Genomic DNA, 56,436 nt, shown 5'->3' with positions numbered 1-56,436 from the left:
ACAGCACCGTCAGCCCGGCATTGACGTAGGCGTTGGTGACGATCTGCTGCATCTGCGCCATCGATGTGGCCGGTGCGGTGAGGGTGCCGCTGGCAATGGCGTCGCGGAATTTGTGCGCTTGCGTCAGAAAGCCTTGCGTGGGGTCGGCGTCGAAGAGTTTGATCAGCCCGGCGCAGGTAGTGCACAGCAGCAGCCATAGTGCCGGGATCAGGGTGACCCAGGCGTAGCGGTCGCGCTTGAGTTTGAAGAGCACCACCGTGCCCAGCATCAGCGCGATACCGGCCAGCATCTGATTGGAAATGCCGAAGAGCGGCCACAGTGTGCGAATGCCGCCATACGGATCCTTGACCCCGGTGTACAGCAGATAGCCCCACAGCGCCACGCAGCCGGCGGTGGCGAGTATATTGGCTCCCCACGATTCGGTGCGGCGCAGCGCCGGTACGAAGTTGCCGAGCAGGTCTTGCAGCATGAAGCGGCCGGCGCGGGTACCAGCGTCGACTGCCGTGAGGATGAACAGCGCTTCGAACAAAATCGCGAAGTGGTACCAGAAACCCATCATGTTCTCCCCCGGCAGCAACCGGTGCAGGATCTGCGCGATGCCCACCGCCAAGGTCGGCGCGCCGCCGGCACGGGCCAGGATGCTGCTTTCGCCGATGTCGTGCGCGGTGGCCTGAAGGACGTCCGGGGTGATGCTGAAGCCCCACTCGGAGACCTTGGCCGCGACCGCGATGGTGTCGTGGCCGACCATCGAGGCCGGCGCGTTCATCGCGAAGTACACGCCGGGCTCGATGATCGAGGCGGCGACCAGCGCCATCACCGCGACGAACGATTCCATCAGCATGCCGCCGTAGCCGATGTAGCGCATGTGGTTTTCGTTGGCGAGCAGCTTGGGCGTGGTGCCGGAGGCGATCAACGCATGAAAGCCGGACACCGCGCCACAGGCGATGGTGATGAACAGGAACGGGAACAGGCCACCGGCCCATACCGGGCCCATGCCGGTGTGCGCGTAGGCGGTCGTCGCCGGCATCTTCAGCGCGGGCATCACCACCACGATGCCGATGGCCAGGGCGAGGATGGTGCCGATCTTGAGGAAGGTGGACAGATAGTCGCGCGGCGCTAGCAGCAGCCACACCGGTAGCACCGAGGCGACGAAGCCGTAGCCGATCAGCAGCCAGGTGACCTGCATGTCGGTGAAGGAGAAGGCCACGCTCCAGACCGGGTCGGCGGCGATGCGACCGCCGAACCAGATCGCCGCCAGCAACAGGATCAGCCCGACCACCGAAATCTCGCCGATCTTGCCTGGGCGCAGGTAGCGCATGTACACGCCCATCAGCAGCGCGATGGGCATGGTCGCGATCACCGTGAACATGCCCCATGGGCTTTGCGCCAGCGCCTTGACCACCACCATCGCCAGCACCGCCAGGATGATGATCATGATCAGGAAGGCACCGAACAGTGCGATGGTGCCTGGAATCTGGCCCATTTCCTCGCGTACCAGATCCCCGAGCGAGCGACCGTCGCGGCGGCTGGACAGGAACAGCACCATGAAATCCTGCACCGCGCCGGCCAGCACCACGCCCACCACCAGCCACAACAGGCCCGGTAGGTAGCCCATCTGCGCGGCCAGCACCGGCCCGACCAGCGGCCCGGCACCGGCGATGGCGGCGAAGTGGTGGCCGAACAGCACGTGCTTGTTGGTTGGCACGTAGTCCAGGCCATCGTTTTTGAGCACAGCGGGCGTGGCGCGGGTAGGGTCGAGCCGCATGACCGTGTCGGCGATGAAGCGGCTGTAGAAGCGGTAGGCGATCAGGTAGATCGAGACGGCGGCGACCACGATCCACAGTGCGTTGATGGGTTCGCCGCGGCGCAGGGCGAGCGTGCCGAGACAGAACGCCGCTAGCACGGCGAGTGCGGCCCAGGCCAGTTTGGAAACCGTTTTCATGCGGCGTATGCTCCTCGAGGATGCGGCAAGCGTCGCCGCGATGCTGCGCGCGGTCAAGGCCGGCAGTTGGTATTTCGCGCGCACCTGTATGCGGCCGCGACACGGGCACGCCGACCGGCACTGGCCGTGTCGGCATCTGCGCGATGGAACGATGGGTTGCGCCGATCGCAGTTGGCCGGTGCCGTGGTCGCTCCCATAGTGGTGACTTCCCCAGCGAGATCGCCTGCCATGACCGACACTTCCACTACCGAACCGGCGCGCATCCTGCGCACGATTCGCGGCCATGCCACCGCCGATGGCGATGGGGTCAAGCTGACCCGCGTGATCGGTGGCGCCGAACTGCCCGAGCTGGATCCGTTCCTGTTACTGGACGAATTCGGCACCGACCGCGCCGAGGACTATATCGGCGGCTTTCCCAGCCATCCGCATCGTGGTTTCGAGACGGTCACCTACATGCTCGATGGGCGCATGCGGCATAAGGACAACCACGGCAACGAGGGTCTGTTGACTCCGGGTAGCGTGCAGTGGATGACCGCTGGTCGCGGTCTGGTGCATTCGGAGATGCCGGAACAGGAGTCCGGGCGTATGCGCGGTTTCCAATTGTGGGTGAATCTGCCGGCCCGCGAGAAAATGACCGCGCCGCGTTATCAGGAGTTCGCGCCGGAGCGCATTCCGCTGATCCAGCCGGCCGCGGGCGTGACGATCAAGGTCATCGCCGGCCAAATCGGCGAGGTACATGGGCCGATTGCACAGCCAGCCACCGATCCGTTGTATCTGGACATCGCGTTGGAGGCCGATGCGCGCTGGTCGTACCTGCTGCCATCCGGGCACAACGTCTTCGCGTATATGTTCGAAGGCGCTGCGGTACTGGGTGTGGGAGCGGAGACACGGCCACTGTCGGCGCAGACCTTGGCGGTGCTTGGCGGTGGCGATCTATTACAGCTCCAGGCTGGCGAGCAGGGAGCGCGTCTGATCCTGGTGGCAGGACGGCCCTTGCGCGAGCCGGTGGCACGGCATGGGCCGTTCGTGATGAACACGCGCCAGGAGTTGATGCAGGCCTTCGTGGATTTCCAGGAAGGGCGCTTCTGAGCGCAGGATCCGCGTTGTCGCTTTACCGCAGCGCCAGGCCGATCCGCTTGGCCGCTGTCCTCAGTGCTCCAGTGCTAGGCTGGCCTGATGCATGTCCAGTGCTTGCACCAGCCCTTGCAGTTTCTGTAGTTCCTGCGCATCGCCGGCATCGATCCATACCTGTGCGAACTGGCCTTTTTTCAGTTCAATAATGGCGATCCGGCGCGAGGCCAGGCCGGGTATCTCGGCACCGCCCACGTCGGGTCGGTACCATTGGACCATCTCGCCGCCGATGCTGCCTTTTTCCTCGCGTAGCGTGCGCGACAGCGGAATGTGCGGGTCGTGCGCGGTGAGCATGATGCCCAGCACCTGGCGGCCATCGGCGGTCGCCGCCCGACAGACGATGAGGCCTTTGTCGCTGCGCTCGTTCCACTGCAGGCTGGCCTGCGGCGGCAGTTGCGGGCAGTTCTGGGCCTGTTGCGCCAGCACGGTGGTCGCTTGCAGCGCGACGGCCACCGTCAGAAACACGTTGCACACGATTGCAAGCTTCATTTGCGATGTCCCCATGGGTCTTGGTGCGACGGTTCCGGTTTTTGCGTGCACGCCAATCACGCTCGCTTACAGGGTTTCCCCATGCGATGCGCGATTGCTGTGTATCCCCCCGTTGGCGCGGTGCATGTCCCGGTGCGCGGCCCCCGCTTGGCGCCAGTGTAGTGCACGATAGCCCAGGCGGCGCTGGCTGACGATTCGCATGCGACGCAACAAGGTGAACACACGTGCGTCTGCCTCAGAACAAGCTCCCGGCTGTCCCGGTATGCACGGTGACCTCGCCACGGCGCGAGGCCAGCCGGTCGGCCAGCCGGGTCGGTTCCGGTAGGCGGTAGCCGCGCAGATAACGCTGGGTCCAGTGCAAGGCGCTGTCTACGCTCACGCGATGTCCGGGCGAAACGATCAAGGGATTGCAGCGCGCCTTGCTGCGCAGCGCCCAGCCGACCACCTCGCCGCGATGCAGGATCGGGCTGCAGTCGCCGGCTTGCGCACCGGGTGCATCGAAATGGCCGGCCAGCGATTTTTTCGCCACGCCGATGCTGGGTAGCCCGGTGACCACACCGAAATGCGCGGCGATGCCGAGCCGGCGCGGATGGGCGATGCCCTGGCCGTCGACGAAGACAAGATCCGGACGCTGTCGCAGCAATGCCAGCGCGGCCAGTAGCGCTGGCAATTCGCGGAAGCTCAGCAGGCCGGGAATGTAGGCCATCGTGGTGGGCACGCGGGCGATCTCGGTCTGTCGTGGTTGTAGCGTGTGTGCGTCGAGCAGCACGGCGGCGGCGCGGGTGATGCGGCCCTCGTCTTCGAAACCGACATCGACGCCGGCCAACCAGCGCGGTGGATCGGTGACCTCGTCGTGCAGCCGCACCTGCCGTGCCAGTGTCGTTTGCATGGCGCGCGCCTGCGCGATGCTGCCATCCCAGTCGCCGAATACCGCAGAGTTTCCAGACATTTGCATGTGCACATGCTGACAGCGTGGGCGTTGCCGCGCTGTGGATGCGCCTGGGACGCGGCTTGTGGGGGCGTCGCCTATGGGGGCAGCACCATGGCGACGGCACCGGCTTGCGTCATGCCGTTACAATCCGTGGGTAATGTCCTGTCTTTTCCTCTCACGGAGACCGTCGTAGTGACCCGTAAACTCGTACTGTTGCGCCATGGCCAGAGCCAGTGGAACCTGGATAACCGTTTCACCGGCTGGGTGGACGTGGACCTCACCGAGCAAGGCCGTCAGGAAGCCGTGGCCGCCGGTCGGCTGATGCGCGAGGAGCGGCTGCAATTCGATGTGGCGCATACCTCGATGCTCAAGCGCGCCATTCACACCTTGCAGGGGGCGCTGAACGCGCTGGATCAGGATTGGTTGCCTGTACACAAGAGCTGGCGCCTCAACGAGCGGCACTATGGCGGCTTGCAAGGCCTGGACAAGGCCGAAACCGCCGCCAAACACGGCGAGGAACAGGTCAAGATCTGGCGCCGTTCCTACGATATCCCGCCGCCGCCGATGGATGCCGCCGATCCGGGCCACCCGCTGCACGACCGCCGTTATGCCACACTCGACCGCAATGCGCTGCCGGCTACCGAGTCGCTGGCGAGCACGCTCGATCGCGTGCTGCCGTACTGGCACGATGCCATCGCGCCGCAACTCAAGGCTGGACAGACGGTGCTGGTCACTGCACACGGCAATTCGCTGCGCGCGCTGTACAAGTATTTGAACGCGGTCTCGCGCGAGCAGATTCTCGAACTCAACATCCCCACCGGCATCCCGCTGTTGTTCGAACTGGACGACGCCTTGCAAGTGCGCTCCTACCGCTATCTAGGCGACCCGGAAGCGGCGAAGCGTGCCGCCGAGGCAGTGGCCAATCAGGGCAAGGCGAAGTAACAACCAAGCCGTCGTGTCCACGCGCACAGGTGCCGGTGCGCGTGGAGCTTGGAGGTGCTGCGAGCGCGTCGCGCGCTGGTCGCCGGCCTCAGCCTCGCTGCCGGCGTCCACCCACACCTGCATCTGGCCTTTTTGTGCTGGTTTGTGCTGGCAGGATCGCGTTGGTGTGTGTTTGACCTGCGCGCCCAGCGGCGGCGCGCAGAGGCGTTTGACGTTGGCTTGTGACGTGGACGTGCGTGACGCTTTTCACCACCGTGGCGACCATCTTCTCGGCCGAGTCGCCGAGCAATCAGCGCGGCGACAGTGCCGTCAGCAAGCCGCGCGCGGCATTGAAGCGCTCGCTCGACTCCGGTAGCGGCAGTTTGAGCTTCAACTTGTCCGGGCCGTCCATCGCGTACAGCTTGGGCTGTTTTTGGATCATTTGCAGGATGGTCATCGGATCGATGTTGGGCTTGCTCTCGAACACCAGCCGCCCACCGTGTTCGCCCAATTCCAGTTTGCGGATGCCCAGCGCATTGGCTTGCAGTTTCAGTTCGGCGATCGCGAACAGATGCTTCACCGGCTCTGGTAACAGGCCGAAGCGGTCGATCATTTCCACCTGCAGTTCACGCAGGCCATCGCCATCGCGGGCGCTGGAGATGCGCTTGTACAGGGTCAGGCGGGTGTGTACGTCGGGCAGGTAGTCGTCCGGGATCAATGCCGGCACGTGCAGTTCCACTTCGGCGCCGCGCGTGTTCTCGCCGCTGTCCAGATCCGGCAGCTTGCCCTGGCGGATGCTGCGCACCGCGCGTTCCAGCAGTTCGGTGTACAGGCTGAAGCCGACTTCGGCCATCTGCCCGCTCTGGTCTTCGCCGAGCAATTCGCCGGCACCACGGATTTCCAAATCGTGGGTGGCCAGGGTGAAACCGGCGCCGAGTTCGTCCATCGAAGCGATCGCGTCCAAGCGCTTTTGTGCATCGGCAGTGATGCTGCGTTGATCTGGTACTAGCAGGTAGGCGTAGGCGCGATGGTGCGAGCGACCGACGCGACCGCGCAATTGGTGCAATTGCGCCAGGCCGAAACGGTCAGCGCGGTTGATGACGATGGTGTTGGCGTTGGGGATGTCGATGCCCGATTCGATGATGGTGGTCGACAACAACACGTTGAAGCGCTGTTTCTGGAAGTCCAGCATGACGGTTTCCAGTTCGCGTTCGGGCATCTGCCCGTGGGCGATACCGATGCGCGCCTCCGGCACCAGCACGCTCAATTCGCGCTGCATGCGCCCGATGCTTTCCACGTCGTTGTGCAGGAAGTACAACTGGCCGCCGCGCGCCAACTCGCGCTGGAAGGCTTCGCGCAGCAGCGCGTTGTCCCACTGAGTGACGAAGGTCTGCACCGCTAGCCGATTCAGCGGCGGGGTGGCGATGATCGATAGATCGCGCAGGCCGGCCATGGCCATGTTCAGTGTGCGCGGGATTGGCGTGGCAGTCAGGGTCAGCAGGTGTACGTTGGCGCGCAGTGCCTTCAGCGCTTCCTTCTGGCGCACGCCGAAGCGTTGCTCTTCATCGACGATGACCAGGCCTAGATCCTTGAACCTGACGTCCGCTTGCAACAGGCGATGGGTGCCGACGATCACGTCGATGGTGCCGGCGGCGACTTTCTCCAACTCGGCCTTGATTTCTTTAGTGCTCTTGAAGCGCGACAGCACTTCGACCTTGAGTGGATAGTCAGCAAAACGGTCGCGAAAGTTGCGGTAATGCTGTTCGGCGAGCAGTGTGGTCGGCACCAGTACCGCGACCTGTTTGCCGGCGCTGGCCGCAGCGAAAGCGGCACGCACCGCGACCTCGGTCTTGCCGAAGCCGACGTCGCCGCAGACCACGCGGTCCATCGGCTGGCTGCTGGCCAGGTCGCGCAGAGTGGCTTCGATGGCGGCCAACTGGTCGGGGGTTTCTTCGAATGGGAAGCCGGCGGCGAACGGCTCGTACATCGCGCGGTCCACTTGTAGTGCCAGACCTGCGCGGGCTTGGCGCCGCGCCTGGATTTCCAGCAGTTCGGCGGCGACGTCGCGGACCTTTTCGGCGGCTTTGCGTTTGGCTTTGGCCCACTGCTCGCCGCCCAGCGAATGCAACGGCGCGGTCTCGGCCGAGGCGCCGGAGTAGCGGCTGATCAGATGCAGCTGGGCCACCGGCACGTACAGCCGGTCGCCCTTGGCGTATTCGATTTCCAGAAACTCGCCGGGCATGCCGCCGGCGTCGAGCACGATCAGCCCACGGTAGCGACCCACGCCGTGGTCCTCGTGCACGATCGGTGCGCCTTCGGACAGCTCGCCGAGGTCGCGGATGATCGCTTCCGGCTCGCGCCCGACACGGCGGCTGCGCCGCGGTTGGCTGGCGCGCTCGGGGAAGAGTTGGCGTTCGGTCAGGACCGCGATGCGCGGCTGCTCCAGCGCGAAGCCGCCGTCCAGCGGTGCCACCGCGATGGCGAAGGCGGGGCCGGTCGTGGCGGCGAACGCGGCGAAGTCGGCCAGCACCTGCGGCTTTAGATCAGCGGCGGCCAGCACTTCCAGCAGCGCTTCGCGTCGGCCGGGCGAATCGGCGGCGATCAGCACGCGCCCTTGGTAATGTTCGAGGAACTGCTTCAGCGCTGCGGCCGGCGCGGCGTCCTTGGCGGCCACCGGCAGCGGCGGTAGCGGTTGGTCGCCCAGCGTCTGCGCCTCGTCGATGCGCGGATGGTCTGCCGCGCGCACCTCGATGCGCGCCAGCGTGTTGAGCCGTTCGCGCAGTGTGTCCGGCGTCTGGTACAGCTCCTCGGGGACAAGGAGTGGCCGTTCCACGTCGTGGCGGCGTTGTTCGTAGCGTGCCTGGGTCTGCGCCCAGAATGCATCGGCAGCGGCACCCACTCCTGGTGCGATCAACGGCAGCACGCGCTCGCCCAGGTAGTCGAACAGGGTGGCGGTGGTATCGCGTGCGCTTGCGCCGGTGCCGCGCGATTCCTGGAAGAACAGCGGCAGGTAGTATTCGATGCCCGACGGTGCCAGCCGCGCTTTCAGGTCTTGGTAGAGTGCGCTGCGCCGGGTGTCCACGTCGAAACGCTCGCGTAGCGTGGTCAGCACCCGCTCCACGCTGGCATCGTCCATCGGTACTTCGCGCCCGGGCAAGATCTGCACCGTATCCACGTGGTCTAGGGAGCGCTGCGATTCCGGGTCGAATGCGCGGATCGAATCGATGTCATCGTCCAGCAGTTCGATGCGCAGCGGTGCGTCGGCGCCCATCGGGTAGACGTCGAGCAAACCGCCGCGCACGGCGAAGTCGCCCGGATCCATGACCTGCGGCACGTGGCGATAGCTGGCGCTTTCAAGCCGTCGCTTTTCCGCGTCCAGATCCAGGCGTTGGCCCACGCGCAGGTCGAAACTGCCGCCGACGATGTAGCGCAGTGGCGCCACCCGCTGCATCAGCGTCTGTACCGGCACCACGACGATGCCCTGTTGCAGGGTCGGCAATCGTTGCAGCGCCGCCAGGCGTTGGCTGACGATGTCCGGATGCGGGCTGAACTGGTCGTAGGGCAGGGTCTCCCAGTCGGGAAATGGCACCACTGGCAGAGGCGTGTCGCCGCCTAGCAGGGTATGCAGGTCGCCCTCGATCTGGTGTGCACTGTGGTTGTCGCGCGCGATCACCAGTAATGGTCCGCGATGCGCGGCGGCGGCGCAGGCGATGTGCCAGGCCAGCGCGGTGGAGGAGGCGGGTGCGCGCCAGTGCGCGCGGAGCTGACCGGACTTGGGCAGCGGCGGAACGGGGAAGGAAATAGACGGCATCGGCTGTCGAGTTTAGCAAAGCCATGGGCGAGAGCCGGTGGCTTTGGCCCGGAGAAACGCCGCCGCCTGAGGCGGCGGCGGTGGATGCCGCAGAGAACCAAGGAATGGTCTATGCGAGTGGCGTGTACGCTGGTTTCAGTTGCCCAATTCCAGTATCACGCGCACCAGGCCCGATGTGTCAGGATGCGGCATCTTCTGGAAACCGAGCGATTCGGTCAGTTGCAACATCGGCACATTGTGTTCGAGGACCTCACCGTAGAGTCGGTCCAGATATTTGCGTCGCGCCCACTTGACCAGCTTGCGCATCAGTTGCCGGCCCAGGCCCTGGCCGGCGACGAAGTTGCTGAGCAAAATCGCGCATTGGGCCTCACGGGTGCCCGGCGTGATCGTGGCGCGGGCGACGGCGCCGACCACCGCTTCGCCGGGCGGCAGTGGCTCGGCGGCCACCAGGATCAGTTCCGCCTTCGGGTTGGGATGGGTGAGCCGTTGCGCCATTTCTTCGTTCAATTCCTGTGCCGAATGCAGAAAGCGCGTGCGGATTTCGCTCGGCCCGAGCAAGCCGAAGGCACCTTGCAACGGTGCGCTATCTTCAGGCCGGATCGGCCGTATCAGCAGCTCGCGTCCGCTGGGTAGGGTGAAGGTTTCATGCCAAGGAGGCATGCGGTTGCGGGTCGCCATGGCCGTCTTGTCCTCGATCAGGCTCGCGATTCTCGCATTATCACCAGGCCGTCGTCTGTGAATGCATGCTGTCTTGCTTGCGTTGCCGCTGGTAGTGGGAGTGCGGTGTAGTGGCCGCCGAGACGCGCCGTTTCGCGCAGGCCGTTGCGTGGGTTTATGGTGTCGTAGTGCGATAGCGGTGCGCAGTCGAGGGGGAGGGGTCCTCGCGCGGCGCATGCCCCGCTGTGTGCTCGGTCCGACGATGTGCCGTGCGGCTCAGGCTTCGCGCTTGAGCCACTCCAGGCGGGTCTTGGCGCCGGTTTCGCCCAGATGCGTTTGCAGGATCGGCAGCGTTTCGGCCAGCGTCTGTTCGAACTGCCAGGGTGGGTTGAGCAATAGCATGCCGCTGCCGTTGAGTCGTAGCGGCGAATCGTCGGGGCGGACCTGCAATTCGGCAAGCAGCATCGACGGCACCGGCAGTGCTGTCGCCTTGCGCAAGAATGGTTGCAAGCTGCGCCGTTGCTTGATCGGATACCACACGGCGCAGATCGCCTGCGGCCAGCGCGTCAGCGTTTCGCGCAATGCGGCGACGATCAGCGGGTATTCCGCAGCCTGGGCTTCGTAGGGTGGGTCGATCAGCACCAAGCCGCGTCTGATCCTGGCGTTGCCGGATTTTGGTGGCAGGAATGCCTTGATCGCCGCGTAGCCGTCACCGGCATGCACCTGCACGCGGCGGTCGTGGGCGAATAGTGTTTTCAGTTCGGCGGCTTCCTCGGTTTGCAGTTCGCATGCGGCGAGCCGGTCCTGCGCACGCAGCGCCTGCGCCACCAGCAGCGGCGAGCCTGGGTAGCTGAGCAACGTGCCGACGGGGTTGTCTGCTTGCACCGCGCGCAGGTAGCGTTCCACTCCCTCCGGAAGAGTGGGGTGGCACATCAAGCGCAGCACGCCGGCGGCGGCCTCGCCGGTCTTGCGTGCCTCGTTGGCGGCGAACTGGTAACGGCCACGGCCGGCGTGGGTGTCGAGTACGAAGAAGGCGCTGTCCTTGCGCTTGAGCGCATCGAGCAATGCCAGCAGCACGGTATGTTTGAGGACGTCGGCATGGTTGCCGGCGTGGTAAGCGTGACGATAGTTCATCGACGCAGTGTACGGGCCGACACCGCGCACGGCCATGGAGCCCGTCGCGGTGTCGGCTGAGGCTGTGCATGTCACACCGTCCATGGCGTGTAAGTGGCAAACGCTGCGGCGACCATGGGATCGCCGCGGCGCATTCGGTCAGTAGGCGACCGCCGCCTGGTGCACGTCCTTGGCCACCACCGACCAGGCCAATCTGCCGAAACCATGTTTGCCCCAATCGGTTCCCCAGCTGTTCTCGATCAACAAGCCGTCTTTGTCGTAACCAAGAGCGATGACTTCGTGGCCGTCCAAAATCTTACTATGGTTGTCGTAATCGATATCGTGGTCCTGGTTCAGCGAGTCGAAGCCAGCACGGACATTGAAGCCGATCACGACCGGGGTGCCATTGGCGATCGCCAGCTTGATCTGCTCGATGAGCGCCTGGCTATCGACAGGGCTGTTATCGCCCCAGTTGTTGTAGATCATTTGGTAATGGAAGGGCTGCTTGTAATTGCGTGCATTGGCGCGCTCATGCTTGGTCGGCTTTGTCCTCCAGTCGTAGTCCCCTTGGAAGTAATCCGCCTTGGTATCGATGCCTTGCTTTAAAGCGACATCCAGCGGCGCTTCCATCGTGGAGCCGTTATCCTGTCCGTCGTTGACTTGGGTATACAGGTACATCGGCGCGAACAGATTGACCGATTGCTTGGTGAAATTGGCATACCAGCCTGCCAGCGTGCGTGCGGTGGCAAAGGAGGCACAGGCACCAAGCTGCTTCTGGTCGCTGGGTTTGATTGCCCATTGGGTCAGGTCGGCGTTTTCGGGAGGCTTTGCATCGGTCACTTTATCGACTTCAAAGAGCTTTACCAGCGGTTGTGTCAGGGGGGAGGGTTTCAGGCCCATGCCATGCGGTTGTGCATGTGCGACCGAGAATGCGGACAGTGCGAGCAGTCCGATCAACGAGGCCATCGGGCGAGTATGGTACATGGCGAGGTTCCTTGAGTAGGTGGCTCATGCTGACATGCGACTGCCGTGATGCGGTCAGGGAATGTCGAACGCATTCGCGCACTTTGCGATGGGGAAACTACAGTTAACGCATTTATTCATGGTCCGCAGATTCATGGTACGCAATGCACTCGGAATCCGTGGCGATGAACCCGCGTTATGCCATCAAAACGCAAGCACTTGATGTGTTTCTGTCACAGATCGGTCAATGCAGGGTAGTCGGTAGATTGGCGGTGGGTAGGGAACACGCCAGTGGCAGAGGATGTCTTGTTGCACTGCAAGCGCTACAACATCCGCTTGCAGCGGCGACAGCGGCGCGGACATGCGTATAACGTGTCAACGGGCTGGTCTGTGCACCGCCGTTCGAGCCGCCGCGCAACGGTCGCCGACCTGCTGTGCCGGAGCTGCCACCGGAGGTGGCCAGACAGTGCCACGCTGGGCGGGGTAAAATCGTCCGCTTGCCCATTGCTTCGAGCGCTCCATGGTCTGCCGCACCCGCTTCGCCCCCAGTCCAACCGGTTACCTGCATATCGGCGGAGCCCGCACCGCGTTGTACTGCTGGTTGGAAGCGCGCCACCGTGGCGGGCAATTCGTGCTGCGCATCGAGGACACCGACCGCGAGCGCAGTACGCAGGCGGCGATCGACGCGATCCTGGAAGCGATGGACTGGCTGGGCCTAGACTACGACGCAGGTCCGGTCTACCAGACGCAGCGCCTGGAGCGCTATCGCGAAGTCGCCGCGCAGTTGTTGGCCCAGGACAAGGCCTATTATGCCTACGAGACTCGCGAGGAACTGGACGCGATGCGCGAAGCGGCGATGGCCCGGCAGGAGAAGCCGCGTTACAACGGTGTCGCGCGCGAGCAGCGCCTGCCGTATCGCGACGATCCGAACCGGGTGATCCGCTTCAAGAACCCGACCGAAGGCGTGGTGGCGTTCGAGGATCTGATCAAGGGGCGCATCGAGATCGCCAACAGCGAACTGGACGACATGGTGATTTTGCGTCCCGACGGCTACCCGACCTACAACTTCGCGGTGGTGGTCGACGATTGGGACATGGGCATCACCGAAGTGATCCGCGGCGATGACCACATCAATAACACCCCGCGCCAGATCAATATCTACCAGGCGCTGGGTGCGCCGGTGCCGAAGTTCGCGCACATGCCGATGATCCTGGACGAGCAGGGCGCCAAGCTGTCCAAGCGCACCGGCGCCGCCGACGTGATGCAGTACAAGGATGCCGGTTACCTGCCGCATGCGCTGATCAATTATCTGGCGCGGTTGGGCTGGTCGCATGGCGATCAGGAACTGTTCGGGCGCCAGGAATTGATCGAGTTGTTCGACGTCAAGGACGTCAACTCCAAGGCGGCGCGTTTGGACATGGCCAAGCTCGGCTGGGTCAATCAGCATTACCTCAAGACCGATGCACCCGAATCGATCGCGCCGCATCTGCATTCCCAGCTCGTGGGCCTCGGCATCGACCCGGCCACCGGTCCGGCCGTGGTCGAGGTGGTGGTGGCGTTGCGCGAGCGCGTGCAGACGCTCAAAGACATGGCCGAGAAGGCGCTGGTCTGGTACCGGCCGCTGGACAGTTACGACGCCTCGGCAGTAGCCAAGCACCTCAAGCCAGGCGCCGAGCAGGCGCTGGGCAAGGCGCGTGCGTTGCTGGCCGCGTTGCCGCAGTGGAGCCTGGAGAGCGTCGCCGCCGCGTTGCACGACACCGCCGCCGCGCTGGAAATCGGCATGGGCAAGGTGGCGCAACCGCTACGGGTGGCCATCACCGGCACCCAGGTCAGCCCGGATATCTCCCAGACTGTCTACCTGGCCGGCCGCGACGAGGCATTGAAACGCATCGATGCCGCGCTCATCAAGATCCCAGTGGGAAGCTGATTCCCCGGAGACCGCTATGCCCAGTAAGAAGCACGCCTGCATCGATCCGCAGCACCATGTCCACGATCCGGCCGATTTCGTCACAGTGGCCGAACGAGTGAGTTGTGAGCGCGGTCTGCGTCTGACCCCGATTCGCGCCAACCTGCTGCGGTTGATTGTCGAGGCGGCGCGCCCGGTCAAAGCCTACGAGTTGCTGGAGTGGGTGCGCGAAGGCAGGAGCGTGGGCGCCAACGCGCCACCCACCGTGTACCGTGCGCTGGATTTCTTGATGGCCAACGGTTTCGTGCACAAGCTCGAATCGGTCAATGCCTTTGTCGCCTGTCACCATCCCAGCAGTGCCCTGCACTCGGTGCCGTTCCTGATCTGCGATCGCTGCCACAGCGCGGTCGAATTGGAAGACCGCGATGTGGTCGAACAACTGGAGCAGCGGGCCAAGGCGCTGGGTTTCCAGCCACAGGCACAGACCTTGGAAGTGCACGGCCTGTGCGCACGCTGCGCGAACGGTTAGGCGCCATCGTCGAGCGTCCGCGTACGCCCCGGATCAAACAGGCAATGAAGCATCGATAGTATGATGTCACGCTATTCTGTAGCGGTTTCCGCGTGGATGTTCATGGCAATGCCCACTCCGCTCAATCTACGTGCCTTGCTCGACCGTCTTGGCGCCACAGGTTCGTTGTTGTGCGCTGTGCATTGCGCGGTGCTGCCGCTGGCCTTGGCGTTGTTGCCGTCGTTGGGTCTGTCGATATGGCTGGGCGAAGGAGTGGAGCGGAGTATGGTGGTGTTCGTCACCTGTCTTGGCCTGTTCAGTCTGCTGCTCGGTTACCGTCGGCATCGCGCCTGGCAGGCGCTGGGATTGTTGATATTGGGCCTGTTGTCGGTTTGGGCCGGGATACTGGTGCCTGCGTTGCACCACGCCGCGGTGGTGCATGCGGCGATCATGACGTTCGGTGGCACTCTCGTCGGACTTGCCCATCTGCTCAATCTGCGCCTGAATCACAGCCATGTGCACGACGCCAGCTGCGCCCATTGAGCGCGCGTGTTAGGCTTGCCGATCTTGTCCGAGGATCGCCAACGCGTTGCCCTCGCCAAACCCTGCGACGCGTGCGGGGATTTTTTGTAAATACATTCAGGAGTCGATGAGCATGGGTAAGGGTGATCGCAAGACCGCCAAAGGCAAGCGCTACAACGCCAGCTACGGCAATGCGCGCTCGCATAGCGTGAGCAAGGTGGCTGTGGGCGCTGCTGCGCCGGTCGCGAAGAAGTCGGTGGTCAAGGCGCCGGCGGTGAAGAAGGCTGTGACCAAGAAGACGGTCGCCAAAGCCGGCTGAGTTCAGGTCACCGCTTGCAGTGGAAAACGCGGCGCTTGCGCCGCGTTTTCTTTGCGCAGTCTGCGAGGCTGCGGCGCGTTTCGTGCCATGCCGTGCCGCGTGCGCGGGATCAGCACATTCCGGTTGGGGGAGATTGCACGACACGGTGGCTGTGCAGCGCTCAGTGCGGGGGCGCGTCCTCGGCCTGGTCTCCGGCCAGATCAGCGACCAGGGACGTTTTTTCCTCTGTTGCAGGCGCGGGAGGCGGTGGCGGTGCCACGAGTAACAATTCGGCCAGTCCCCTGTAGATCGGCGTGCGGCAGACCAGCGCCGAGGCGCCGCGCGCGATCATGACTGTCGCCAGGATCGGCAGCAGCATGTTACTGCTGTCGGTCAGTTCCAGCGAGATGACCGCCGACGTCAGGGGGGCCTGGGTGACACCGGTCAGGTAGGCGCACATGCCCAGCAACACGAACGTGCGCGGATCCACCCCTGGCATCAGTACTGCCAGGTTGTGACCGAGCCCGGCGCCCACCGCCAGCGCCGGCGAGAACAGGCCGCCGGGAATGCCGGCGACGTAGGACACCAGATTCGCCAGGAGTTTCATCAGGCCGAATTCGTGGCCGACGCTGGCATGTCCTTGCACCAAACTGCGAGCCTGCTCATAGCCGGTCCCGAATGCCCCTGCGCCGAACACCAGGCCCAGCACGACCAGCGTCAGACCGCACAGCGCGGCCAGCAGCACCGGATGCTGGCGGCGCAACGCGCCCAGCCAATGCGGCTTGCCGCCGACGGTCGCCAGGACCATGCGTGCGAACCCGCCGCCGAGCAGGCCGGCGACCACGCCGCACAGCAGGATCGCCAGCCACGCCTCGCCAAGTGGCAGCCCCGCCGTGGCGACCTTGCCGAAATAGGTGTAGTTGCCGAGCAGACCCAGCGAGATCACGCCGCCAACGATCACGGCGGTGAGCAAGGTGCCAGAGAAGTGATGCTCGAAACGTCCGCTGAGTTCTTCGATGGCGAATACCACGCCGGCCAGCGGCGTGTTGAATGCGGCGGCGATGCCGGCGGCGCCGCCGGCGAGCAGGAAGTGGCTGGCATGGCGCGAGTCGCGGAAGCCGAACCAGCGTCCGAACACGTACATGAGGCTGGCGCCGACGTGGACGGTTGGACCTTCGCGGCCGATCGAGGCGCCGCCGAGCAGCGCCAGCGTGGTCAGCAGCAGCTTGCCGGCGGACACGCGCAGCGACAGGTTGGCTTGCCGGAACGCATGGTCGCTGCGTTCCAGCGCGGCGATGACCTGCGGAATGCCGCTGCCGCGGGTGGGCCGCAGTGCGCCGTTGGTCAGCCAGGCGAGCAGTGCAAAGATGCCAGGTGTGAGTAGCAAGGCCCACCAGCGCGAATGCGCGGTGATGCGTTGGAACAGGTGGAAGGCGGCGTCGCTGGCTTTGGCAAAGACGAGCGCGACCAAGGCCACCGCCACCGCCCCGCCCCATAGCACGATGCGTTGTTTCCAGCTTTCCTGCGAGAGCAGCGGCCGTAAGCGATGGCGCAGTCGGGGCGGTTGCGCGGGATCGGACGAGTGCATGCACGGATTGTCGCATGCACTGCGTTGCGACGGTTGTCTCTGGTGAGGCGATCAGCGCGCGTATGAGCGGTGTTGCGCGTCGCCGGCCATCTGGGGCTTGGGCGAGGCGTGATGCCGCGCGTGCGCAGGCTGTCGATCCCGGTAGACAGGATCGGCCCCGTGACACGGGTCGGTGTTGCCGTCGATGGCGGTGAGCCCCGCCGTGGCCCTTAGCCGAATAGCGCCGTGGTCGTGCCGCGATGCGTGTGGGTGTCAACGTTGGTGCGGCGCTCCAATTCCAGTAGTGCGGCCTTGGTGGGTAAGCCGCCGCCGAAGCCGGTGAGCGTGCCGTTGGCGCCGATCACGCGGTGGCAGGGCACCAGGATCGGGAGCGGGTTGCGGCCGTTTGCCGCGCCGACCGCGCGCACTGCACGCGGTTGTCCGAGGTGCTGCGCCAACTGCGCATAGCTCCAGGTCGTGCCGTATGGAATATCGAGCAGTGCCTCCCACACGCGGCGCTGGAAGGCGGTGCCGTGCGGTGCCAATGGCAGTTTGAAGCGAGTGCGTTCGCCAGCGAAATAGGCCTGCAATTGCGTGCGTGCTTCGCGTACTGGTGCCGGGTCGCGGATCCAGTCGGCGCGATCCGGCGCGTCGTAGCGATTTTCCGGGAACAGCAGATGGCGCATGCTCTCGTCGTGCCCGACGGCGACGGTGAGTTCGCCAATCGGCGTGGTAAAGCGGTCGTAGTACAGCGTGCAGCGGTTCATGCGACAGTTCCCACTGGAGGATCGCCGGCCAGTCTAGTACGTTCTGACCACAGGGACTGAGCGTTCTCGGACAGCCCTGCCGGCGGCCCTGCTGGTGTCGGCCCGCGTTGGTCGCCGCCAATTGGGATGCCTTGCGCATCGGTACCGACCGGGCAGCGGCGCTTCGGCTTTCCGGATCAGGTCTGCGCGGTGGAAAGACTGCCATCGAAGAGCGACGTGGCGACGCTGTCGCTGGCATCGCCCGGGGCCTGAACGGTGGCTGCGCCTGGGCACGGGGCGTCGCCGCCCATTCATGTTGTGGGCATTCGCGCGGCGCTAGGGTTCTCTGTATTCATCTCCGGAGTGCAGATATGTCCCCCGGCACCAAGCTCATAATGCGTTTGTATCTGCCGCCGGCGCTGTTAGCCTTGGGCGGTTTCCTGATCGCCGAAGTGCTGCTGCATTTCGCCACTGGCAAGCATGCGACTTGGCTGGCGCGCAGCGCCTCGCTGCTGAGCCTGGGGGCCCTGCTTGGCGCGACGGTGTGGGCGTTATGGGGCAGTTGGCGTGCTTGGCATCGGCAACGCTATGTCGTTGCTCCTATCCAGGCAGCGCCAGGAGAGGAGATGTCCTGAGCGGCGCGGCCTGCAGCAACGTAGACTGCGGGTCCCGTGATCGTTGCGTGCGAGCGTTGTCCATGCCGATATCCGTGCTGTCGCATCGTCTGTTTGCGCTGTTGCTTTGGCTTGTGGCGCTGCCCGTGTCCGCGCAAACCGTCCCGTCCAAGCCGCCGGCCCCGTCCAAGCACGCCGTCGCGGCTGTGCCCGCGCCGGGGCCGCTGTCCAAGCAGGATGCGCAAATGGCCCAGGCCGGCCTGCGCGCCGCGCAACTGGTCGATGCTGGCCGCAGCGGCGAATTATGGGATGGCGCCTCGGCACTCGCCAAAAAGGCGGTGACGCGCGAGGCGTTCGTGCGCAATGTGGATACCGCTCGTGCGCGGCTGGGCGCGTTGCTCGGGCGTGGTGTCGCCAGCGTGGCCCGGGTGCAGTACGCCGCAGGCTCGCAGGTGCCTCCGGGGACTTACGTCAATATCAGTTTTCCCAGCCGCTTCGCTAATGCGCCGCAACCGGTGCGCGAGTTGGTGTCGCTGCGTCTGGACGAGGACAAAACCTGGCGTCTGGCCGGCTACCATGTCGGGCAGCCCGATTGAGTCGCGAGCTGTTGCCCGTTCCCGCCGGAGGTTCCGATGATGAGTTTCGAAATCCGCATGCTCGCCTGGGCGATCCTGCTTGGGATCGCGCAATTGCTGCTTGCCGCTGCGTTCGTCACCGCGCAACGCGGCTTGAAGTGGAACGCTGGCCCACGCGACACCCCACAGCCGCCGCCAGCCGGCGTGGCCGGACGCCTGGAACGCGCCTTGCGCAATTTTCTGGAGACGTTTCCGTTCTTTGCCGCAGGTGTGCTGGCGGTGACGGCGCTGGGCAAGGGTAGTGCGCATACTGCGCTGGCGGCACAGTTGTATGTGTGGGCGAGGTTAGTTTATGTGCCGTTGTACGCGGTGGGTGTGCCGTATCTGCGCAGCCTGGCCTGGGTGGTATCGCTATGGTCGATTCTGCAACTGGTATGGGCGCTGTTCTGAGCGCATTTGGTCGCGATGACGCCGATCGCAACTGCCGTCGCGTGCCATCCCTGTCCAGCTAGCCTGTTTGCGCTGGATAGCAAATCGCCTTGACGCGCGTTTAGCGCGTTGCCGGGACCACTTCGATCATCCCCCGCGCGCTGTGCGTGGCCGGGCGAGGCGGTTCATGCAAGCGCGCGTTTCACCGCGCACTTGGTTCAGCGCGTCATCGTGTCCTTGCGCCGAGAGCGGCCACGGCTCGGTCCGTGGCGCAAATCGTTGCGGTTCTGGCGATGCCGGGGGCGAGCGGCGTGTGTTCAGACCTTGCCCAGCACCTGCACGTGCACGTCGCCAAGCTGCACTTTTTGACCTGCGCGCACCTTGCATGCCTTGCGCAGTTCGACCTCGCCGTCCACGCGCACCTGGCCTTCGCTGATCACGGCTTTGGCGGCGCCGCCGCTGTCGCACAGGCCGGTCAGTTTCAATAAGTGTTTGAGTTCAACGTAGTCGCTTTCTAATTGGAGATCGATGGTTTGCATGATTGGGGCTCGGAAATCGATACCTATTGTCGATCATTCGCGAGCCGAACGTGTAGGTTGTCGGTGTCACGGCGAGTGTGCCGCTGGCACGCCACGGTGCAGCATCGATGTCGTCGCGCCTGAACGGCTGCCTTCATCTGCTTTCGACATGTGAGCTGTCAAAGCGCACAATGGACTCCTTTGCGCTTGCCGGTTCTCTGCGGCGCCTCCGGAGTCTCCCATGTCCCAAGATATCCCCGCGCCGCTGCTGTTCGCAGATCTCGGCCTCTGTTCTGCTGTGATGAAGGCGGTCGCCGAGATCGGTTACGAGTCGCCCTCGCCGATCCAGGCGGCCACCATCCCGGCCCTGCTGACCGGGCGCGACCTGCTCGGCCAGGCCCAGACGGGCACCGGCAAAACCGCTGCATTCGCGCTGCCGATCCTGTCGCGGCTGGACTTCGCCCAGCGCAAGCCGCAGGCACTGGTGCTGGCGCCCACGCGGGAACTGGCAATCCAGGTCGCCGAGGCGTTTCACCGCTACGCTGCTGCCATTCCCGGCTTCCAGGTATTGCCGGTGTACGGCGGCCAGCCCTATGTGCAGCAGTTGTCGGCGCTCAAGCGTGGCGTGCATGTGGTGGTGGGGACCCCGGGACGGGTCATCGACCATCTCGACCGCGGCACCCTGGACCTGTCCGAGTTGAAGACGCTGGTCCTCGACGAGGCTGACGAAATGCTGCGCATGGGCTTCATCGACGACGTCGAAGCGGTGTTGAAGAAGCTGCCGCAATCGCGTCAGGTAGCGCTGTTCTCGGCGACCATGCCGGCGGCGATCAAGCGGATCGCGCAGACGTATCTCAACGATCCGGCCGAAGTCATCATTGCCTCCAAGACCACCACCTCTGCGAACATTCGCCAGCGCTACTGGGCGGTGAGCGGGTTGCACAAGCTCGATGCGCTGACCCGGATTCTGGAGGTGGAGCCGTTCGACGCGATGATCATCTTCGCGCGCACCAAGGCCGGTACTGACGAACTGGCGCAAAAGCTGCAGGCACGCGGTCTGGCGGCGGCGGCGATCAACGGCGACATCCAGCAGGCGCAGCGCGAGCGGGTGATCCAGCAACTCAAGGATGGCAAGCTCGACATCCTGGTCGCCACCGACGTGGCCGCGCGTGGCCTGGATGTGGAGCGCATCAGCCATGTGTTGAACTACGATATCCCTTACGACACCGAAAGCTACGTGCACCGCATCGGCCGCACCGGCCGCGCCGGGCGCAGCGGCGAGGCGATCCTGTTCGTCAGCCCGCGCGAGCGCGGCATGTTGCGTGCGATCGAGCGCGCCACCCGCCAGCCGATCGAAGAGATGCAATTGCCGAGCGTGGACGCGGTCAACGATCAGCGTGTGAGCCGCTTCATGGAGCGGATCAGCGAGACCATCGCGGCCGGTGGCATCGACAGCTACCGCGAATTGCTGCAGCGCTTCGAGGCCGAGAAGAACATCCCGATGGTGGAGGTGGCCGCCGCGCTGGCACGCCTGCTGCAGGGCGACACGCCGCTGTTGCTGGCCCCGGACCGTCCGCGCGCGGCGCCGCAGGGCGAGCGTTTCGAACGACCTGGCGGCGAGCGTCGCGAGCGCGGTGAGCGTCCGGAACGTGCAAAGTTCGAGCAGAAATTCGAACGCGAGGCCCGGCCATCCCGTCGCGACGAGGGCGAACGTGCGCCGCGTCCTGCCCCGGCCCAGGGCGGCGATTTCGATTACCACCGCGATGTCGGCAGTTTCGAGGCGCCGCGCCGCGACAAAGCGCCGAAAGCGCCGCGTGGCGCACCGGATGTGGGTATGGAGACCTACCGCATCGAAGTCGGTCACCAGCATGGGGTGAAGCCAGCCAACATCGTCGGTGCCATCGCCAACGAGGCCGGACTGGAAAGCAAGTACATCGGTCGCATCGATATCCACGACGATCACTCGATCCTGGACCTGCCGGTGGAGATGCCGCGCGAGCTGTTGGCGCACCTGAAGAAGGTGTGGGTCTCTGGCCAGCAACTGCAGATGCGCAAGCTCGACGACGCTACGTCCGGCGGTGCGCCGTTCAAGCCGAAGTTCGCGCGTGGCGGCAAGCCCGGTGGCAAGCCCAACGCCGCCGCCGCGCGTCCACCGGGGCGCTTCGGCGACCGTCCTGGCGAGCGTCCGCCGCGCAAGGGGCCGCCCAAGCGTTGATGCGCCGGGGGCGCCGCTCAGTGCACTCCCCTGCGCGACAGGGAGTGCAGGCCATCCGGCGCTTTCATCGCCGCTGCGCGTGATCGCCCGCCGTGCCTCGTCCCGAGTTCACCGTTCCCAGCCCCGGCACCATGTCCACTCGTCTCAATAAACACATCGCCGAGAGCGGATTTTGCTCGCGCCGCGAGGCCGATCGGCTGATCGCTGCACGCCGCGTCACCGTCAATGATCTGCCTGGTGGGGTCGGTTCGGTGGTGGGCGAGGGCGATGAGGTCAAGGTCGATGGTCAGCCGCTGCGCGCACGCGCCAAGCACAAAGGCGGCCGCCATCACGTCTATATCGCGTTGAACAAACCGGTCGGCGTGACCTGCACCACAGAGCGCGAGGTCAAGGGCAACATCGTTGATTTCGTCGGCCACGAACAGCGCATTTTCCCGATCGGGCGCCTGGACAAGGACTCGGAGGGGCTGATCCTGATGACCAGTAACGGCGACATCGTCAACGAAATCCTGCGCGCGGAGAACCGCCACCAGAAGGAATACCTAGTCGCGGTGAACAAGCCGGTCACCGATGAGTTCCTGCGTGGCATTGCCCGCGGCGTGCGCGTGCACGACCAGATGACCCTGCCGTGCCGCACTGCGCGGATCGCCAAGTTCGGCTTCCGTATCGTGCTGGAGCAGGGGTTGAACCGGCAGATCCGTTTGATGGCGGCGGCGTTCGATTACCGCGTCACCCAGTTGCGTCGCGTGCGCATCGACAACATCAAGCTCGGCGCACTCAAGCCGGGGCAGTGGCGCAATCTCACCGAACAGGAACTACGCGGGCTCCTGCCGCAGCGCCAGCAGTGGTAGCGGGCCGGCCGGCGTTGGGGCTGGCAATGGCCGCAGATTGGGCGATACTGGGCAACGACATCTGCCCCGTCTCTCTGTACACCGTGATCAAGCCTTGCAAGTCCGACAACGAAGCCGCGCGTCTGCGTGCCCTACACGCCCTGAATATCCTGGATACCGAGCCGGAAGCCGCTTACGAGGATCTCGTCGGCATTGCCGCCAGCCTCTGCGATACCCCTTCGGCGCTGATCTCGTTGGTGGACGAGGAGCGTCAATGGCTGAAATCGCAGCGGAATGTCAATCTGTTGAGTACATCACGCGACGAATCGTTCTGCGGACATACCATTCTGTTGCCACAGCAGGTCATGATCGTTCCCGATGCCGCCGAGGATCCGCGTTTCAAGTTCAACCGGTTGGTGACCGAGGGCGGTGTCCGTTTCTATGCCGGCGCCCCGCTGTTGACCAGCGAGGGCTTGGCGGTCGGCACGTTGTGCGTGCTGGATAACCGCCCGCGCACGTTGGATTTGAGCCAGGTGGCGGCGCTACAGGCGCTGTCGCGGCAGGTGATGCAGTTGATCGAGCTGCGCCGCACCAGCCATGCGCTGTCGCTGCAACTGCGCGAGCGCGAGTGGTACGAACAGCAGTTGTTGCGATACCAATCGTCGCTGGAGACGCTCAATGCCGACCTGCTCGAACAGGCGCGTACCGATCCGCTCACGGGTTTGCTCAACCGACGCGCCTACGCCACCGCATTGATGGTCGAGGTCGAGTCGGCGCAAGTGAATGCCGCAGCGCTCAGTGTGGCCATTCTGGATCTGGATTACTTCAAGAGCATCAACGATCTGCATGGTCACGACAAGGGCGACGAGGTGCTGTTGGCGTTGGCGCAGATGCTGCGCGTGCATGCGCCGCCTGACTGCCTCGTGGCGCGCTACGGTGGCGAGGAGTTCGCGATCCTGTTGCCGTGGATGCAAACGGAACAGGCGGTGCACACATGCGAAATGCTGCGCGAGGAAACGGGTCTGCTACGTCTCGGCGTGCCGCTCACCGCAAGTATCGGTGTGGCCACCTTGCGCGCCCCGGAGAGCGCCGAGCAGTTGCTCAAACGGGCCGATCAAGCGTTGTATCAAGCCAAGCGCGCCGGCCGCGATTGCGTGTGTCTCGCCGAATGAACGCCGGGGTGGGGCTCAGTCCAGCGCGTTCTTCGCTTCGCTGGTGGCTAGCAATTCGGGATGTTGCACCCGTCTGGTACGGGTCAGCAGCGGGTGCAGGAACACGGTACCCAGGATCACCGTCACGCCCAGGTAGAACAGCTCTGTGAGTTGTTTTTGTTCGTCCAGCAGCACGATCGCAAAGAGGATCGCGTAGACCGGTTCCAGGTTGGTGATTAACTGCACCGCGTAGGCGCTGAGTCGGCGCAGTGCCACCAGCGCCAGCGCGAACGGCAACAGCGTGCATAGCAGCGCCAGCGCCAGCAGCAACAAGGTGTCGTGCAGGCTCGGCAGCAATAGCAGCGGCCCGCTCAATGCCGGTAGTACCAACGGCAGTAGCGGTGCCAGCACGGTCAGGGTGAGAGCGCCTGCGCCCAATTCCACTGCGGTGACCGTGAGCGGATCGGCATGGTCGACCAGGCGCTTGTTGAGCGAACCGAAGGCTGCCACCAAAAGGGCCGATGTCGCGCCTACCACGACCCCGGCACGCATCCCATGCGGCACACCGCCGACCACCAGTGCCACTCCCGGCAGCATCGCCAGGCCGACCACCAGTTCGCTGGGGCGGAACGGACGCCTGGCCACCCACGGCTCGATCACTGCGGTGAACACCGGCGCCAGCGCGATGCAGGTCGCCGCGACCGAGGCATTGGCTAGTTTGATCGCGCCGTAGAAGGTCAGCCAGTGCAGGCCAACCAGGATGCCAACCACGGCGTAGCCCAGCGCCAGCTTTGCGCTCAGCGCGGCCAGCCCACGCCATACACGTGGCACCAACGCCAATGCCACCACGACAATCAGCATCCGCCACCACACCAGCGGCAGCGCGGGCAGGGTGATCAATTTGCCGAGGATTGCGGTCATGCCCCAGAGCAACACGCACAAATGAATTTGCAACTGGGCTTTGCTGGTGGGGTGCGCGGACATCCCGCTATTGTCGCGTAAAGCGTTGCATCGGCGCTGTGGTTGGCTGGCTTGGGTCAGTGGCTGGTGTCCTGCTCGGTAGGCGTCGGTGCGATCCTGCGCGCGTAAAGCGCAGTGAGCGGCGGTACCAGCAGCGAAGTCACGATCACCGAGGTCGCCACCAGGACGGTGGCAGCCGGGGCCGTCGCCTGGAATTGCGGGGCCATTGCCGCGATCAACGCCGGTGTGGCCACGGCGGCGCCGGCGGTCCCGGAGGCGGCGATGCCGGCGCTGCCGCTGCCACCGCCCAACAGGCGGTCGGCCAGCAGCAGCGGGATGCCGGTGACGACGACGACCAGCAGGCCGAGCAGGATCCCCGCCGGACCACCTTCGACGATGGCATGCAGATCTAACGTATTGCCTAGGGCGAAGGCGAAGAACGGAATCAGCGCCGGCACCGCGCGACTGAACAGCGTGCGCAGTTGCGGATCCAGATTGCCCAGTCCGAAACCCACCAGCAGTGGCAGCACCGCGCCTAGCAGCAAGCGCGGTTCGAACGTGGCGATGCCGGCGCTGCCCAGGATGAGCATGGTGACCAGCGGTCCCGACTCCAGCGACATCAACACCACCGCGCCAGCTTCGCCGGGGGCGCCGTACTGTTGCATGACCGAGGCGAACAAGCCGCCGTTGGTCATGTCCATTGCTGCGACCAGGGCTAGCACCGATAGGCCCTTCCACAAGCCCGCCTCGATCCCGTCCGGCGGCAGCAGATGTGCGCCGACGACCGCCACCAGCCATGCCACCCCGATCTTGGTCAGCAACAGGACCCCGGATTTGCGCAGCACCCGACCGCCAGCGCGCAGCTGGATCGACGCGCCCATGCAGAAAAACCAGACCGCCAGAATCGGCACGATGCCCGTGACCAACCCCTGGGTGAATCCGCCGAACCATGTGCCCACCTGCGGCCATACGCTATGCAGGGTTGCGCCAAGGAACAAGGGGATGAGCATCATGCCGCCGGGAATGCGTTCTACGGTCTGCTTGATCTGCATTGCGTGGGTCCAGTGGAAAAGTGAGGGGGAAGCCGCCACCGCGTCGGGTGTCGCGATCACCGCGTCGCGATTATTTGAGCGTTTTACCGCATCGTCGCGACGTGTGGATGGCACCGGCAGGAGGTTGTCCGCACGCGTTCAGCCCGGCGCGGGCGAATCGGTCAGCTGCCGAACCGATGTTGTGCTGCGGTTCGCGTCCACGATGCGGGTGACTTCACTCTCTGGTGCTGCCCTGGTTCCGTGTCCTGGCCTACACTGCGTTGTGTATCTGTTGCGGGAGGGGCTGTTGATGCGTCCGCGACCATGTGTGGGTTCCCTTCAGGAGCGATGGATTTGAAAAGTATGTCGATGGGCTGCGGCCTGCTGTTGGCGATGAGTGTTACCGCCCAGGCGCAGGCCCCCGCACTGCCGCCGTCGTTGCAGGATCTGGATGCGCGCGTGGAGCGTGTCCGCAAACAGTTCGACGTGCCTGGTATTGCCATCGCCATCGTCAAGGACGGGCAGGTGGTGCTGGAGCGCGGCTACGGTGTGCGTGAATTGGGTAAGCCTGAGCCTGTGGATGCGCACACCCTATTTGCGATCGCCTCCAATACCAAGGCGTTTACCGCTGCGTCACTGTCGATCTTGGCCGATGAGGGCAAGCTGAGTCTCGACGATCGCGTCATCGAGCATTTGCCCTGGTTCCAGATGTCCGATCCCTACGTGACGCGCGAGATGCGTGCGCGCGATCTGCTCGCGCACCGGAGCGGATTGAGCCTGGGCGCTGGCGATCTGCTGTTTTGGCCCGCCACCAGCTACAGCAACGAGGAGGTGGTGCGACGGTTGGCACATGTGCCGCTGAAAGGCGGTTTCCGCGACCGCTACGCCTACGACAATATTCTGTATGCCGTGGCGCAGAAGTTGATCGAACAGGTCTCCGGGCAGAGCTACGCCGCGTTCGTGCATCAGCGCATCTTCGTGCCTGTGGGCATGCAGGGCGCACGCATCAATAGCGACCACTTACAGCCTGGCGATCAGGCGGCAGTCGGTCATGCCAAGTTCGACTTTCGCCAGTTGCGCACGGTGGCGCCGTTGACCTGGTCCAATAATTCCGGTGCTGGCGGCATCTATGCCAATGTGCACGACATGGCCAAGTGGATGCTGGTGCAACTCGATGGCGGTCGCTTGCCCTCGGTCGACGGGCAGGAACGGCGCTTGTTCAGTGCGCAGCGCCAGCAGGAGATGTGGCAGGTCATCACTCCGATAGCGATATCCGAGCCGAGCGTTCCGGAATTGTTGCCGGCCAAGCCGAACTTCGCCGGCTATGGCGAGGGTTGGAGCCTGAGCGACTACCGTGGCTCCAAGCTGGTCTGGCATACCGGTGGCTGGCCAGGCATGGTGTCGCGGCTGACGCTGGTGCCCGAGCGCAAGCTCGGTGTGATCGTGCTGACCAATCAAGAGGTCGGGGCTGCCTTCAATGCGATCACGCTGCAAGTGCTCGATGCCTACCTCGGCGCGCCAGCGAACGATTGGACTGCGGCGTATGCCGCGGCGGTGGCCAAGGCCAACACCAATGCCGACGCGGACTGGGCCAAGCATGTGGCCGCACGCGATGCCAAGTCCAAACCCTCGCTGCCATTGGTCGGTTATGCCGGCACTTACCGTGATCCCTGGTACGGCGAGGTGATGGTGCGCCTAAATGGTAAAGGGTTGGAATTGCGTTTCAGCAAGACCGCACAGTTGGTCGGCAGCCTGGAGCATTGGCAGCACGATACCTTCATCGTGCGCTGGCGCGATCGCTCGCTCAACGCCGATGCTTTCCTGACCTTCGCTCTTAATGCAGACGGCAAGGTGCGCGAGGCGCGCATGCAGGCAATTTCGCCGTTGACCGATTTCAGCTTCGATTTCCAGGATTTGGTGTTGACCCCGGTGCAGTGAGTGTGGGTTTCGGGATGTTCGCAAATCCGGTGCGGCTGCGCGTTGGTTGCAGCCGCTGCATGCTCCCGATGGTCAGTGGCTGATCAATCGCAAGCGCGCTTTGCGCGCTCGCAGGCCGGTACGGGCCTGATTGCGCCGGGCTAGGCATGCTTACAGCGACAGGCGTACGGTCGGTATGTGCCGTGTCTGCGTTTGTGGCGAGGCCATTAACGTGGCCACCGGTTCTGGTAGTAATTCGGTCAGCGCCGGAATATCGGCCTCGCCGGCCAGTACCTGCGCGCGCAATGCTTCCGTCAATTCGCCGCCGGCTTCGTTGCTATGGCACGACAGGGCGAACAGTGTAGGGTGTCCGGCCTGCATGCGTAGTGGTGCGAACTGGTGCCAGGTGCCGCCTCCGAAGCGCACCGTGAACAAACAGTCACCAGGCAATTCGACATGGCGCAAGGCAGTCAGGAAATGCGCTGGGTCTTGTGCGATCTGCATCGGCGATGCGGTGCTGAACCGCAACAGCGTGCCACCGCTGCCGGTGATCGCAGTGAACATGCGGTGCCCGGTGTGGCGGTGGAACGGATGTCCGGTATTGCCGACCACGAAGGAGAACAGTGCGGTCGATTCGCCATTGGCGAAATCCGTGCTGGCCAGACGTGCCGATGGTTCGTCCAGTTCATCGCGGAACTGCGGATGTGTGCTCTGGCGTGCGGATGTCTGAGCGATCAGTCGATCGCCGGCACCAGCGCCGAGTTGGGCGATCAGGATGACTTCCACAGGTAATCCGCCGCTGTAGGAGGGGAGGTGGACAGAGGGGAAACCGGCTTGCACGGCAGGGTGTTCGCGGAGTGGGACTGCGGTGGGCATTAGCGGAGTCCTGTTGTGTTGTCGTGGCGGAGGAAACGCTACATGGATTTTCTGACCTAATGATGCGGCGCCTTCGCGCCGAGCATGCCTGCATTGGGACGTATTTCTAATACGATGCCGCGAGCGTGTCTAACAAGCTGAGCGTGTCTAACAAATCATCCGATGTGAAGCGGTGACACGACAGCGGTTGGTCACAGCGTTTTCCTGCCACCATGGTCGTTGCTTGCAGTGTCGATGCGTTTTGCGAGATTCTCGACGCGCTCATTGATCGATGGATTGATGCAGTGCATGCGTTGCAGTTTTGTCAAACAGCTGCGGTCGGCACCGAACGCAGGCGTTAGAAGCGATCGTGGTTGTGTATGGTCATGCACGCGACGCCATGATGCGTCTGTCTGACCCGATGCGCCGCGGCGCGGCGTCGGTCTGAGTGTCTGGTGCAATACGTGCAATAGCACCAGTGGATCGTCACGCAGAGCGCGAACTAGCCTGACATTACTACGGTGGCGTACGTACCGGTAGCGGCACGTTGCACAAGTCGATATGCCCGGCTGGGCGCTTGTAGAAATTGTCATGACGGTTGCGCCGTGCTTCGACCACGTCGCGGAACGTTTGGGTATCGGTACGCAGTAACTGCAGCGCAGTGCGCTCGGCCGCCGGCACGTCGCTGGCGAGACGGATCGCGCGGATGGGGGTGCGTTGTTCGGGATTCTCGTAAAAGCCCATCGGGTCCGGGCCGCGCCGGATGACGCTGAGCAGTTCCATGCCCTTGACTACGCGACCGACCACGGTGATGTTACGGTCCAGTTGTCGCGGCGACTGCCCGGTGACCACATACAGTTCTGCGCCGATGCTGCTGTCCTCGTCGTTGCTGCGGCCGGCGCCGAGGGTGCCGTAGCAATGCGCCAGCCATGCGGTGCCGGCTTTGGGATCGCGTGCGACGGGGAAGCCGTCGACGAAGCCGACTTGCGGCGCCCAGCCGTCGCGATCGGGTAGCGGCTGGAACGCCAGCCCGGCGGCTGGGCGCTGAAATTCGGCGGGGAGGTGGGTCTTGGCGCTGCCCAGCGACTTGGCCTTGCCGACGCTGTCGGCATCGGGGTCGCCGAACTGCACCACGAAATTGTCCTGCGATCGGTAGATGCTCAGCCCGTCCCAGAAGTGCTCGTGGGCGAGTGTGCGGATATTGCCGACGTGCTGCGGCGCAAACGCGGGGGCGAGTTCGATGACGACCCGTCCCTTCTCCAATTCCAAGTAGAGCGTATTGGCTGGGTCCAGGGTGCGCCAATCGCTGGGCTTGGAAGCGTCGAGAATTTCCTGTGGACTACGGTATGGTGGTTTCTTGGCTTCGGCCGCTGCTGCGTTGCTCAACGTGGTTGAGCAAAACAGCGCGAGGATGAGCAGAGGCGAGCGCAGCGACATGGGGGATGTCCGGTCGGAGGTCGTTCGATTTTCACCGAAGCGCCGGGCGCTGCCAATGCGTTGGCGACGCGGCGGGTTTCGCCGCGTCAGTGCCGGTCCCTCATGCCACGGCGGCGTTCAGCGCGTCTTGCCGTTGCCGCGGTGCTTGAGTGGGGTGACGTTGCCGGCGGGTACCTTGGCGGCAACGGCATTGGCGGCGATGAAGGTGCGGACCTGCGGATAGACGATCTCGCGCCAGCGGCGGCCGCTGAAGATGCCGTAATGGCCGGCGCCTTTCACTTCCAGATGCTGGCGGCGCTGCGCGGCGATGCCGGTGCACAGGTCGTGTACCGCCGCGGTCTGGCCAAGGCCGGAAATGTCGTCCAGTTCGCCTTCGATACTGAGCAGTGCGGTGTCGCGAATCGCGGATGGATCGACGCGCTCGTCGCGGACCGCCCATTCCCCGCGCGGCAGCAGGAACTCCTGGAACACGACCCGGATCGTGTCCAGGTAGTAGGTGGCCGGCATGTCCAGCACCGCGTTGTATTCGTCGTAGAAGCGGCGGTGCGCCTCGGCGTCCTGCAGGTCGCCCTTGATCAGGTTGGCGTAGAAATCCCAGTGCGACATGAAATGCCGGCTCGGGTTCATCGCCAGGAAGCCGATGTGCTGCAGAAAGCCCGGATACACCTGGCGCCCGTGACCGGGATACCCTGACGGGACGCTGTGGATGAGGTTATGTTCGAACCAGGACAGCGAGTTACGTGTCGCCAGGTTGTTGACCTCGGTGGGGCTGTGTCGGGCATCGATCGGCCCGCCCATCATCACCAGCGAGCGCGGCGTGGCTTCGCCGCGCGCGGCCATCAGCGACACCGCCGCCAGTACCGGCACGGTCGGCTGGCATACGCTCATCACGTGCAGCGATGCGGCGCCGATGTGGCGGATAAACTCCTGCACGTAGTCGACATAGTCGTCCAGGCCGAAGTCGCCTTCGCTCTGCGGCACCATGCGCGCATCGATCCAGTCGGTGACGTAGACCTTGTGGTCGCGCAGCAGGGTACGCACGGTATCGCGCAGCAGCGTGGCATGGTGGCCGGACAGCGGCGCCACCACCAGCACCGCGGGTTGCTGCTTGAGTCTGTCCACGATCGTGGTGTCGTCGCTGAAGCGCTTGAAGCGCAGCAGGCGACAGAACGGCTTGTGCAGCACCTCCTGTTCGACGATCGGCAGTGCGTGGCCGTCGACCTCGACATGGTTCAGCGCCCAGGCCGGTTTTTCGTAGTCCTTGCCCAGGCGATGCAGCAGTTCGTTGCTGGCGGCGAGCCGATCGGCTCCCGGCAGCATCGACCACACGCTGTTGGCGTCGGAGAAGATCTTGGCGTTGGCCTCGGCTTGGTGGACCCAAGGTGCGAGCAGGTTGCGGGTCAGTTCGTGCAATTGGTAGAGCATGCCGGTGTCCCCATCCTGAGCATATGCTGCCATGCAGCATAACCCATTGCCGCCGGCCGCACCTTAATGGGTCGCCAGATCCGTCGTCTCCAGCGCCGCCGCATCGCCCGCCAGTGCTGGGCTCAACCAGCAGTGACTGCCCACCGCGCGTAAGCCGACTGCACCGAATTGGCGTCGGTACCAGCGTGCTGCACGTGGCTGGAACTCGGCATGGTCGCCGTCGAAGTCGTCCTGGGCGGTGAACGTCTCCAGGAATGCGAGCCCGCCGCACAGCTCGGCCAGCCCCGGCAGACCTTGGCGTAGTTCGCGGCTGGGCACGTAGTGAAGGACATCCGAACACACCAGCAGGTCCACCGGGGCGCACGGTCGCAGCCAGGCGAAATCGCCGAAGCGCGCCGGGTGCAGGTTGCGCTGGCGGCCATAGCGGGCGACCGCATAGTCGCTGCTGTCGAAACCGAGGTAGTGGAGTTTGGGGCGTCGTTTCAGCAGCGGCGCGCGCCAGGCACCTTCGCCGCAGCCGATGTCGAGTACGCTGCGGATCGGGCGTTCCAGGTAGTACTCGGCCTGCGCGATGGCGAGGGCGACCTTGCGTGCCAGACGCGCGGCATTGCCGATGCCGTCGCGGCGGTACCAGCGCTGGAAGTAGTCGGCGTCGTACTGTTTCTGCATGCGTGTATTGGTCCGTGCGGTCGCGGGACGAATGGGACAAAATGGCACGACATCCTACGCCAGTGGTCTGGAGCCAGCGCATGCAACTCTATCTGTGGATCAAGTCCCTGCATCTGCTGTTCGTGATCGCCTGGATGGCGGCCGTGTTCTATCTGCCGCGCATCCTGGTCAACATCGCCGAGAGCGCGGGCCAGCCGCAGGTGCAGGAGCGGCTGGTACTGATGGGGCGGCGTCTGTACCGTTTCGGCCACAGCATGTTCGGTCTGGCGTTGTTGCTGGGATTGATCCTGTGGCTGGGTGACAAGGTGCTGCCGGATTTCCCGACCATGGTCGTGCCTGACCACAGCGGCTGGTTGCATGCCAAGCTGGGTCTGGTGGCGCTGATGCTGGCCTACTACGTGTTCACCGGGCGCTGGCTCAAGCGGGTGGGGCGGCAGGCGCTGCCGTCCTCGCGCGCGCTGCGCCTGTTCAACGAGCTGCCGGTGCTGGTGTTGCTGGTGGTGATCTGGCTGGTGTTGGCCAAGCCGTTTTGAGCAGGCCCGGCGACTAGGCAAATCCTGGCAGTCGATTCTCTCGTGGCATATGCAAGCGCCGATGCGGACACCTGTCGTCCATCATGAAATCCGGTGCTGTGATCGACCGCTGCGCGCGACATGCACGCGGCGGCTCGATTGCAACTAGTGTCGACAGCACATCGGCAAGGGGGAGCGATGCAGCGCAACACTGTGCGTAGGTGAGGGAGGGTCAGGCGGCCTCGTAGGCGCCATAGCTGCGCAGGCGCTCGTAGCGCTTTTGCAGCAGTTGCGCGATTGGCTGCCGTTCCAACGCCTCCAGCTCGTTGAGCAACACCGCTTTCAGGCGCTTGCCCATCTGCATGGGATTGCGATGCGCGCCACCGATCGGTTCGCGGATCACCTTGTCGACCAGGCCGAGCGCGGACAGCCGATTGGCGGTCAGGCCCAGTTGCTCGGCGGCGTCCCTGGCCTTGCTGGCATCCTTCCATAGGATCGAGGCGCAGCCTTCCGGCGAAATCACCGAGTAGGTGCCGTACTGCAGCATCAAGGTCCGGTCGCCCACACCGATTGCCAGCGCGCCGCCGGAGCCGCCTTCGCCGATCACGGTACAGATCACCGGCACCTTCAATTCGGCCATTTCCAGCAGGTTGCGCGCGATCGCCTCGCTCTGGCCGCGCTCTTCGGCGCCGATGCCCGGGTAGGCGCCCGGGGTGTCGATGAAGGTCAGCAGCGGCAGTTTGAAACGCTCGGCCAGCTTCATCAGGCGCAGCGCCTTGCGGTAGCCTTCTGGGCGCGGCATGCCGAAGTTGCGCGCGATCTTGCTCTTGGTATCGCGTCCCTTTTGGTGACCGATGATGACCACGGAGCGGCCATCGATGCGGCCGATACCGCCGACGATGGCCTTGTCGTCGGAAAACGCGCGGTCGCCTGCCAGTTCCTGGAATTCGTCGCACAGCACGTTGATGTAATCCAGCGTGTACGGGCGCTGCGGATGCCGCGCCAACTGCGAGATCTGCCAGGCCGATAGATCGCGGAAGATCTGCGCGGTGCGTGCCCGGAGTTTGTCCTGTAGCGCCTCCACTTCGGTGTCGACGTTGACCGCCGTGCCGGTGCTGGCGCTACGCAGTTCCTGGATCTTGGCTTCCAGATCGGCAATGGGTTGCTCGAAGTCGAGGTAGTTCGGGTTCATTGGAAGCGGTGGTGAGCGTGATGTGCGCAGTTTAGCCGAATGCCGGGGATCACCCCGTACGCGGCCGTTCGGTGGCGTGGTTGGGCGGAGGTCAGTGTCATTGGCCGGTGCATGCGAAGCGACAATAGAGGCACCGTGGTAGCGGCCTCGCGGATCAGTTCGCCCACGGCGGCGTGTATTTGACTTTCACCGCGCGCACCGCCGGATCGCCGCGCAGCGCGTCCAGCAGGTGCGGATCCACGCGCACCGAATGATTGCCGTTGAGGTCGAGCATGCCGGCCACGCTGCCTTGCGCGGATTGCAGTAACAGGTCCAGACGCAGTGGCGTCTTGCCCGGGCGGTGGCGGGCGAGCAAGCCGTCGATGCGCGGCCAGGCGCTGCGTTGGCGCAAATCCAGCCGCAAGGACAGCCGCTGCGCGTGGTGGGTGCAGATTTGTTCGTAGTCCCAGCATTGGCGGATGCGCATGGCATAGCCGCCGTTGAATTCGTCCTCGCGCACGCCGCCCTTGACGATCAGCAGACGGTCGCGGGTGAGCAGGTGGCCGAACTCGGCGAGGGCATCGGAGAACGCGCTGCATTCGATGCGACCGCGGCCGTCCTCCAGTTGCACGAACACCTGGCTGTCGCCCTTGCGGCGCACGCCGACCACCAGGCCGGCCAGAATTGCGCTGACTTCCGGACGCCAAGCGCGCTTTTCGCCATCGCCCTCGCCACTGCGTCCGCGTCCACCGTTGGATTGCGCGCAGATTTTTTCCAGTGCTCCGAGGTCGCAGCCGACCAGTTCGCGGACTTCCTCGCGGTACGGATCGAACGGATGCCCGCTGAGGTAAAAGCCGAGCGTCTCGCGCTCGCCGGCCAGCAACTGGCCGAGCGGCCATTCCTTGCTTTCCGGCAGGTTCAAGTGCAGCGCCGGTGCGCTGGTGTCGGCGTTGCCGAACAGTGAGTTCTGCCCGGAGGCGCGCTCGCGCGCCATCTGCTCGGTGGCCTTCATCACCTCCGGCAGTTGCAGCATCAGCGTGGCGCGGTTGCTGTCCAGCCCGTCCATCGCGCCTGCGTGGATCAGTGCTTCCAGCGTGCGCTTGTTGAGCTTGGCCGATTCCACACGTGTGCAGAAATCCATCAGCGAGATGTAGGCGCCGCCGCGCTCGCGTTCGGCCACGATCGCCTCGCAGGCGCCGCGACCCACGCCCTTGATCGCGCCCAGGCCGTACTGGATGGTGTCGGGTGTGGCCGCTTCGAACATGTAGGCCGAGGCGTTGATCCGCGGGGGCCGCACGGTCAGTCCGAGGTTGCGGACTTCGTCGAGGAAGCCCACGACCTTGTCGGTGTTGTCCATGTCCGAGGACAGGGTCGCGGCCATGAATTCGGCTGGATAGTGGCGTTTCAGCCAAGCGGTCTGATAGCTGACCAGTGCGTAGGCGGCGGCGTGCGATTTGTTGAAACCGTAGCCGGCGAATTTCTCCATCAGGTCGAAGATTTCGTCGGCCTTGGCCTCGCCGACACCGCCCTTGGCCGCGCCTTCGCGGAAGATTTCGCGATGTTTGGCCATCTCGGCCGGCACCTTCTTGCCCATCGCGCGGCGTAGCAGGTCCGCGCCACCCAGCGAGTAGCCGCCGACGATCTGCGCCATTTGCATGACCTGCTCCTGGTACACCATGATGCCGTAGGTGTCTTTCAGGATGGCTTCGGTGCGTGGATCGGGGTAAAGGATCGCCTGCTGGCCGTGTTTGCGCGCGTTGAAATCCGGGATCAGGTCCATCGGGCCGGGGCGGTACAGCGATACCAGCGCGATCAGATCCTCGAAGCGGTCCGGCTTAGCGTCCTTGAGCAGGCGGCGCATGCCCGAGGATTCGAACTGGAACACCGCGCCGGTGCTGCCCGAGGCGAAGATGTCTTTGTAGGTCGGCACATCGTCGAGCGGAATCGCGGTGATCTCCACCGCCGGGATGCCGGCGCGTGCGTGGCGCACGTTGATCGCTTTCACCGCCCAGTCGATGATGGTCAGCGTGCGCAGGCCGAGGAAGTCGAACTTGACCAGGCCGACCTGCTCGACATCGTCCTTGTCGAACTGGGTGACGGGATTCTTGCCCAGGTGATCGACGTCGTGTTCGGCGAACAGCGGGCAGAAGTCCGACAGCGGTGTCGGTGCGATCACCACGCCGCCGGCATGCTTGCCGGCGTTGCGGGTGAGGTCTTCGAGTTGTCGCGCCAGATCGATCAGGTCGCGGACGTCTTCCTCGCTCTGGTAGCGCTGGATCAATTCCGGCGCGGCCATTTCGCTGTCCTTGCCTTCGCCCATCGCATCCTTGAGGGTGATGCCGAGGATGTTGGGGATCAGCTTGGCCACCCCATCGACCAGACCATAAGGGAAGCCGAGCACGCGGCCGCAGTCGCGCACCACCGCCTTCGCCGCCATGGTGCCGTAGGTGATGATCTGGCTGACCCGGTCGCGCCCATATTTGCGCGCCACGTAGTCGATTACCTCGTCGCGGCGGTCCATGCAGAAGTCGATGTCGAAGTCGGGCATCGACACGCGTTCGGGGTTGAGGAAGCGCTCGAACAGCAGGTTGTACGGCAGTGGGTCCAGGTCGGTGATCTGCAACGCCCAGGCCACCAGCGAACCGGCGCCGGAACCGCGGCCCGGGCCGATCGGAATACCCTGCTGCTTGCCCCATTGGATGAAGTCGGCCACGATCAGGAAGTAGCCGGGAAAGCCCATCTTGATGATGGTGTCCAACTCGAATTCGAGCCGCTCCACGTAGTCCTGGCGGGTCTTGCCGGGGGCCAGTGGATGTTTCTCCAGGCGTGCGGCCAGGCCGTCGCGGGATTGGCTGCGGATCCAGCTGTCCAGGGTCTCGTCGTCGGGCACCGGGTAGGCGGGCAGGAAGTAGGTGCCCAACTGCATCTGGAGGTTGCAGCGTTGCGCCAGTGCCAGGGTGTTGTCGAGCGCGTCGGGAATGTCGGCGAACAACGCGGCCATCTCCTCGGCCGATTTGAGGTACTGCTGATCGCTGTACTCGCGTGGACGCTTGGGGTCGTCGAGCACGCGGCCGGAGGAGATGCACACGCGCGCTTCGTGCGCGGCGAAATCGCTGGCGTACAGGAAGCGCACGTCGTTGCTGGCCACCACGGGCAGGCCGCGCATGCCGGCGGCATGCAGGGCGAACTGGTTGAACGCTTCCTCGCCATCGCGGCCGGTGCGGGTCAGTTCCAAGTGCAGGCCGTCGCCGAAGATGCGTTGCCAGTCGGCCAGTTGCTGTTCGGCCAGATCGTGGCGACCTTCGCTGGCCAGGCGCCCGGCCAGGCTGTTGCGCCCGGCTAGCGCGAACAGGTTATCGCTGCCGCTTTGCAGCCATTCTGGGCGCAGTGCCACGCCACCTTCGCTGCGATGGCCTTCCAGCCAGGCACGGGTCAGTAGTCGCGACAGGCTCAGGTAGCCGTCGCGGTTGCGACACAGCACGGTCAGCCGCCATGGCGCCTGGCTGCCGTCGGCGATCAGCAGGTCGGCGCCGGCGATCGGCTTGATGCCCACGCCCTCGGCGGCTTTGTAGAACTTGACCAGCGCGAACAGGTTGTTGAGATCGGTGACCGCCAGCGCAGGCAGATCGAGTTCCACCGCGCGGCTGAGCAGATTGGCTTGCTTGGCTTTCTTCGGGTCGGCCTGATCCGGTTTCTCGGGCACACGGATGGTCGAATCCGCCAGCGAGAACTCGGTGTGGATGTGCAGGTGAGCGAAACGGGAAGTGGACATGCGGAACCAGAGCGATGCCCATGCAGGGTAGCGGCGGGGGCGGGAGGGGGCAAGGCTTGACAGGGCAAGCGCCGGGATTCGGGACAGGTCTCACGCGGGCGTCGATCATCTCCCGTTGCGGCCAGCACCCGCGGCGGATGCGCTGATGCGAGATGTATGCGGCAGCACCTAGTCCCGCGTCCTCGGTCCTGCATCCCGGTCTTCCATTGCCTTGCGCACCGGCGCGAAGCTGCGTCGGTGCTGTGGGCAGGGACCATGCGCGGCCAGTGCGGCCAGGTGCGCTGGCGTGGCATAGCCTTTATGCAGGTCGAAACCGTAATGCGGGTGCTCTGCGTGCAGATGTTGCATGATCCGGTCGCGGGTGACTTTGGCGATGATCGAGGCGGCCATGATGGCGCGATCGAGCGCGTCGCCCCCGATCAGCGCTTCGGCGGGGCAGGGCAGGCCCTTGGGCACGCGGTTGCCATCGATGCGAGCGAAGCCGGCGACATGGGCCACGCCTTCGACGGCGCGACGCATGCCGAGCATGGTCGCTTGGTAGATATTGAGGCGGTCGATCTCCTCGGCTTCGATCAGCACGACCTGCCAGGCCAGGGCGCGCTCGATGATGCGTGGGTACAGTGTCTCGCGCCGTGCGGCGGTCAGTTGCTTGGAGTCATCGAGTCCGTTGATGCGGGGCTGGTTCGGATCGAACACCACCGCCGCGACCGCGACCGGCCCGGCCAGCGGTCCGCGCCCGGCTTCGTCGACCCCGGCATAAAGTCGTGAGTCGGGATCCGGCGGCAGCGGCTCGGGGAAAAGCGCCAGGTCGGGTGGTTGCCTGTTCACGGGGCGGAGTGTGTCGCGTCTGCCGTCGCGGGTTCCGGGGCCTTGGTCGGGCCTTGCAACAGTTCCGTCACCGCATCCGCGGCGCGCGCGGATGCGTCCTGGCGCAGCAGACGGTGCAGGCGCTCGTACTCCGATTGCACCGCGGCGACCGCCTGCGGATGGCGTAACCAGTGCAGCAGCGCCGCGGCCAGCGCGTCCGGGGTACAGGCATCCTGCATCAGTTCCGGGGCGAGGTCGTGTCCAGCGAGAATGTTGGGCAAGGCATAGCGGTCCACTTTCAACAGTCCCAGCGCCTTGACGATGCGGTAGGTCAGCGGTGCGACCTTGTAGCCCACCACCATCGGCCGCTTCACCAGCATGGCTTCCAGGGTGGCGGTGCCGGATGCCAGCAACACGGCGTCGGCAGCGATCAGTGCGGTGCGCGCCTGTCCATCCAAAACATGTAATGAAGCTGGGGGCAAAGCCGAACGCGCAACTTGTTCGGTGATCAGCGCCTTGCAGGCTGGATTGGCAGCCGGCACCAGCACCTGCGTGCCGGGTAATTGTTGCAGCACCTGCGCGGCGGCGGCGAAGAAAGTGTCGCCGAGCCGACCGATTTCGCCCAACCGGCTGCCCGGCAGCACGGCCAGCACCGATGCGCTGGGTAGCACACCCAGTTCGATGCGGGCGGCGTCGCGTTCGCTGTGCAGGGCGATCGCATCGGCCATCGGGTGGCCGACGAAGCGCGCATCCACGCCGTGCCTGGCATAGATCGGTGGTTCCATCGGGAACAGGCACAGCACCCGTTCGGCGCTGGCGCCGATCTTGGCCGCGCGTTGCTCGCGCCAGGCCCAGACCGATGGACTGACGTAGTGCACGGTGCGGATGCCACGCTGCTTGAGCCAGCGTTCCACGCCGAGATTGAAGTCGGGTGCGTCGATGCCGACGAACACGTCCGGGCGCCAGTCCAGCACGCGTTCGCGCAGCACGCGGCGCAGCTTCAGCAAGCGCGGCAGATGCCGCAGCACTTCCATCAGCCCCATGACGGCCAGTTCGCTGGCGTCGAACCAGGTGTGGCAGCCTGCCTGCCGCATTGCCTCGCCACCGACGCCTGCGAATTGCGCATCCGGATAGCGCGCACGCAGTGCCTCGATCAGCCCGGCACCCAGAAGATCGCCGGAGGCTTCGCCCGCCACCAGGGCAATGCGGCGCGATCGCGCGACCCCGGAACTGGCGATCAGGGGGGAGAAACCGGCGACGGGCAACTCCGAATTCGGCAGGGGTGACGCCGCCGCAGGGTCTTGCGCAGGTGGTGTGGAGCAGGCCACGCCATGACGCGTCCCGGGTTCCGGGTCCCGCGTCCCGGCATTGGCGTTCATCGCAGCAATGGCCGTTCGCTGGATTCGATGAATTCCAGCATTGCGCGCACGTCCTCGCTGCCTTCGGCCAGTGCCAGCAACTGCTGCTTGGCCTCGGTCAGGGGGAGCCCGGCCACGTACAGGGCGCGGTAGGCGCGCTTGATCGCGGCTACGCGTTCGGCATCGAAACCGCGACGTTTGAGACCTTCGCTGTTGATGCCGCGCGGACGACCGAGCGAATTGCCGCCGACCATGATGAATGGTGGGACGTCGCCGTTGATCAGCGCGCCCATGCCCAGGAAGGCGTGATCGCCGATGCGGCAGAATTGGTGTGCGCCAGCAAAGCCGCTGATGATGACGTGGTCGCCGACTTCCACATGCCCGGCCAGCGTGGTGTTGTTGGAGAACACGCAATGATTGCCGACGATGCAGTCGTGGGCGATGTGGGTATAGGCCAGAAACCAGTTGTCGTTGCCGATCCGGGTGATGCCGCCGCCGTTGCCGGTGCCACGGCTGATGGTGACGAACTCGCGGATCACATTGCGCTCGCCGATCACCAGTTCGGTGCGCTCGCCGGCGAACTTCTTGTCCTGTGGCTCGCCGCCGAGCGCAACGTGGCCGATCAGGCGGTTGTCGCGGCCGATGCGGGTCGGGCCGAGGATGCTGCAATGCGAGCCGATCACGCAGCCTGGGCCGATGTCCACCTCGGCGCCGATCACGGTGAAAGCGCCGACGTGCACGTCGGCGGCCAGTGTCGCCGTCGGATCGATGACCGCAGATGGATGGATCACAGCAGCGTTGGCACTCATCGCAGATCTCCTGCCAGGGGCATCACTGCCCTTGGGCGCACATCACTTCGGCGTAGGCCACCACCTTGCCGTTGACCTTGGCTTCGCCGCAGTACAACGCCATGTTGCGGATGATGCGCTTGATTTCCACATGCAGCTCCAGCACGTCGCCGGGCACGACCGGGGTGTTGAAGCGCACATTGTTGACCTTGACCATGAAGAATGGCGTGGAATCCGCGTCGGGGCCTGCCATCAGTTGGATCAGCAGGCCGCCGACCTGGGCGATCGCTTCGATGATCAGCACGCCTGGCATGATCGGCAGGTTCGGAAAGTGACCTTGGAAGAACGGCTCGTTGATGGTGACGTTCTTATGCGCGACGATTTTGCGGTTCTCGAAATCGAGCGAGATGACCTTGTCCAACATCAGGAACGGGTAGCGGTGCGGCATCAACGCCATGATCTTGTTGATGTCCGGCAGAGTGTGATCGTGGCTCATGCATTCTCCTTGCTGACAGACAGGATGCGACGGGCCAGGGCATCGAGCTGTTTGAAGCGCGCGGCGTTCTTGCGCCACGTGCGGTTGTCGGTTAACGGGGTGCCGGACGAATACTCGCCCGGCGTGTGGATGGAATTGCGCACGACCGACCTGCCGGTGATGACGACCTTGTCGCAGATCTCCAGGTGGCCGACCACGCCGACCGAGCCGCCGAGCATGCAGTAGCGGCCGATCTTGCTGCTGCCGGCAATGCCGGTGCAGCCGGCGATGGCGCTGTGCGCGCCGATGTGCACGTTGTGTGCGATTTGCACCAGATTGTCCAGGCGTACGTCTTCTTCGAGTGTGGTGTCTTCCAGTGCGCCGCGGTCCACGCAGGTGTTGGCGCCGATCTCACAGTCGTCGCCAATGCTGACGCCACCGAGTTGCGGCACCTTGATCCAGCGGCCAGCGTCCATGGCCAGGCCAAATCCGTCGGCACCGAGGACTGCGCCAGGATGCACGCGCACGCGCTGGCCCATTCGGACCCGGGTCACCAGGGTGACCCGAGCGATCAGCTCGCTGCCGGCGCCGACCTGACAGTCCTCGCCGATCACGCAGCCCGGACCGATCACGCAGCCCGCGCCAACCACGCTACGCGCGCCGATGCTGACGAAGGCGCCGATGTGTGCGCTCGGCGCGATCTGTGCGCTGGGGTCTATGCTGGCACTGGGATCGACGCCGGCCGGACGCACCGGCAGTGTCTCGAACAGTGCCGCGATCTTGGCGAAGGCCACATACGGATCGCGCGCGATCAGCGCCGTGCCTGGCGCCGCGTCGGCATCCTCGGCGCGCAGTACCACGATCGCCGCGGCGCTGTCGGCCAGTTGTGCGCGATAGCGCGGGTTTGACAGGAAACTGAGCTGCCCGGCACCGGCCCGCGCCAGCGTGGCCACACCGTACACCGCAACGTCGCCGTTGCCTTGCACTTGCAGGCCGAAGCGCTCGGCGATCTGGTGAGCGGTATAGGTCTGAATATTCACTTGGAGATTCTACCGCGTGCCATTGGCACGGTCATGACGCTCTTGCAGACAATGCGATGCCATCCAGTGGAACACTGGGTGTTGCGACCCGCCCGTGATCAAGTCAGTGCAAAACGGCCCTCTCCCTATTCCGCTTAAAGACGGCCGCAGCGACAGGCGTGTCAAGTGGAGCGCCGAAGCAGCAGGACAGGGCGCCGCACTGAGTCGGAAGTTGCCGGGGCTACGGCTCTGGCAGTGGACAGTCTGCTAGAACTGCCCACCGAACGTGAATTGCAGACGCTCGATTTCGTCGTTGTCTTCCCTTTTCAGCGGGATCGCATAACTGATCGAAATCGGGCCGACCGGGGCGCGCCACAACAGCGCCACACCGGCGGAGGCGCGGAGCGCGTTGGCCTTGAAGTTGTCCACGCCGTTGAACACGTTGCCGACGTCGACGAAGGCGGAGATGCGCGCCGATGGGCTATCGAACAGCTTCGGGAAATACATTTCCGCAGACCCCACGGTCTTGAACGAACCGCCCAGCGGTTGGCCGCGCCGGTACGCAGAGGTCACTTCCGAGCGCGGGCCGAGGGTGTTGTCCTGGAAGCCGCGCACCGAGTTGGTGCCGCCGGCATAGAAGTTCTCGTAGAACGGCAGCCCCGAGGCAGTGACGTGGCGGATCAGGTTGGTGCCGTCGCACGCCTGCGGCGTATAGGTGGTGCCCTGTACGGTGCCGCAGATGTCGCGCGAGACATCGTTGCCATAGCTGTCGCCGTAGCCGAACTCGGCGCGGGTGTTGAGCACCAGCGCCGGAATGATCGGCCAGTATTTAGAGATCTGGTAATTCAGCTTCCAGTATTCGACCGTGGAGCCGGGCAGAGTGGTTTCCACACCTATGCGCTGGTACATGCCGCTGGTTGGCATGAAATAGTCGTTGCGGGTGTCGCGCGCCCAGCCCAGTTCGGTACGCCAGGCGTGGAAGGTGTGTGTCCCGACCGCGTCCATGTAGTTGACGATTGCCTGCGGCGTGAAGCCGGGGTAGGCGGTGATCTGGTTGCTGTCCACGCCGAACATCAGCGACACGGTGTCGGTTTCGGTGATCGGGATGCCGAAGATCGTCTGTGCCGCGCCGTTGGTGCTGTTGTATTGCGCGGTGCCGAAGTTGGAGTAATCCAGCTTGCGCCAGGACAGGTTGTAGCCCAGCGACACGCCGTCGTCGGTGAAGAACGGATTGGTGTAGGAGAACGCGTAGCGCTTCTGGTAGCTGCTGCGCGAGGCGTCCACCGCGACGCGGTTGCCGCCGCCGAGGAAGTTGTTCTGCGACAGTTGCACCGAGGTGGTGACGCCGTAGGTCTGCGAATAGCCCACGCCGAAGGTGAAGCTGCCGGAGGTGGTTTCCTTGACGTTATAGACTACGTCGACCTTGTCGTTGCTGCCCGGCACCGGTGGCGTTTCCACGTTGACCGACTCGAAGTAACCCAGTCGCTGCAGGCGGATCTTGGAGCGGTCGATCGCTGCCTGCGAATACCATGTGTCCTCGAACTGGCGCATTTCGCGGCGCATGATTTCGTCGGAGGTGCGCGTGTTGCCACGGAACACGATGCGGCGCACCAGCACGCGTGGACCCGGCACCACCTGCAGGTTGATTGCCACGGTGCGCTTTTCGCGGTCCACGGTCGGGATCGGGGTGGCCTTGGCGAAGGCGTAACCGATGTTGCTGAGTGTGTTGGTGATGGCGTCGGAGCTGTATTCCAGCAGCGCGCGGGAGAAGGTATCGCCGGCCTTGGGGATCACCAGCTTCTCGATCTGTTCCTGCGGCAGGACGGTGTCGCCGGTGACCTTGATCTCGGAGATCTTGTACTGCTCGCCTTCGCTGACGCCAGCGGTCAGGTACATGTCGCGCTTGTTCGGGCTGATCGCGACTTGGGTGGAGTCGACGTTGAAATCGACATAGCCGCGATCCAGGTACCAGGAGTTGAGTCTTTCCAGGTCGCCGGACAGCTTTTCCTTGGAGTACTGGTCGTCGCGGCGGTACCAGGATAGCCAGTTATGTTCGCGCGACTCCCAGTTTTCCAGGATGTCCTTGTTGGCGAATTTCTCAGTGCCGATCAGGTTGACGTGACGGATCTTGGCCGCTTTGCCTTCCTTGATCGCGATCGCCACATCCACGCGGTTGCGGTCCAGCGGACTCACGGTCGGGGTGATCTGCACGTTGTACTTGCCGCGGTTGTTGTACTGGCGGGTGAGCTCCTGAGTGACGCGATCCAGGCTCAGCCGGTCGAAGGTGCCACCCTCGCTCAGGCCGATGTCGGAGAGTCCCTTCAGCAGCTCCTCGCTCTTGATGTCCTTGTTGCCGGTGACGGTCAGCTTATTGATCGCCGGGCGCTCCTTGACCGTGACCACCAGGATGTTGCCCTGACGATCGACGCGCACGTCCTCGAAAAAGCCGGTGCGATACAACGCACGGATCGCCTCGGCGACTTTCGCCTCGTTGACCGTGTCGCCGCGCTCGACCGGCAGATAGGTGAAGACGGTACCGGCGGAAATGCGTTGCAGCCCGTCGACGCGGATGTCGCTGGCGGTGAAGGGCTCCGCGACCTGGGCCAGGGCCGGCAGGCTGAGGCTGGCGGCGAGGGCGAGGGCTAGCAGGCGGCGAGTGGGAAAGCGCGTCATATCACGTCCGGTATAGGTCGATAGCGTTGTTGCATGGGCGCCGGCGCAAGACGACAGCGGGTCGAGTGGAACGGCAATCGGGTCATCGCATTACCTGGCCGAAGAGGTCGTTGTAGAACGCCAACCCCATCAACCCTGCCAGCAACGCCAGGCCCACGAATTGCCCCGCTGCCATGGCGCGCTCGCTAAGCGGGCTGCCCTTGACCAACTCGATAAGGTAATACAGCAAGTGCCCGCCGTCCAAGATCGGGATCGGCAGCAGGTTCATGATCGCCAGGCTCAGCGACAGCAATGCCAGGAAATTCAGGAACCAGTCCGGGCCCTGCTGGGCCGAAATATTGGCGGCCTTGGCGATGCTGATCGGGCCGGACACGTTCCGCAGCGATGCTTCGCCGGTGAGCATGCGGCGCAGCAAACCGAGGGTATCGCCGGCCATCCGGGCAGTCTCGCGCAAGGCGGCAGGGATCGCCTGCAACGGCCCGTAGCGCAAGGTGGCGTCGAAGGCGGGGCGGGGTTGTTGGCCGATGGCAATACCCAATTTCCACGTCGGCACACCGCTCTGCGCAACTGGCTTGAGGTGTACTTGCAGGGCCATGCGTTCGCCGTTGCGCTCCACCTCGATCAGACCGCTGCCGCCGTTGCGGCCCAGCGCCTGCACCTGCGGCACGACTTGTTCAGCACTGATGATGGTGGTGCCGTCCACGGCCAACACACGGTCGCCGGGGCGCAACACACCGTCGGCTGCCGAGCCGGGCACGACCGTGGCGATCACCGCCGGTTGCAGGGTGAAGCGCCAGGTCAGGCCGGCCAGATTGGGAACCTGTTGCTCGTCGAAACCGGCAGGCAACTGCGAGAGCGCCAGAATGTGGACGCGGCTTGCCCCATGCTGTGGGTCTTCGGTCTCCACCCGCACATCCTTGTGGTCCATGGCGGCGATGGTCAGTTGCATGCTGGCCTCGCTCCAACTGGACACGTCGCGCTCGCCGATCCGGACGATGCGCTCGCCGGGCTGGAATCCGGCCTGCAGTGCCAGCCCATCGGCGCGGCCGACGATCGGTGCGTAGTCCTGCTTGCCGATCACGAACATCGCCCACAGCAGCGCCACGCATAGCAGCAGGTTGGCGATGGGCCCGGCGGCGACGATGGCAATGCGTTGCCAGACCGACTTGTTGTTGAAGGCCAGTGCCTGCTCGGCCGGGGCCACCTCGCCTTCGCGTTCGTCGAGCATCTTGACGTAGCCGCCTAGCGGGATCGCGGCGATCGCGAATTCGGTGCCGTGGCGGTCGTGGCGCGACCACAGTGGCTTGCCGAAACCCACCGAAAAGCGCAACACCTTCACCCCGCAGCGGCGGGCGACCCAGAAGTGTCCGAACTCATGGAAGGTGACCAGGACGCCGAGGCTGACCAGCATCCACCAGACGGAGCCGAAGAAGTTACCCATGCGCGTGGCTCATGGCAGCGTGCGGATCAAGCATGGGAGGGATGGTGGGCAATGGCGAGTTCGGTGATCTTGCGCGATTGCGCGTCTGCTGCCAGTAACGCGTCCAGGGAATCGGCCGCGACCGCAGGCAGCTCGGTCAGGGCGTTATCGACCAGCGCAGGAATCGATAGGAAACCGATACGGCCCTGAAGAAACGCTGAAACCGCCACTTCGTTGGCCGCATTCAGGATCGCTGGTGCGCTGCCGCCGGCCTGCATCGCATGCCAGGCCAGGCGCAGGCAGGGGAAGGCATCCATGTCCGGCGCCTCGAAGTCCAGGTGGCCATGCGCCAGCAGGTCCAGTCCGCCGACCCCGGAGGCGATCCGTTCCGGCCAGCCCAGGCCCACGGCGAGGCTGGTACGCATGTCCGGCAGGCCCATCTGCGCCAAGGTGGAGCCGTCGATGAATTCGACCAGCGAGTGGACCAGGCTCTGCGGATGCACCAGCACCTCGATGCGCGAAGGCGCCAGCGCGAACAGGTGGTGCGCCTCGATCACCTCCAGGCCTTTGTTCATCAGTGTGGCCGAATCGACCGAGATCTTCGGCCCCATCGACCACTTCGGGTGCGCGACCGCTTGTGCCGGCGTCACCGCCTGCAGGCGGGCGCGGTCCCAGCCACGGAATGGGCCGCCGGAAGCGGTCAGCAGCACCCGTCGCACTTCGGCGCCGGTCTGGCGCGAGCGTAGGCACTGGAAGATGGCGTTGTGTTCGCTGTCGATCGGGATGATCTCGGCACCGGCTGCGCTCGCTGCGGCGGTGACCAGTTCTCCGGCCAGCACCAGGGCTTCCTTGTTGGCCAGTAGCAGGCGCTTGCCGGCGCGGGCGGCGGCCAGGGTCGAGGCCAGGCCGGCGGCGCCGACGATGGCGGCGAGCACGCTGTCGCAGGCGTCGCTGGCGACCAATTGATCCAGTGCCGCAGTGCCGGTGTGCGCGGCGGTCTGCAAACCAGCCGCCGCCAGGCCGTCGCGTAGCGCGGGGTACAGGGCAGGGTCGGCGATGACCGCATGCGCCGGACGGTGCGCGGCGCACAGCGCCAACAGCCCTTCCACGTCGCGGCCAGCGGCCAGCACATTGGCGCGCAGGCGCTCCGGGTTGCGTGCGATCACGTCCAGGGCAGAGGCCCCGATCGAGCCGGTGGCGCCGAGTACAGCGATGGTGCGGATCGCCTCGATCATGTCAGAACCCGAAGATGTCCTTGCCCAGCGCGAAGATCGGCAATGCCGCCAGCACACCGTCGATGCGGTCGAGCACGCCGCCGTGACCAGGAATGACGTTGCCCGAATCCTTGGCCCCGACGTGGCGCTTGAGCAGGCTTTCGAACAGGTCGCCGACCACCGATGCGAGAATGCTGGCCGCGGCAACGATCAGCAGGCCGGGCAGGTGCGGCAGGGTGATCCCAGCGAGCCAGCCGAACCCGACGGCCACGACCAGGCCGGCCAGCACCCCGCCGATCAGCCCTTCCACGGTCTTGTTCGGGCTGATCCGCGGCGCCAGCTTGTGCTTGCCGAACTGGCGGCCGGCGAAATAGGCGCCCGAATCGGCCGCCCATACGGTGGCCAAGGCGGTCAGCAGCCAGCGGTGGCCGTTCGGTTCGCTGGCGTGGATCAAGCCTAACGCGGACCACGCCGGGACGATCGCCAGGGTGCCGGCAGCCAGCTTGAACACTCGCGCGTAGGTGGCGTGGTTGGAACCGAAGTGAAAGTAGCGCAGCCACAGTAGGGCCAAGCACCACCAGCCGACGCCGATGAGGGTGGTCAGTTGGAACAGCACCAGCGACCCGGCCGAGGCCCACACCAGCAACACCATCAGCAGCAAGTTGAGCATCAGCAGGATGGTGCGCGCCAAGGTGTCGTCGATTTCGGCCAGCTTCAGCCATTCCCACAGGCCGATTAAAAAGATCAGCGCGGTCAGCGCGGCCAGCCATTGGGTCGGCAGCAGCACGATGGCGCAGATGGCCAGAGGGGCCATGATCAACGCGGCGATGACGCGGGTACGGGTCATACGACAACGTTTTCCGGCGCCGCATCGGCGATTTGTGAGCTGGTGAGGCCGAAACGCCGTTCGCGCCGGGCGTAGTCGTCCAGAGCGTGTTGCAGCACCTGAGCGTCGAACTCCGGCCAAAGCGTTTCGGTGAACCACAACTCGGTATAGGCCATCTGCCATAACAGGAAATTGCTGATGCGCAGGTCGCCGCCGGTGCGGATGAACAGGTCCGGCGGTGGCAGATCGGCCAGCGCCAGGCGTGCCGAGAGCGCGTCTTCGTCGATCTGCTCCGGACGCAGGCGTCCGCTGGCGACGTCTGCGGCTAGCGCGCGCGCGGCCTGGGCGATGTCCTGGCGGCCGCCGTAACTGGCGGCGATCGACAAGTGCAGTGCCTGATTATCGCGTGTCCGCGCTTCGGCCTGATTCATGCGCTCGCACAGCGACGGCGCAAAGCGCGCACGCTCGCCGATGAAGCGCACGCGCACGCCGCGCCGTTGCAATTCATCGACCTCGCGATCGAGCGCGTGCAGAAACAGTTTCATCAGTGCGTCCACTTCGTCCTGCGGGCGCCCCCAGTTCTCGCTGGAGAAAGCGAAGAGCGTGAGCGCGGCGATACCGCGTTCCAGGCAGAAGTCGATGGTGCGGTTGACCGCGCGGGCGCCGGCACGGTGGCCGATCATGCGCGGCCGACGGCGCCGCTGCGCCCAGCGTCCGTTGCCATCCATGATGATGGCCAGATGGCGGGGCAGGGACATGGATACAGAGTCGGAGTGCATGGCCGTGACGGCGCAGGCTTAGACCGCCATCAGTTCCTGTTCCTTGCTCTTGACCACCTCATCCACGTCCTTGATCGCCTTGTCGGTCAGTTTTTGGATGTCGTCTTCGCTGCCGCGCGCTTCGTCTTCGGTGACCTTCTTGTCCTTGAGCAGATCCTTGATGTGCTGGTTGGCATCGCGGCGGATGTTGCGGATCGCGACCTTGGTGTCTTCGCCTTCGCCGTGTACGACCTTGGACAGTTCGCGGCGGCGCTCTTCGGTCAGAGCAGGCAGATTGAGGCGGATGGTGGTGCCTGCGGTATTCGGGGTCAGGCCCAGGTCCGAGGCTAGGATGGCCTTCTCCACCGCGCTGACCATCTGCTTTTCCCATGGGGTAATGGTCAGCGAGCGCGCGTCGGCGACGGCGACACTGGCGACCTGGCTCAACGGCATCTCCGACCCGTAATAGTTGACTTTCAAGTGTTCCACCAGGGCGGTCGAGGCGCGTCCGGTTCGCACTTTGATGAGCGTATGGCGCAGCGCGTCGATGCTTTTCGCCATGCGGGTCTGTGCGTCTTGTTTGATGTCGTTGAGCATCGCCGGTGTCCGTGCTGAATCTGAATCGAGCAATTATAGCCGGGAACCGGCTAGGGTCGGCACTCGGGACGTGTGGAGGCGAAGCGAATTGCGCGCTGCAGCATCGGCGTTAAGCGCTCTGGCGCAGTCGCGCCAGCATGGGGCAGTCAAACGGTGAGTTGCGGTGCGCGTCCTGCGTTATTGGGCCCCTCAGCCCCGGCCTTTCACCAGCGTCCCGATTTCCGCGCCATGCAGGATCTTCAGCAGTTCGCCGGGCTGGCTCATATTGAAAATGCGCAGGGGCAGGTCGCTGTCGCGTGCCAGGGCGAATGCGGCGGTGTCCATGACCTCGAGGTTACGGGCGATCACTTCGTCGTAGGTCAGGCTGTCGAAGCGCACCGCATCGGGGTGTTTCTTCGGGTCTTTGTCGTACACGCCGTCGACCTTGGTCGCCTTAAGCAGTAGGTCGGCACCGATCTCGATCGCGCGCAGCGCCGCACCGGAGTCGGTGGTGAAGAAGGGATTGCCGGTGCCGGCGGCGAAGATCGCGATGCGGCCCTTCTCAAGATGGCGGATCGCGCGGCGACGGATGAAGTCCTCGCACACGTCGTTGATCTTGATCGCGCTCATCACGCGCACTTTGGCGCCGAGTTTTTCCAGCGCATCCTGCATCGCCAGCGCGTTGATGACGGTGGCGAGCATGCCCATGTGGTCGCCGGTGACCCGGTCCATGCCGCCGGCGGCCAGTCCGGCGCCGCGGAAGATGTTGCCACCGCCGATTACCAGCGCGACTTCCGCGCCGGCTTGCTGCGCCTCGATCACTTCACGCGCGAGGCGGTCGATGATCTTGGGGTCGATGCCATAGTCACCTTCGCCCATCAATGCTTCGCCGGAAAGTTTCAACAGAATGCGGCGATAGGCAAGCTGAGACATGGCGACCTCGTTGGGTGATGACGAGAAAACCCGCAAATTCTATCCGATGTGCATGAGCGCGTCTGCGCCGCAACCCCGGTTCAATCGACGTGATCGTGCAACGAGCGCGGTGAGCGGATTGCAGAGGCGTTGTTTGGAGTTGTACGCGGCATGGTTGGCGCTGCCATGGACGTTGTCGATTTTGTCGACATCGCTGGGGTCGATGCGGGAGAGCGATAGCGATCAGTGGTGTCGGTTAGCTACTATGATTCGAATGGCGTGTGCAGCGCGCTTGCTGGACCTTGGGTGCGCGGCGCATCGGCGCAGGCGTGCGGCTGGCGATCGCATCGGCCGATGTCCATGGGGTGGTGTACGCCTCGAAGATTGGGCGGGTCGCTAGTGGCCACTTGGCGAGATGGTGAGTCGCGTCGTAGCAGGGTGCTGTTGCGCAGAAGCAGGTGTAGTAAACGCTGTGCCCAGTCCACCCTGGGTGCGAGCAGTAAAAAAGCCGCGACGGTGCGCGGCTTTTTCTTCCACAATTCCGGGATATCAGGCTAGGCCAGCCTGTTTCATCACTTCGGCAGCGTAGTCTTCCACCACCTTCTCGATGCCTTCGCCCACAGCCAGGCGTTGGAAGCCGATCACGTCGGCGCCGGCGGCCTTCACGGCTTGCTCTACGGTCTGATCGGTGTTCAGCACGTAGGGCTGGCCGTACAGCGTGACTTCGTTGACGATCTTGGCGATCTTGCCGCTGATGATTTTTTCGAGGATGTCCGCCGGTTTGGCCTTGTCCTTTTCCGACATCTTGGCCAGTTCGATTTCTTTTTCCTTGGCCACGAATTCCGCTGGGACGTCGGATGCCTTCACATGCGGCGGGTTCATCGCCGCGACGTGCATGGCAATGCCGCGCGCCAGTTCGATGTCGCCGCCCTTGACCTCCACCAGCACGCCGATACGGCCGCCGTGTACGTATGCGGCGACGTGGTTGGCGCTGTCGATACGCGCCAGACGGCGCACCTGCACGTTCTCGCCGACCTTGGCAATGACCGCGGCGCGGGCTTCCTCGACGGTCTCGCCGCTGGCCAGCTTGGCGCTCTTCAGCGCTTCGGCGTCGGCGGCGTTGGAGTGCAGGGCGGCCTGGGCCACGGCGTCGGAGAAGCTCAGGAAGTTGTTGTCCTTGGCGACGAAGTCGGTTTCGGAGTTGATTTCGACCAGTACCGCCTTGCCGCCAGCCTGGGCCATGGCGATACGGCCTTCCGCCGCGACGCGATCGGCTTTCTTATCGGCCTTGGCCAGGCCCGACTTGCGCAGCCACTCGGCGGCGTTGTCGATGTTGCCGGCGTTCTCGGTGAGCGCCTTCTTGCACTCCATCATGCCGGCGCCGGTGCGCTCGCGCAGTTCCTTGACCAGGGAAGCAGTGATTTCCACGGGATGACCTCACGAAAGGTGGGAAAAGGCCGGCTTGCGGCCGGCCGGTAATTCTGGGCAGCGGGCGCTCGTCGCGCCTGCGGCCCGGACGCGCAGTGCGCGCCGGGCAGTGGCTGCGCATGATCGCGCAACCACATGGCGTGCCGGTTACTCGGCAGCGGAAGCGGTTTCTTCGGCCTTCTTGCCGTTCTTGCGCGGGCTACGGCCCTTGTCGTCGCTGGCCTCGGCGAACTCTTCCTCGCGCACGCTGGCAGCATGCGGGGCGGCGGCCTTGCCTTCCAGCACGGCGTCGGCGGCGGCACGCGCGTACAGCTGCACGGCGCGGATGGCGTCGTCGTTGCCGGGGATGGCGTAGTCCACCAGTTCCGGGTTGTAGTTGGTGTCGACCACCGCGATGACCGGAATGCCGAGCTTCTTGGCTTCCTTGATGGCGATGTCTTCATGGCCGATGTCGATGACGAACAGGGCGTCGGGCAGGCGGTTCATTTCCTTGATGCCGCCCAGCGAGGCTTCCAGTTTGTCGCGCTCGCGGCGCATGGTCAGCACTTCATGCTTGACCAGCTTGTCGAAGGTGCCGTCGGTCTCTGCCGCTTCCAGTTCCTTCAGGCGTGCCACCGACTGTTTGATGGTGCGGAAGTTGGTCAGGGTGCCGCCCAGCCAGCGCTGGGTCATGAACGGCTGGCCGCAACGCTCGGCTTCTTCCTTCACCGCATCGCGGGCGCTGCGCTTGGTGCCCAGGAACAGGATAGTGCCGCGCTTCTGCGCGATGCTGGAGATGAAGTTCATCGCATCGTTGAACAGCGGAACCGTCTTTTCGAGGTTGATGATGTGGATCTTGCCGCGTGCGCCGAAGATGTACTGCGCCATCTTGGGGTGCCAGTAACGGCACTGATGGCCGAAGTGGACGCCGGCTTCCAGCATCTGACGCATGGTGACCTGGGGCATGAAAGTAACTCCTGATGGGGAATCGGCCATGCGCGGGCGTGTAATTGAGTGAAGCACGCGCAGGAACGTGCTGGCCTTGGAGGCATGCACGACGATTCCGGGGTTGGGCCTCCCTGCTGTCTCCGTGGCCGAACTCCTTGCGGAGCACCCCGGCACGGGCAATGGCAGCAGGTGTGAATTCGCCGGTGCGTCCGGCGTGGACGGTTCGCGACGCTCGAATGAACGAGACGTAGCTGAGGAACTATACCCTGTGGCGACCGACAGCACAAATGCGCGGCGGGTGGGTCATTCGGCCGGGAGCGCCTGTAGTGGTGATGCGTCGTCCAGCCGGGCGGCGAAATGTCCGCCCTGCGCCGCGGCCACGGCGGCCGGCAGCGGCCAGCGTTTCTGCTCCCCGGCGAGGACGTAGCCGGAGAGGTTGGCATATAAGGCCAGCCGATGGCCATCGGCGCCGATGAAGCTCAGGTCGCTGAGCCGGGCGTGGACACGGCCGCGGTTACGGATCAGCAGTTCCGGTCCGTGTGCGCCTGGGATCAGGCTGGCGCTGAGCACGGGCGCGGCGGTGCTGTCCTGCGCACTCACGAAGATGGGAGTGGAATAGCGCAGGAGCAAGTGGGATGGGTCTGCCGCGGTCGGTGCGGTGTCGTGTTCCTCCAGCACCAGGCGATAGGCGGTCTCGTTCGTGGTGTTCGTCGTTGTGGTGCGGATCACCCGCAGTAATTGCTTGCCCTGTGCGGGAATGTTGATCCACTGCGGGCTGGGCTGGATCGCGTCGGTGTCCTGTAACTGGTCCACCCCGTCGGTTTGCACCCAACGATACACCTGGACCTGGGCCTGCCAGGGATGATCCTGGGTATTGGTCAGCCAGATTTCGGTGGCCATCGTGTCCTGCGTCATCTGCACGAGTGTCGGGCTGATACGCACGCCCGCGCTGGCCGTTCCTGCCAGCAGCAGCAGGGCCAGCCACCAGCGGCTCGCCAGTGTGGTAGGGCGGCCGACCACTAGAACGCGACCGTCGCGTAGGATGCCCTGTTGCTCGGCAAGGTGGCGGTGGTGGGTAGGCTCAAGGCTAGCGCAACGTCGTTATTCGCCGCCGGGCGACCGTCGATGTTCGTCTGATAGGTCAAAGGATGGCTGCAAGCGACCATCTGCGGCGTGCCGGCTTGGCCATTGCCGTCGGCGCTGATCTCGCAATTGTTCAGGATGCGGATGCCTATCCGGAGTGCGGCGCTGCCGTACGTGCCGGTGTGTTGTGCTGCCGCATCGCCGCAGGCGAGACACAGGCTCGCGAGCAGCAAGGATCGCATGAACGGCGGCGCAGTCATGGCAGAGAATTCCTGGTGTGACGTGGAGGCAGTGCAGATAACGGCGTTTGCCGGGGCAACTTGATTGGGGTGGGCGTCCCCCATTCAGGAATCAGTAGGTGACGGTGACCGTGACCAGATCGCTGTAGCTGCCAGGGGTTGGCGCCTGAACGGCAGGAACTTGACCGTACAGGGTCAGTGATTGCGTATTGCCGGTGCCGGTGCCGGTCTGTGTGTCGGTGTTCAGGGTGCTGCCCCAGCGTTGCGTGCGGGCAGCGTCGCGGTAGAGTTCGTAGGTCAGGTACTGGCCGTTGGCGTTGCGCATACGCCGGATAGCGCCGTTGGCGTTCTGGCCGTTGTCCAGGCTCACCTGCCACGCGGTGCGATAGCGGCAGGTCATGTTGAGTGTTGTCGTGTAGTTCAATGCGCTGTCGATCAGCCCCGATTGGCTGCCGAAATCCAGATCCGCGATACTGCCGATGGCGCATGTCGAAGGAACCGTGATAGATGCGACGAATGGGAACGGCACCGAACTGCCTCCGCCTAAGCCACCGCTGGTGCAGGAAGCCGGCATCAACCCGGGATTGCCGATCAGTGGCTCGCTGTAGCGATACTGCAGGTTGGTGTAAGAACCGCTGAAGTTGTTTTGGTAGTTCCCGGTAGCAAGTCCACTTTGCAACGGCACACGTCCGTAAATGGTGAAAGTGCTGCTGCCGCTGCCCCCCAGTAAGAGTGACGAATAGCTCATGTCCACTTGCAGTGGTGTGGAACCATTCAGGGCGTTGCCCCAGATCAGACTGCGCGCGCTATCCTGGTAGAGTTGGAAGTTGAGGCTGTCATTGAGTGGGTTGAGCATGCGCCGCGTCGCAATGCCCAGGTTGCCGCCTTGTGCGCCTTCGTCGATGTTCAGGCACATGCGCACGTAAATCGTGCCCAGGATGCTGATCGCGCCGGTCTGGCAGGTCACGACGATCTGTGCAGTCGCGTCGGTGGTTGCGGTGTCGGACAGGGTGCCGAAGCTCAAGGCCGAAGCCTGCGCGCTACAGACGGTGGTGGCGTCGGCGCGTTCGCACGTCAGCGTCGCGATCGCCAACAGGGCCATGCCCAGGGCCAGTGTGCGTGCTTGGCGCAGCGTCATGGTGTGGTTTCCGTGCTACAGCGCAGCGGCCCCAAGCGTGCCGGTCGGTGCTGCGCAGTGTAGGCGATGCGGACCTTGCACTGGCCTGTGCTGGTCTCTACTTCCAGATCGTTGGGGCCGTGCTTGAGGCCTTCCAGATAGGCTTCGCCGTCGTAACCGACCATCGTGTCGATGCCCGGGCCATGGACTCGGCTGCCGACCGGCAGTGGCGCACCGTCGGTATCTTCGAGTTGCACCAGAACGCCGTCGCTGGTGCGGATCGGGAACTTCACCACGACACCGGTGCGGTCGCGTGGGACCACGATCTGGTCGATCTTCTCCGGCCGTGCCTGCGCTGGCAGATGCATCGGGTCGATCGATAGTTGGTTGTGTTGCCAGGCCAGCAAGGGCGTTACCAGCAGGAAGCCGCGTGTGTCGGTGGTGCCGATCGGGCGGTTTTCCAGCATCACCGGCACCCCGGCAACGCCGTCGGTGGAGACCAGGGCAAAGGCTTGGTCGAGATCGCGCCGCGGGAACCAGCCACCGCCGATCCAGGCCAGGCCTCCGGATGCCTCGGCATAACCGTAGGTTTGGCCATTGGTACTGGTGACGCCGCCGGCGTAGCGCGCGCTGTCGCCGCGCCAGTTTGCCTCGGCCAGGCCGCCGCTGTCCTGGCCGCTGCGCGCCTGTAGCCGCCAGCCGACGTTATCGGCCGCCGACGAATGGCTGAGGTCGGCGGTCGCGCTCACGCGCTCGCCGGCCTGTTGCAGCGCCAAGCTGCCCTGTCGGTTACCTTCCAATGCAATCGTCCAGCCCAGATAAATGCTGCGATCACGGCTCTGGTCCAGATTCCGATTGACGCTGAGGGTCAACGACGATTGCCGCGCCAGCACCTTGCTCCAGAACAGGCTGGCGTAGCGAGCCTCGCTGCTGCCGGGATAGGCCAGACGCACATAGCTGAGCGAGACGTTGCCTAGCGGGATCCAGGTGGTGCCGAGCAGGGCGCGGTCGCTGATGCGTGCAGGCGCCGTGCCGTACTGCGATGCGACGTCGCGGTAGCCAGACTGCGCGCGCTGAGTGTCCACGCCAACATTGAAATGCCCGTTGTTCCAGTGGTAGCTGAGCGTGTACTGGATGCCGTCGTTGGTGGGGTCGCTGCCATGCGCCAGAGAGGCACCGACCACGCCAGCCCATGGCAGTAGCCAGATGACCCCGGCGCCGACGTTGCGA

Annotated in this window: 49 protein-coding genes and 2 pseudogenes (2 of these 51 only partly in view); 15 read left to right on the top strand and 36 right to left on the bottom strand. The window is 64.6% G+C overall.

Annotated features, from left to right (window positions below):
• Positions 1–1,942 carry the 5' portion of a carbon starvation CstA family protein gene (locus XaFJ1_RS10025; protein WP_012916555.1) on the bottom strand. 131 nt of this gene lie to the left of the window's left edge, so only the first 1,942 of its 2,073 coding nucleotides appear in the window; its start codon is at positions 1,940–1,942; the stop codon falls past the left edge of the window.
• Here XaFJ1_RS10025 and XaFJ1_RS10020 point away from each other — a divergent pair.
• Both XaFJ1_RS10020 and XaFJ1_RS10015 read left to right on the top strand, forming a co-directional pair.
• Positions 1,941–2,141, top strand: a complete 201-nt coding sequence (locus XaFJ1_RS10020) for a hypothetical protein (RefSeq protein WP_045756928.1) — start codon at positions 1,941–1,943, stop codon at positions 2,139–2,141. The two genes, XaFJ1_RS10025 and XaFJ1_RS10020, sit on opposite strands and share 2 nt — an antisense overlap.
• A gap of 29 nt (positions 2,142–2,170) precedes the next feature.
• The gene (locus tag XaFJ1_RS10015; protein WP_012916554.1) at positions 2,171–3,031 is read left to right on the top strand and encodes a pirin family protein; all 861 of its coding nucleotides are present in this window, start codon (positions 2,171–2,173) and stop codon (positions 3,029–3,031) included.
• 60 nt (positions 3,032–3,091) lie between these two features.
• On the opposite strand, the gene XaFJ1_RS10010 is transcribed toward XaFJ1_RS10015, so the two are convergent.
• Together XaFJ1_RS10010 and nfi are read right to left on the bottom strand one after the other, a co-directional pair.
• Positions 3,092–3,562 (bottom strand): hypothetical protein, encoded by a 471-nt coding sequence (locus XaFJ1_RS10010; protein WP_012916553.1) that lies wholly within the window; start codon positions 3,560–3,562, stop codon positions 3,092–3,094.
• Positions 3,563–3,797: 235 nt separating this feature from the next.
• Complete coding sequence (gene nfi, locus XaFJ1_RS10005; RefSeq protein WP_012916552.1) at positions 3,798–4,511, bottom strand: deoxyribonuclease V; 714 nt, start codon at positions 4,509–4,511, stop codon at positions 3,798–3,800.
• Positions 4,512–4,685: 174 nt separating this feature from the next.
• Here nfi and gpmA point away from each other — a divergent pair, with 174 nt between their 5' ends.
• Positions 4,686–5,435 (top strand): 2,3-diphosphoglycerate-dependent phosphoglycerate mutase, encoded by a 750-nt coding sequence (gene gpmA, locus XaFJ1_RS10000; protein ID WP_012916551.1) that lies wholly within the window; start codon positions 4,686–4,688, stop codon positions 5,433–5,435.
• A gap of 289 nt (positions 5,436–5,724) precedes the next feature.
• On the opposite strand, the gene mfd is transcribed toward gpmA, so the two are convergent.
• From mfd to XaFJ1_RS09980, 4 genes are all read right to left on the bottom strand, one after another.
• Positions 5,725–9,225, bottom strand: coding sequence for a transcription-repair coupling factor (gene mfd / locus XaFJ1_RS09995; protein ID WP_012916550.1), 3,501 nt, complete (start codon positions 9,223–9,225; stop codon positions 5,725–5,727).
• A 135-nt stretch (positions 9,226–9,360) separates the two neighbouring features.
• Positions 9,361–9,903, bottom strand: a complete 543-nt coding sequence (locus XaFJ1_RS09990) for a GNAT family N-acetyltransferase (RefSeq protein WP_012916549.1) — start codon at positions 9,901–9,903, stop codon at positions 9,361–9,363.
• A 255-nt stretch (positions 9,904–10,158) separates the two neighbouring features.
• Positions 10,159–11,016 carry a 23S rRNA (adenine(2030)-N(6))-methyltransferase RlmJ gene (locus tag XaFJ1_RS09985; RefSeq protein ID WP_012916548.1) on the bottom strand — a complete coding sequence of 286 codons (858 nt, stop codon included), beginning with the start codon at positions 11,014–11,016 and terminating at the stop codon, positions 10,159–10,161.
• A 138-nt stretch (positions 11,017–11,154) separates the two neighbouring features.
• Entirely contained in the window at positions 11,155–11,961 is an 807-nt protein-coding gene (locus tag XaFJ1_RS09980) for a C1 family peptidase (protein WP_425509554.1), read from the bottom strand.
• Between the two features lie 517 nt (positions 11,962–12,478).
• Between XaFJ1_RS09980 and gltX the strand changes: the two genes are divergently transcribed.
• From gltX to XaFJ1_RS09960, 4 genes are all read left to right on the top strand, one after another.
• Complete coding sequence (gene gltX / locus XaFJ1_RS09975) at positions 12,479–13,885, top strand: glutamate--tRNA ligase (protein ID WP_012916546.1); 1,407 nt, start codon at positions 12,479–12,481, stop codon at positions 13,883–13,885.
• 16 nt (positions 13,886–13,901) lie between these two features.
• Positions 13,902–14,393, top strand: coding sequence for a transcriptional repressor (locus XaFJ1_RS09970; RefSeq protein WP_012916545.1), 492 nt, complete (start codon positions 13,902–13,904; stop codon positions 14,391–14,393).
• 108 nt (positions 14,394–14,501) lie between these two features.
• Entirely contained in the window at positions 14,502–14,915 is a 414-nt protein-coding gene (locus XaFJ1_RS09965) for a MerC domain-containing protein (protein ID WP_012916544.1), read from the top strand.
• Positions 14,916–15,027: 112 nt separating this feature from the next.
• Entirely contained in the window at positions 15,028–15,213 is a 186-nt protein-coding gene (locus XaFJ1_RS09960) for a 30S ribosomal protein THX (RefSeq protein ID WP_012916543.1), read from the top strand.
• Positions 15,214–15,373: 160 nt separating this feature from the next.
• Here XaFJ1_RS09960 and XaFJ1_RS09955 read toward each other — a convergent pair whose 3' ends face one another.
• Complete coding sequence (locus XaFJ1_RS09955; RefSeq protein WP_012916542.1) at positions 15,374–16,780, bottom strand: chloride channel protein; 1,407 nt, start codon at positions 16,778–16,780, stop codon at positions 15,374–15,376.
• Between the two features lie 209 nt (positions 16,781–16,989).
• The gene (locus XaFJ1_RS09950) at positions 16,990–17,526 is read right to left on the bottom strand and encodes a methylated-DNA--[protein]-cysteine S-methyltransferase (RefSeq protein WP_012916541.1); all 537 of its coding nucleotides are present in this window, start codon (positions 17,524–17,526) and stop codon (positions 16,990–16,992) included.
• 350 nt (positions 17,527–17,876) lie between these two features.
• Here XaFJ1_RS09950 and XaFJ1_RS09945 point away from each other — a divergent pair, with 350 nt between their 5' ends.
• The 3 genes from XaFJ1_RS09945 to XaFJ1_RS09935 all read left to right on the top strand — a co-directional run bounded on the left by XaFJ1_RS09945 (position 17,877) and on the right by XaFJ1_RS09935 (position 19,144).
• Positions 17,877–18,140, top strand: coding sequence for a hypothetical protein (locus XaFJ1_RS09945; protein WP_012916540.1), 264 nt, complete (start codon positions 17,877–17,879; stop codon positions 18,138–18,140).
• 74 nt (positions 18,141–18,214) lie between these two features.
• Positions 18,215–18,715: a DUF4019 domain-containing protein gene (locus tag XaFJ1_RS09940; protein ID WP_425477008.1), complete on the top strand. Its 501-nt coding sequence runs from the start codon at positions 18,215–18,217 to the stop codon at positions 18,713–18,715.
• A gap of 39 nt (positions 18,716–18,754) precedes the next feature.
• Positions 18,755–19,144, top strand: coding sequence for an MAPEG family protein (locus XaFJ1_RS09935; protein WP_045757332.1), 390 nt, complete (start codon positions 18,755–18,757; stop codon positions 19,142–19,144).
• Positions 19,145–19,440: 296 nt separating this feature from the next.
• On the opposite strand, the gene XaFJ1_RS09930 is transcribed toward XaFJ1_RS09935, so the two are convergent.
• Positions 19,441–19,662, bottom strand: a complete 222-nt coding sequence (locus tag XaFJ1_RS09930) for an RNA-binding S4 domain-containing protein (RefSeq protein WP_012916537.1) — start codon at positions 19,660–19,662, stop codon at positions 19,441–19,443.
• 220 nt (positions 19,663–19,882) lie between these two features.
• Here XaFJ1_RS09930 and XaFJ1_RS09925 point away from each other — a divergent pair, with 220 nt between their 5' ends.
• From XaFJ1_RS09925 to XaFJ1_RS09915, 3 genes are all read left to right on the top strand, one after another.
• Complete coding sequence (locus XaFJ1_RS09925; RefSeq protein ID WP_012916536.1) at positions 19,883–21,856, top strand: DEAD/DEAH box helicase; 1,974 nt, start codon at positions 19,883–19,885, stop codon at positions 21,854–21,856.
• Positions 21,857–21,987: 131 nt separating this feature from the next.
• Positions 21,988–22,707, top strand: coding sequence for a pseudouridine synthase (locus XaFJ1_RS09920; protein ID WP_045756927.1), 720 nt, complete (start codon positions 21,988–21,990; stop codon positions 22,705–22,707).
• A gap of 26 nt (positions 22,708–22,733) precedes the next feature.
• Positions 22,734–23,858: a sensor domain-containing diguanylate cyclase gene (locus XaFJ1_RS09915; RefSeq protein ID WP_012916534.1), complete on the top strand. Its 1,125-nt coding sequence runs from the start codon at positions 22,734–22,736 to the stop codon at positions 23,856–23,858.
• 15 nt (positions 23,859–23,873) lie between these two features.
• Here the strand turns inward: XaFJ1_RS09915 and XaFJ1_RS09910 are convergent, their stop codons facing one another.
• The gene (locus XaFJ1_RS09910) at positions 23,874–24,821 is read right to left on the bottom strand and encodes a DMT family transporter (RefSeq protein WP_012916533.1); all 948 of its coding nucleotides are present in this window, start codon (positions 24,819–24,821) and stop codon (positions 23,874–23,876) included.
• A 53-nt stretch (positions 24,822–24,874) separates the two neighbouring features.
• Positions 24,875–25,849, bottom strand: coding sequence for a 2-keto-3-deoxygluconate transporter (kdgT, locus tag XaFJ1_RS09905; RefSeq protein ID WP_012916532.1), 975 nt, complete (start codon positions 25,847–25,849; stop codon positions 24,875–24,877).
• 348 nt (positions 25,850–26,197) lie between these two features.
• Here kdgT and XaFJ1_RS09900 point away from each other — a divergent pair, with 348 nt between their 5' ends.
• On the top strand, positions 26,198–27,766 hold the full coding sequence (locus XaFJ1_RS09900; RefSeq protein ID WP_425509576.1) for a serine hydrolase: 1,569 nt from the start codon (positions 26,198–26,200) through the stop codon (positions 27,764–27,766).
• 153 nt (positions 27,767–27,919) lie between these two features.
• On the opposite strand, the pseudogene XaFJ1_RS09895 reads toward XaFJ1_RS09900, so the two are convergent.
• The 4 genes and pseudogenes from XaFJ1_RS09895 to XaFJ1_RS09880 all read right to left on the bottom strand — a co-directional run.
• Positions 27,920–28,522 (bottom strand): annotated as a pseudogene (locus tag XaFJ1_RS09895) (DUF2867 domain-containing protein); the annotation flags it as partial.
• Between the two features lie 594 nt (positions 28,523–29,116).
• Positions 29,117–30,037, bottom strand: coding sequence for a peptidylprolyl isomerase (locus XaFJ1_RS09890; protein ID WP_012916529.1), 921 nt, complete (start codon positions 30,035–30,037; stop codon positions 29,117–29,119).
• Positions 30,038–30,154: 117 nt separating this feature from the next.
• On the bottom strand, positions 30,155–31,462 hold the full coding sequence (locus XaFJ1_RS09885) for a polyhydroxyalkanoate depolymerase (RefSeq protein WP_045757329.1): 1,308 nt from the start codon (positions 31,460–31,462) through the stop codon (positions 30,155–30,157).
• A gap of 63 nt (positions 31,463–31,525) precedes the next feature.
• Positions 31,526–32,131: a class I SAM-dependent DNA methyltransferase gene (locus XaFJ1_RS09880; protein WP_045756926.1), complete on the bottom strand. Its 606-nt coding sequence runs from the start codon at positions 32,129–32,131 to the stop codon at positions 31,526–31,528.
• A gap of 80 nt (positions 32,132–32,211) precedes the next feature.
• On the opposite strand from XaFJ1_RS09880, the gene XaFJ1_RS09875 reads away from it, so the two are divergent.
• The gene (locus XaFJ1_RS09875) at positions 32,212–32,664 is read left to right on the top strand and encodes a CopD family protein (RefSeq protein WP_012916526.1); all 453 of its coding nucleotides are present in this window, start codon (positions 32,212–32,214) and stop codon (positions 32,662–32,664) included.
• 211 nt (positions 32,665–32,875) lie between these two features.
• Here XaFJ1_RS09875 and XaFJ1_RS09870 read toward each other — a convergent pair whose 3' ends face one another.
• The 20 genes and pseudogenes from XaFJ1_RS09870 to XaFJ1_RS09775 all read right to left on the bottom strand — a co-directional run.
• Positions 32,876–33,835: an acetyl-CoA carboxylase carboxyltransferase subunit alpha gene (locus XaFJ1_RS09870; RefSeq protein ID WP_012916525.1), complete on the bottom strand. Its 960-nt coding sequence runs from the start codon at positions 33,833–33,835 to the stop codon at positions 32,876–32,878.
• A gap of 154 nt (positions 33,836–33,989) precedes the next feature.
• Positions 33,990–37,586 carry a DNA polymerase III subunit alpha gene (dnaE, locus tag XaFJ1_RS09865; RefSeq protein ID WP_012916524.1) on the bottom strand — a complete coding sequence of 1,199 codons (3,597 nt, stop codon included), beginning with the start codon at positions 37,584–37,586 and terminating at the stop codon, positions 33,990–33,992.
• Positions 37,587–37,754: 168 nt separating this feature from the next.
• A complete protein-coding gene (locus XaFJ1_RS09860) occupies positions 37,755–38,414 on the bottom strand; it encodes a ribonuclease HII (RefSeq protein WP_012916523.1) in 660 nt (219 codons plus the stop codon).
• A gap of 24 nt (positions 38,415–38,438) precedes the next feature.
• A pseudogene (lpxB, locus tag XaFJ1_RS09855) lies at positions 38,439–39,772 on the bottom strand (lipid-A-disaccharide synthase); the annotation flags it as partial.
• On the bottom strand, positions 39,769–40,560 hold the full coding sequence (lpxA, locus tag XaFJ1_RS09850; RefSeq protein WP_012916521.1) for an acyl-ACP--UDP-N-acetylglucosamine O-acyltransferase: 792 nt from the start codon (positions 40,558–40,560) through the stop codon (positions 39,769–39,771). The gene lpxA and the pseudogene lpxB, both read right to left, overlap by 4 nt.
• A gap of 22 nt (positions 40,561–40,582) precedes the next feature.
• A complete protein-coding gene (gene fabZ, locus XaFJ1_RS09845) occupies positions 40,583–41,035 on the bottom strand; it encodes a 3-hydroxyacyl-ACP dehydratase FabZ (protein ID WP_012916520.1) in 453 nt (150 codons plus the stop codon).
• The gene (gene lpxD / locus XaFJ1_RS09840) at positions 41,032–42,054 is read right to left on the bottom strand and encodes a UDP-3-O-(3-hydroxymyristoyl)glucosamine N-acyltransferase (protein WP_012916519.1); all 1,023 of its coding nucleotides are present in this window, start codon (positions 42,052–42,054) and stop codon (positions 41,032–41,034) included. Before lpxD ends, fabZ begins: the two co-directional genes overlap by 4 nt.
• A 246-nt stretch (positions 42,055–42,300) precedes the next feature.
• Entirely contained in the window at positions 42,301–44,706 is a 2,406-nt protein-coding gene (gene bamA, locus XaFJ1_RS09835) for an outer membrane protein assembly factor BamA (RefSeq protein ID WP_012916518.1), read from the bottom strand.
• A gap of 82 nt (positions 44,707–44,788) precedes the next feature.
• A complete protein-coding gene (gene rseP, locus XaFJ1_RS09830) occupies positions 44,789–46,147 on the bottom strand; it encodes an RIP metalloprotease RseP (RefSeq protein ID WP_012916517.1) in 1,359 nt (452 codons plus the stop codon).
• 26 nt (positions 46,148–46,173) lie between these two features.
• Entirely contained in the window at positions 46,174–47,361 is a 1,188-nt protein-coding gene (gene dxr / locus XaFJ1_RS09825; RefSeq protein WP_012916516.1) for a 1-deoxy-D-xylulose-5-phosphate reductoisomerase, read from the bottom strand.
• Position 47,362: 1 nt separating this feature from the next.
• The gene (locus tag XaFJ1_RS09820) at positions 47,363–48,187 is read right to left on the bottom strand and encodes a phosphatidate cytidylyltransferase (RefSeq protein WP_012916515.1); all 825 of its coding nucleotides are present in this window, start codon (positions 48,185–48,187) and stop codon (positions 47,363–47,365) included.
• On the bottom strand, positions 48,184–48,924 hold the full coding sequence (gene uppS / locus XaFJ1_RS09815; protein ID WP_045756925.1) for a polyprenyl diphosphate synthase: 741 nt from the start codon (positions 48,922–48,924) through the stop codon (positions 48,184–48,186). Before uppS ends, XaFJ1_RS09820 begins: the two co-directional genes overlap by 4 nt.
• A gap of 39 nt (positions 48,925–48,963) precedes the next feature.
• On the bottom strand, positions 48,964–49,521 hold the full coding sequence (gene frr / locus XaFJ1_RS09810; RefSeq protein ID WP_012916513.1) for a ribosome recycling factor: 558 nt from the start codon (positions 49,519–49,521) through the stop codon (positions 48,964–48,966).
• A 189-nt stretch (positions 49,522–49,710) separates the two neighbouring features.
• Positions 49,711–50,433 (bottom strand): UMP kinase, encoded by a 723-nt coding sequence (pyrH, locus tag XaFJ1_RS09805; protein ID WP_012916512.1) that lies wholly within the window; start codon positions 50,431–50,433, stop codon positions 49,711–49,713.
• 528 nt (positions 50,434–50,961) lie between these two features.
• On the bottom strand, positions 50,962–51,840 hold the full coding sequence (gene tsf / locus XaFJ1_RS09800) for a translation elongation factor Ts (RefSeq protein ID WP_012916511.1): 879 nt from the start codon (positions 51,838–51,840) through the stop codon (positions 50,962–50,964).
• A gap of 147 nt (positions 51,841–51,987) precedes the next feature.
• Positions 51,988–52,785, bottom strand: a complete 798-nt coding sequence (rpsB, locus tag XaFJ1_RS09795; RefSeq protein WP_012916510.1) for a 30S ribosomal protein S2 — start codon at positions 52,783–52,785, stop codon at positions 51,988–51,990.
• Positions 52,786–53,070: 285 nt separating this feature from the next.
• The gene (locus tag XaFJ1_RS09790) at positions 53,071–53,787 is read right to left on the bottom strand and encodes a fimbrial biogenesis chaperone (RefSeq protein WP_012916509.1); all 717 of its coding nucleotides are present in this window, start codon (positions 53,785–53,787) and stop codon (positions 53,071–53,073) included.
• Positions 53,787–54,110 carry a hypothetical protein gene (locus XaFJ1_RS09785; RefSeq protein ID WP_045756924.1) on the bottom strand — a complete coding sequence of 108 codons (324 nt, stop codon included), beginning with the start codon at positions 54,108–54,110 and terminating at the stop codon, positions 53,787–53,789. Before XaFJ1_RS09785 ends, XaFJ1_RS09790 begins: the two co-directional genes overlap by 1 nt.
• A 91-nt stretch (positions 54,111–54,201) precedes the next feature.
• Positions 54,202–55,227 carry a Csu type fimbrial protein gene (locus tag XaFJ1_RS09780; protein WP_012916507.1) on the bottom strand — a complete coding sequence of 342 codons (1,026 nt, stop codon included), beginning with the start codon at positions 55,225–55,227 and terminating at the stop codon, positions 54,202–54,204.
• Positions 55,224–56,436: the 3' portion of a fimbria/pilus outer membrane usher protein gene (locus XaFJ1_RS09775; RefSeq protein WP_155393678.1), read on the bottom strand. 1,148 nt of this gene lie beyond the right edge of the window; 1,213 of the gene's 2,361 nt are visible here — the last part of the coding sequence; its start codon lies beyond the right edge, outside the window; the stop codon is at positions 55,224–55,226. The genes XaFJ1_RS09780 and XaFJ1_RS09775 overlap by 4 nt, the downstream gene beginning before the upstream one ends.

The organism is Xanthomonas albilineans (assembly GCF_009931595.1).
In the GTDB taxonomy this organism is placed as follows: Bacteria; Pseudomonadota; Gammaproteobacteria; order Xanthomonadales; family Xanthomonadaceae; genus Xanthomonas_A; species Xanthomonas_A albilineans.
Note: the sequence above shows the minus strand (reverse complement) of the source record. Positions and strands in the feature narration are given on the sequence as shown.

What these genes read in the sequence shown, in the direction of transcription:
- XaFJ1_RS09935 (WP_045757332.1), top strand. Translation starts at nt 18,755, where the DNA reads ATGAGTTTCGAAATCCGCATGCTCGCCTGGGCGATCCTGCTTGGGATC.
- XaFJ1_RS09985 (WP_012916548.1), bottom strand. Translation starts at nt 11,016, where the DNA reads ATGAACTATCGTCACGCTTACCACGCCGGCAACCATGCCGACGTCCTC.
- XaFJ1_RS09980 (WP_425509554.1), bottom strand. Translation starts at nt 11,961, where the DNA reads ATGGCCTCGTTGATCGGACTGCTCGCACTGTCCGCATTCTCGGTCGCA.
- fabZ (WP_012916520.1), bottom strand. Translation starts at nt 41,035, where the DNA reads ATGAGCCACGATCACACTCTGCCGGACATCAACAAGATCATGGCGTTG.
- XaFJ1_RS09900 (WP_425509576.1), top strand. Translation starts at nt 26,198, where the DNA reads ATGGGCTGCGGCCTGCTGTTGGCGATGAGTGTTACCGCCCAGGCGCAG.
- lpxA (WP_012916521.1), bottom strand. Translation starts at nt 40,560, where the DNA reads ATGAGTGCCAACGCTGCTGTGATCCATCCATCTGCGGTCATCGATCCG.
- rseP (WP_012916517.1), bottom strand. Translation starts at nt 46,147, where the DNA reads ATGGGTAACTTCTTCGGCTCCGTCTGGTGGATGCTGGTCAGCCTCGGC.
- XaFJ1_RS09930 (WP_012916537.1), bottom strand. Translation starts at nt 19,662, where the DNA reads ATGCAAACCATCGATCTCCAATTAGAAAGCGACTACGTTGAACTCAAA.
- bamA (WP_012916518.1), bottom strand. Translation starts at nt 44,706, where the DNA reads ATGACGCGCTTTCCCACTCGCCGCCTGCTAGCCCTCGCCCTCGCCGCC.
- XaFJ1_RS09965 (WP_012916544.1), top strand. Translation starts at nt 14,502, where the DNA reads ATGCCCACTCCGCTCAATCTACGTGCCTTGCTCGACCGTCTTGGCGCC.
- rpsB (WP_012916510.1), bottom strand. Translation starts at nt 52,785, where the DNA reads ATGCCCCAGGTCACCATGCGTCAGATGCTGGAAGCCGGCGTCCACTTC.
- XaFJ1_RS09945 (WP_012916540.1), top strand. Translation starts at nt 17,877, where the DNA reads ATGTCCCCCGGCACCAAGCTCATAATGCGTTTGTATCTGCCGCCGGCG.
- frr (WP_012916513.1), bottom strand. Translation starts at nt 49,521, where the DNA reads ATGCTCAACGACATCAAACAAGACGCACAGACCCGCATGGCGAAAAGC.
- XaFJ1_RS09875 (WP_012916526.1), top strand. Translation starts at nt 32,212, where the DNA reads ATGCAACTCTATCTGTGGATCAAGTCCCTGCATCTGCTGTTCGTGATC.
- XaFJ1_RS09870 (WP_012916525.1), bottom strand. Translation starts at nt 33,835, where the DNA reads ATGAACCCGAACTACCTCGACTTCGAGCAACCCATTGCCGATCTGGAA.
- XaFJ1_RS09925 (WP_012916536.1), top strand. Translation starts at nt 19,883, where the DNA reads ATGTCCCAAGATATCCCCGCGCCGCTGCTGTTCGCAGATCTCGGCCTC.
- XaFJ1_RS09880 (WP_045756926.1), bottom strand. Translation starts at nt 32,131, where the DNA reads ATGCAGAAACAGTACGACGCCGACTACTTCCAGCGCTGGTACCGCCGC.
- XaFJ1_RS09915 (WP_012916534.1), top strand. Translation starts at nt 22,734, where the DNA reads ATGGCCGCAGATTGGGCGATACTGGGCAACGACATCTGCCCCGTCTCT.
- XaFJ1_RS09955 (WP_012916542.1), bottom strand. Translation starts at nt 16,780, where the DNA reads ATGCACTCGTCCGATCCCGCGCAACCGCCCCGACTGCGCCATCGCTTA.
- pyrH (WP_012916512.1), bottom strand. Translation starts at nt 50,433, where the DNA reads ATGTCTCAGCTTGCCTATCGCCGCATTCTGTTGAAACTTTCCGGCGAA.
- dnaE (WP_012916524.1), bottom strand. Translation starts at nt 37,586, where the DNA reads ATGTCCACTTCCCGTTTCGCTCACCTGCACATCCACACCGAGTTCTCG.
- nfi (WP_012916552.1), bottom strand. Translation starts at nt 4,511, where the DNA reads ATGTCTGGAAACTCTGCGGTATTCGGCGACTGGGATGGCAGCATCGCG.
- XaFJ1_RS09785 (WP_045756924.1), bottom strand. Translation starts at nt 54,110, where the DNA reads ATGACTGCGCCGCCGTTCATGCGATCCTTGCTGCTCGCGAGCCTGTGT.
- XaFJ1_RS09885 (WP_045757329.1), bottom strand. Translation starts at nt 31,462, where the DNA reads ATGCTCTACCAATTGCACGAACTGACCCGCAACCTGCTCGCACCTTGG.
- uppS (WP_045756925.1), bottom strand. Translation starts at nt 48,924, where the DNA reads ATGTCCCTGCCCCGCCATCTGGCCATCATCATGGATGGCAACGGACGC.
- XaFJ1_RS09820 (WP_012916515.1), bottom strand. Translation starts at nt 48,187, where the DNA reads ATGACCCGTACCCGCGTCATCGCCGCGTTGATCATGGCCCCTCTGGCC.
- XaFJ1_RS09960 (WP_012916543.1), top strand. Translation starts at nt 15,028, where the DNA reads ATGGGTAAGGGTGATCGCAAGACCGCCAAAGGCAAGCGCTACAACGCC.
- XaFJ1_RS10015 (WP_012916554.1), top strand. Translation starts at nt 2,171, where the DNA reads ATGACCGACACTTCCACTACCGAACCGGCGCGCATCCTGCGCACGATT.
- XaFJ1_RS09890 (WP_012916529.1), bottom strand. Translation starts at nt 30,037, where the DNA reads ATGTCGCTGCGCTCGCCTCTGCTCATCCTCGCGCTGTTTTGCTCAACC.
- mfd (WP_012916550.1), bottom strand. Translation starts at nt 9,225, where the DNA reads ATGCCGTCTATTTCCTTCCCCGTTCCGCCGCTGCCCAAGTCCGGTCAG.
- XaFJ1_RS09780 (WP_012916507.1), bottom strand. Translation starts at nt 55,227, where the DNA reads ATGACGCTGCGCCAAGCACGCACACTGGCCCTGGGCATGGCCCTGTTG.
- XaFJ1_RS10010 (WP_012916553.1), bottom strand. Translation starts at nt 3,562, where the DNA reads ATGAAGCTTGCAATCGTGTGCAACGTGTTTCTGACGGTGGCCGTCGCG.
- dxr (WP_012916516.1), bottom strand. Translation starts at nt 47,361, where the DNA reads ATGATCGAGGCGATCCGCACCATCGCTGTACTCGGCGCCACCGGCTCG.
- XaFJ1_RS09970 (WP_012916545.1), top strand. Translation starts at nt 13,902, where the DNA reads ATGCCCAGTAAGAAGCACGCCTGCATCGATCCGCAGCACCATGTCCAC.
- XaFJ1_RS10020 (WP_045756928.1), top strand. Translation starts at nt 1,941, where the DNA reads ATGCGGCGTATGCTCCTCGAGGATGCGGCAAGCGTCGCCGCGATGCTG.
- XaFJ1_RS09990 (WP_012916549.1), bottom strand. Translation starts at nt 9,903, where the DNA reads ATGGCGACCCGCAACCGCATGCCTCCTTGGCATGAAACCTTCACCCTA.
- XaFJ1_RS09950 (WP_012916541.1), bottom strand. Translation starts at nt 17,526, where the DNA reads ATGAACCGCTGCACGCTGTACTACGACCGCTTTACCACGCCGATTGGC.
- XaFJ1_RS09910 (WP_012916533.1), bottom strand. Translation starts at nt 24,821, where the DNA reads ATGTCCGCGCACCCCACCAGCAAAGCCCAGTTGCAAATTCATTTGTGC.
- XaFJ1_RS09920 (WP_045756927.1), top strand. Translation starts at nt 21,988, where the DNA reads ATGTCCACTCGTCTCAATAAACACATCGCCGAGAGCGGATTTTGCTCG.
- gltX (WP_012916546.1), top strand. Translation starts at nt 12,479, where the DNA reads ATGGTCTGCCGCACCCGCTTCGCCCCCAGTCCAACCGGTTACCTGCAT.
- kdgT (WP_012916532.1), bottom strand. Translation starts at nt 25,849, where the DNA reads ATGCAGATCAAGCAGACCGTAGAACGCATTCCCGGCGGCATGATGCTC.